Source organism: Priestia sp. TGN 0903, from assembly GCF_050846855.1.
Classification (GTDB): domain Bacteria; phylum Bacillota; class Bacilli; order Bacillales; family Bacillaceae_H; genus Priestia; species Priestia zanthoxyli.
This window is the reverse complement of the sequence record NZ_JBOZGL010000010.1, coordinates 1-57,671: the sequence shown is the minus strand read 5'-3', so window position 1 is coordinate 57,671 and position 57,671 is coordinate 1. Positions and strand designations below refer to the sequence as shown.

Sequence of the window (57,671 nt, the reverse complement as noted above, 5' to 3'; positions counted from 1 at the left end):
ATCAAGTGAAAGGAAGACGCGAGTGAATTTTATATGACTTTCAAGGCTGGAAAACTCATATGGATTTATGTATATAAGTTCGCTATAATCGTTATGAATCAATTTGTTTATAACGAAACGTACGATAGATATTTTAAAAGAAAAGGTGTGTCAGCATGAGTGTATTAAACGTAAAAAATCTAAGCCATGGTTTTGGTGACCGTGCGATTTTTAACGATGTATCATTTCGATTGTTAAAAGGTGAACACGTCGGCTTGATTGGAGCAAACGGCGAAGGTAAATCAACATTTATGAACATCATTACAGGCAAGCTAGAACCGGATGCGGGAAAAGTAGAATGGTCTAAAAAAGTGCGCGTTGGCTATTTAGATCAGCACACGGCATTAGAGCGCGGCCTTTCTATTCGTGATGTACTAAAAAGTGCTTTTCAATATTTATTTGATTTAGAAGCTCAAATGAATGGCCTCTATGAGAAAATGGCGGATGTATCACCAGAAGAACTCGAAAAACTATTAGAAGAAGTCGGTACGCTTCAAGACCTCTTAACAAACAATGACTTTTACGTTATCGATGCAAAAGTCGAAGAAATTGCACGCGGATTAGGATTAGAAGATATCGGCTTAGATCGTGACGTACAGGATTTAAGTGGCGGACAGCGTACAAAAGTATTGCTAGCCAAACTATTGCTTGAAAAACCAGAAATTCTTTTACTTGATGAGCCTACAAACTACTTGGATGAACAGCATATTGAGTGGCTACGACGCTACTTGCAAGAATATGAAAATGCCTTTATTTTAATTTCTCACGATCTTCCATTTTTAAATAGCGTGATCAATTTAATTTATCATATGGAAAACCAAGAGTTAAATCGCTATGTAGGAGACTACGACGATTTTATGAAAGTATATGAGATGAAAAAACAGCAGCTTGAAGCAGCTTATAAAAAACAACAGCAAGAAATGGCAGATTTAAAAGATTTCGTAGCGAGAAACAAAGCCCGCGTGTCGACACGAAATATGGCCATGTCCCGTCAAAAAAAGCTGGATAAAATGGAAGTAATTGAACTAGCTCAAGAGCGTCCAAAACCAGAGTTTAACTTTAAGAGTGCTCGTACTTCAAGCAAATTAATTTTTGAAACATCTGATTTAGTCATTGGATACGAAGAGCCGCTTTCTAAGCCACTGAATCTAAAAATGGAGCGAGGTCAAAAGATTGCCCTTGTAGGCGCAAATGGAATTGGGAAAACAACTCTTTTAAAAAGTATTCTAGGAGAAATCAAACCGATTTCAGGCTCTGTAGAAAAAGGCGATTACCAGCATATTGGCTATTTCGAACAAGAAGTTAAATCAGCTAACTACAATACGTGTATTGAAGAAGCATGGAACGAGTTTCCTCACTTTACCCAATATGAAATTCGTGCAGCGTTAGCTAAATGCGGCTTAACAACCAAACATATTGAAAGTAAAGTAGAAGTTCTAAGCGGTGGAGAAAAAGCAAAAGTCCGTCTATGTAAGCTGATTAACAATGAAACCAACATTCTTGTACTGGATGAGCCTACAAACCACTTGGATGTAGATGCGAAAGATGAATTAAAACGAGCTTTAAAAGAATACAAAGGAAGTATCTTAATTATTTGTCACGAACCTGAATTTTATCAAGATGTAGTCACAGACGTGTGGAACTGCGAATCTTGGACGACTAAATTATTTTAAAAAAACGGGTTAAAAGAGGCATATCTTTTAGAAAAAGTGGGAATGATAAGATTAAGTTCCCCCCCTTTGTGTGAGTAGCCATTTTTTAAATGGTTACTTTTTTTATGTATAGTCCTTTAATAAAATGGCTATATTGTATCTATACTCCCTAAACCCAAAAAGACCGCTGCAGTGATGCAGCGGTCTTTTCGTTGTCATGGTTTCATCTGTAGCCAGCTATCAAAATGATGAACAGCTATACTGCTTGGAGGGTTTTTAGCTTGACACTTCGTAAGCAACTTACCCAGCTCTTGCATCATCTTTTCTTCTCCTTTAGCAGAAAAAGAAATGTATTCCCCTTCATCTGAAGCCATCGTTTCTACCCCTATTTCAATCGGAGTGGATAGTACACGTCCCCACTTGCGTTCATTTTGCGTTATGTCAGCAATACCGTCTTCTTTATCTGCATGGTTTCGGTACGACATAATTGTGACTTCATCAGCGTACTGAATAATCCAATGCCCCAGCGAACCGGAACCGTTGCTATTTTTGAATGGAACTTCGTCAAACCAAAACGGTATATCTACAGCAAGCGGCAAGTGTAACTGACGAGACTGTACTGCAGCTTGAGAAATAACATATTGATACTGCAGAATACTTTTCGCTCGATTATTTTTCCAGCTTTTATACAAATACGGCTCTATATCTAAATGAACCCCTGAAAATTGCTGTTGTTCTTCCGCTTCTGCTTGGTAAGCTGTTATCCAATTAAAAAATGCGTCTTGCTCTTCTATACCAGAAGGCCCTATCCAAGAAGGAGCGCCGTCAAGTGCGTAGACATCTATACCCTGGACTTGCGCTTGTTGGATAAAATGCCTATATACAGAAGGTGAAAGATGAGCGTCAATTTGTAAATAAACCTTTGTCACCTTTTTTTCTTGAAGTTTTTCACGGATAGCTTCTTGGTTCAACATCCATTTCTTTGTATCCCACACCCACGTCGACAGCGGTATATTCATCTCTGCATTCACCTTTGATCCACATCCTATTCCTTTCCCCATATTAAACAGCCATACAACCACCAGAAAAATAAGAACGCACTTGCTTTTCACACTCTATTTCCTCCTTTATACGAGCCAGAACTCATATAAAGAGAGTCTGGCAGCTTGGCAACTTTATGGTGAATTTCTCCCTTAGATCTGTAGCTTTCAGCAAACTCTCCCTTATCAATTTTTTCAGCCTAATCTTTATTTGTTCTAGCGGTTGCTTGATTTACTTCCCTGTATCTTTCTTATGGAATAAATATGCCTGCTTTGGATGGTTTGGCTGATTTGGATATTTCAACTGTAATTGTCCTTTTCGTAATAGCTTTGTTAAATAATTATTACGTACTCCATCCGGCGTTCTTTCTAGTAAATAAGCAAACTCTTTAAGCATGAGCGGTTTTTCTTTGCATAATTCAAGAATAATATGCTCCATCTGATTAGGCGAAAGCCGTTTTTTTTCACGAGCCAGCGCTGCAATATCCCATAGCTTCGTATCAATATCCTCACCATTCACTGAATTAGAAGAACCATCTTCCGATTCTTTATTATAGGAGCTTTGATAACTATTATAGGAGTAATCATCTTTATTATATGAGTTAAGTTCACTATTATAGTAGTTTTCCTCTTTATTATAGGAGTTATTGTCGTTATTACATGAGTTTAACTCCTCTAATAAATCTTTATTATAAGAGTCTTTATTTTTATTATAGGAGTTATTTTCGACATTGTTTTCAGGTATGTTTTGATATTTTTCGACACTTTTAAAATTATTTCCCAAATCAGTTACAGACGTATGATAAGTGTCTTTTTCAGAAGAACTAATCTGTCTTTCTTGAGTGGACAGAGATAACGTGACTACCGTACGATGCATAGAAACATCTTGATCAACAGAAGGCTTTTTATAATGATGCAAGCTCCAGTTTTGCTTCACTTTTTTCAAGCCAGAGCCCGAACGTTCACATAGCCCTAGTAAACTGAATAGCTTAACGATATTCGGGTTTCGAAGCTGACTAACGGTTTTACTAAAAACTGAATCTGTAGGTACTAACAAAAGACCTGGATTAGAAAAAACGTAATGAGAAGGTTGCTTTTCTAAAATAACGCCGCCCTCGCCATTATAATCTGCATGAATAAGCATATTGATTAAAACTTCTGTTAAAGAGGAAGCGATTGACGACTGGGGTTCGCTATTGCGAACAATTTCATGAATATGGAAATAAAAATCGAAAATATTTCCTGACCACGTCCCGTCTTGAGAGGTAAAACGCTCTGTCCATTCTTCATTCCCTTTACTTTCCCGGTATTCCAAAAAGTATTGTGGTAAAACTTCTGTGATAATCCGTTCTTCACTGAATAAAAGCAGGCCTGCGAGCGTAACTCCTTCTTTATGGGTATCTCTTACCTTTCCCCATGCTCCTACTTTGTATAAAAACTCTTTTGTTTCAAGCGCATTCCAAGGATGAGCTGGTTTTACTTCAGCAAATCGATCCCGGTAGCTTTTGATCGTATCAAAATTTAATTCATTTAATCCATAGTGCTCTAGGATGAGATTATCTTGTAACATATTCAACTCTCCTATTATCTTTGTATATTTATTTAACAGCGCGAATATGCTGTTTCTTACCTCTTGTTACTAACGTACTAACTTTATTTATCTAGATGCCGCATAGATCCTGCTTCTGCCGCCTAATCTCTTCTACATCGATATATACACCTCATCTATTCTATCATTTTTTCTTTCTTCTCTCCTGCATTTTTCAATCTTCAACATAGCCGAGTTTATTGTGTAAAAGCTGTGGATATTTATCTTTATCCACAGCTTTTACACAACCTACAAACCCTTTTCTAGCTGTTTCAATATAAATTTGTTATAATACCCCTCATAACAACGGATTAAGTGAGGGATTACGTATGGAAAAAGCTACATTTGCAGGTGGATGTTTCTGGTGCATGGTTACACCTTTTGAAGAGCTAGAAGGTATTCACGGCATTGTATCAGGATATATGGGGGGAACTGTGGATAACCCTACTTATGAGCAAGTAAAATCTGGAACAAGCGGTTACTACGAAGTGGTTCAAATTACATTTGATCCTGAAGTGTTTCCGTATAAACGTTTATTAGATCTTTATTGGCCACAAATTGATCCAACAGATGACGGAGGTCAATTCCAAGATCGCGGCTCGCAGTATCGAACAGCAATTTTTTACCATAACGATAGCCAAAAGCAGGAAGCTGAAGAGACAAAGCTAGAGGTCGCAAAAAGCGGACGTTTTAAAAAACCAATCGTGACAAGCATCCTTCCTGCCTCTGCGTTTTATGAAGCCGAGGAATATCATCAAGATTTTCATAAGAAAAATCCAGATCACTATAAAGAAGACCGCGCTAAGTCCGGTCGGGATGAATTTATTCAAGCGAATTGGAAATAATTCTTGTGTTCAAAACAAAGCCGCATAGCGTTTGCTATGCGGCTTTGTTTTACCAATTATCTGTATAAGTCGTTGTTGTTGACGGCACGCTCCAATATTGCTGCGAAGGCTGCCATGCTTTTAAAGATCCATCAGCTTTCTTCACAATTGCTTTAAATTGAACACTTTGACTGGCAGGAAAATAAACGGTTCCTCTCCAATCAGCTGTAGATGCGTTATATGTTAATTTAATTGGATATATAGACGTATCCCACTGACCTAGCTCAGCTCTGTCTCCAACGATATAAACCGTTTCTCCAACCGTAGTTGGCGCATTTTTTACTACAACCGTTTGCGCAACTGGTGTAACGCCCAACGTATTTTTAAATTTCCCCATCAGCGTATCATTATTAATTACATCGTAGAAACGAAGCAAAGTAAATCCTGCAAAATTATAATTAAATGCCATTTCAGCTGCTTTTTTATATTGATCTTCACTGCCTATGGTTAAAGCATTTTCCCCGTTTAAAACAATTCCTTTTGCATTCGCAATACCTGCTACTTGGCGTACAAGCGTCTTTGGCATAGAATATTCCGGATAATTCCCGGTGTCCGTCATTTCTAAGCATGTAAAGGTGATATCTAATTTAGCCGTTTTAAACGCGTCCAAAAGCCCGTTATAATCATTGTATCCAGCTGGTTTTTCTGCAGCATGAGGGATCGTCGGATTATTGTACTGCCAATGGATTCCTGCCACTTTTGCACCAATTGGTACGTTAAAAGTGGCATCAAAAGCCTGATGAGCTAATTGTCCAATACGTTTTGTGTGGTCCTCCAAAGCTCCTTGGTACCATGCTAAGAAATCTTTTCCATAAGCCGTTGAATAACCATCTTTTAAGAACTGATAGCCATCTGATGGCGGTAAAATTTGCGATGTAGATGTTAAATTGGTTCCCCATGCCTGATTAACGCCGGCGAGTGAGCCGTATTTAGTCAAAGCATATGATTGAAACTTGCTTTTAGCAAAGTTCGTATACACCTGAAATTTCCCTCTAGAGGGATACCCTGTGCCGTCTGCTGCTGTATAAGACGGATAACGAATTTCACCTGCAGGGCCTCCTGATAAATAGATTTTAGCAATCACGTCTTTATAAGGTGCTAACGCTTGCGCAAATGCCGTGTAGAGCTCACCATATTGCTTAGAAATAACATCTGTTGCAAGCGGGCTTAGCGTTTCTTTATTTGTCGTACCTGTTTCAGATTTAAAGTAAAGGCTGTCATCACTTTTTAAGTTCCATACCCAAGACGGAAGCGGAACGTTACAATCATCTCCAACATTACCGCCGCACTGATGAGTAGAAATAATAGGAACGATCTTTATACCTGCATTACGAGCAGCTTGAGCAAAGCGCTGAGCATAGGAAAAATCAAACTGCTGATCGCCGTTCTTCTCCATATCTCCCCACCAGAAGTCTACTGTCACCGCATAAAATCCATTTTGTTTCGCTTTGCGTAAATCGTTCTCAAACGCTTCCCATGTTGTATAGTCTGTTACCTTTTTTAAAGGCGCCATTAAGTAGGTTTTGTAACCAGGATTCATTGATTTTCCATCTACGGCAGCCGCTCCATTAAGTGGATTCAAAATGAAAGCGTTAACAAAAATGAGCACCAAAATAAAAGCCAACCCTTTTTTACATAGCTGTTTCATAGCTTCCCTCCATTTTTTCAAAATCACCTATAGGTATTCGGCGGATTTTAGTTTTTTCCTTTTTCTTTTATAAAAAAAGACGCCCCGCCAGGACGCCTCCTACATTAGTTCCAAATCTCATTCACCCATTCAGGATGGTCAATAAACGGATTGCGGTTATGCTGATAGTCTGAATAAATAATATCATTTCTGCGTCGTTCTCGATCATCTACTGGATCTTCGGCGTTCCATTGAAGAAGCACAGATAATTTCCCATGATAAGGAGCAGTGCCATTATTCACTGTGTTATTAAGTTCTAAGTCAGGCTCATCACTTACATCGCCTTCATAGCGTATGGCCATATAAAACAACATACGAGCCACATCACCTTTTACTTCATCTCGAGGTTCCCATGAATCACTGTCAAAATAATTTCCGAGTGCCTCGCTATGTTCCGTCCCTCCGTTATCAAAATCTAAGTTTCCTCTCGTACCATTTACAGACACATCGGTTGGACGTAAATGATGAAGATCTGTTCCAGGACCCATAGCTGTTCCAAAGTCCCCGTGAGACTTTGCCCAGACGTGCTCACGATTCCAATCGTCCACTCCGCCTCCATTTGTACTCTTACTCTGTGAACGCCCCGTATAGAGCAAAATAACGTTATTTGCGTTAGCTGGATCTTCATCCGTTTTCTTTAAAGCTTCCCATACGGCTGAATACGAAAGTTCTGTGTGATGGTCAATAATGTTATGAAGCTCTGTTTTTAAGGTGTTTCCTGTTTTTCCAGCTGCGGTACGATAATAGTCTTCTACTGGAACAGTTGGCTCTGTGGGGTCTGGAGTCGGATCAGTTCCTCCTGTTTCTGTACTGATAGAAGTAACTGATTTTATTCCTGGGTGTGAAAAGTAAGGGGTGAGTGTGCCCGTAACAGTAAGACTTTTCCCTTTTAACTCCGAGCGACTTTGAAGTCCAAATGTACTTCGCAAATTTGAAGGAATTTGAACGTATACCATCTTGTCTGTGTTGGTTTCATTTGCACTGTCAGCGAGAGCAAGTGCATAATCGTTTGGGTAATTGCTCGTAATAACTGTAGATGTGCCTGTAGGTTGACCTACTACATATCCTTTAACCGTTTGTACACTGTTGTTTTGATTCTCAAGAGCTTGTGCAACAGATAAAAACGCGGCTGCTTGACTAACAGGAGTTAAGCTCACTAAAAGAACAAAAATAAGCAGAGACATTGCCCATGTTTTTTTACACAGAGCGTATAATTTCACTTTTTTATTCCTCCTTATGATAGGTTTGAAAACTAGTTTTCTTCCACCTCTTTATATTATTTTTTCACTGTGAATTCCCTGCCTATTTTTTGTTAAGTTTTATAGTGAAAAAGATGTATTCTTCTTTACAGTGACAGCCACTTTATGCGAAGGGTTATATTTTCAAAAGTCCACATTGGAAAAAGCATTATGTGTCTTTCTTTATATATGGTATAATCAACCGAATCGTAAAAGAGCTTATACCATTTCAGAAAATGAAATGATTTAAATAGAAATGAGGATTGTCTATGCTTAGTTTTGACGAAAAATTAGCTATTATTTCATCGTTTCCAGAGCTGCATCGAAAAGATGTATCTTTAGGACGCGTGAATTTTCATTATGAAGAGAGCGTGTACGATAAAACGGTTGTTGTGCATCATCTGCATCCTAACGGAAATGGATTTGTATATGCAGGTTTTTTAAAAGGATATGAAACAAATGACAAAGGTCTTGTGAATATCCGTGATTACACTGAAGAAGATCTTCGATCAATTATTGAAGCTTCTATTGAATCTTTGTCTACCCTTCCTGATACAGCTAGAGAAGAAGCTATTGTAGGGAATGGAAATGAACAGCGCTGGAACGGCCCAGACAATGCAACGCTTTTACTTGTTCATGAAGATGACCTGTGGAATATTTATTCTGGCTTGAATTTAGAGGCAGCATTTTTATCTTACGAAGAAGCAGAAGATTATTTGTTTGAAGAAGGCTTCCGCCGCCTGTAAATTTACGTCTATACGCAAAAACCTCGCTGTTGATTAACAGCGAGGTTTTTTCATTTTTTCACAGAAGGCTGAGGGCTAATGCGCGGTATTAAAACCACAAATAATACAACAACCCCCACACCAATCAATAATAAATAAAACCATTGTAGATCTGATGACTTTTCAGAAGCCGTTTGTTCTGTCCGATCTTTCTTGTAGGAAGTGTTTTTAGAAGAAAACAAGTTATATTCTTTTGCTTTCGCAGAAATCGTATTATCTTCAGCTGATGCGTTCGCAAAAAGACTTTCTTTTAAACTCTCTTTCTCTGCATCTTCCTCTTTTTCAAATGTAAGATCCTTTATTTCCTCCGGAATATTTCCTACTTCTTTTTTATTTTCTAGCAAAGATTCGGGGTCTAAGTTAATGGGATCATCTTTATATACATTTGGTTTAATCTCTTCAACGTTTCCATCATCAGCTTCAGCCGCTGCTGCTATAGGGAAACAAAAAAGTGAAAAAATAAGAACAACACTTCCAATCTTCTTACTAAGCACTATAGGTTTCATCATTTTCAACCTCTTTAGTCGTCTTTAAAGCACGAATAATAGATGGCAGAACACTTAAAACGGCAGTCATTCCCAGTAATACAATAAGCGCCTGTCCAAACAGAGACTGCGTATCATATTGAATGGACATGTACACTTTAGATACTGGATCTTCGTAATTAAAGTTTGGCATAGATAAGTTAAGAAGCGGGGTAATATAAAATAAAATCAACCCTACTGTCGTCACCCATCCAGCGAAGCTTCCTAATAAGAAAGCAATACGTACAAGTGTAGATGAAGCAAGCAATAAGACGATCGTAAAGATTGACCATTCCATTGCCCGGTCTCCCGATAACGAATAAATATTAAGGCTAAAGATACTTACCATTAACCCTACAATCAAATTCAATAATCCAAAGAGCGTACCTTTTACAAGCATTGGTGCATGTCGGTAGTATTGACTGAAATAGCCAATTAGTAGGCTGCTGATTAAGATAATAACCAAAATGACAACCGGTGGAACCTCTTTTACTTTTTCAGCCGGCACTTCACCGCTTACTTGAAGAGGATTTGCTAAATAATGATAAACGTAATCGTTATTCTGTCCATCTACTAATGTATTATTTAACAAGCGGTATACCTGGCCTCGCACCAACTTCGTTGAATCCACGTTTTGGGCCCACTTGCTGTTAAGCGTGTCAGCCTTATCCTGAACTTCATTTACACGCTTCTGCAATTCATCTGTGTACGTGACAACATTAGCTTGTCTTTCACCTAAAGATGAAATGAGTTCGTTCATTCCCTTCAACTCTTGACCCATGCTTTGCTGCAGCGTCATTAAGCCTGTTACGTCCGGAGCTTCTTTCTTTTCTAATGCTTGATCTTCACCTGCGCTAGATTGAAGCTCTTGATTCATTGCATTTGCTTTTTCTTGAATAGCTGATAGCTCTTCCATAATCGATGCTTGTTCAGCATCAACTGTTTGTCCATATTGATCAGCAAAATCTTGCACTGAACTTTGGAACTGTGCTAACTCTTCTTTTGTTAGAGACAGGTTTTGTTGGATTTGCTTACGCGCGTCTTGAGAAGAAACGGTTCCAGCTAACGCCTGCTGCAAACTTCCTTTAATAGAGTCATTGTTAAGGACGCTGTTCTGTATGTCTGTATTTCCTACTTGAGCTAAAGTCAAATCATACTGCGATAAATCACCGTAGTACTTTAACAGATCTTCGGCACTGCTGCTTTTAATCTTACCTGAGAATGTATTGCTCAGCTTTTCCTTTCGAGAAGCTGAAAGGTTTGGAGAAGATAAGATTTTATCTTCTTTGTTTTTAATCATCGTAATGAGACCATCAACATCCGCACTGCCTTTAGAAGGTTTTTTGCCGTCTTCTTTCAACTTTTCATTCTCTTTTTTTAATCGTTCATTTTCTTCTTGAAGCTTAGCAATTTGACTGCTCGACGACTTGGTTGCTTCTTCTAAGTCTTTCTCTGCTTTGTTTTTCTGTGCTGTCAAAGACTCAACGTCTGCTTCCAAGCTGACAATTTTCTGCTTCAGCGCATCCGTATTTTCTCCTGAAGTTTCAGGCTGAACGGTTACATTTTGCAGCTCATCTTTGACTGCCTGTACCTGTGTTTTCAGATTAGCCACTTTTTCAAGCGCACTTTTCACAGCATCGGATGTACCTGATGTGTCCGGTGTGTCCGGTGTTTCAGTCGTTTCTGGCGTTTCTGTTCCCTCAGGTGTTTCAGATGATTCAGGCGCTTCAGGTGTTTCAGGTGTTTCAGGTGTTTCATTTACCATTCCTTGGAGCTGCTGTTCTAAGTCTTCAAGCCCTTTTGATATATCATCAAGCTTTGCTGTTTGCTGAGATAAATCCACTTGAATTGGTTCTGACGTTCCTTCGCCTTGACCGGAATCTGGCTGAGTTCCATCATCTTCTCCAGGATCCGTCGGCGTCTCTCCACCTTGATTAGGATCTGGCTGAGTTCCGTCACCTTCTCCAGGGTCCGTTGGCGTCTCTCCGTCTTGATTAGGATCTGGCTGAGTTCCATCACTTTCCCCTGGATCCGTTGAGCCTCCACCACTATCATTTGATGAAGCTGTCTCTAGCTGCGCACGAAGCGGCTTTAGCTTACTTTCAATTTGATTTAAGGTTGTTTGCTCAGACTGCTGTTTGTATGAACTGATGATTTGGCCGTTCAAATCTTGCAGAGCTTTTTCTTGTTCACTGACGTTATCTGCTTGTTGATCTCCAAGTTCTCCAACGGCTTTTTGATTTTCATCCAGCTGCTGTTGAATGGAAGATAAGCCACTAAACACTTGATTGGCCTGCTCATTAAAATTTTGCTTAGAGCTTGGCTGATTAGATTCAAGGGAAGACAACCCTTGTTGAATCGCAGTGACACTTTGAGCCTGCGTTTTTTCAAGCATTTGTTTCTGTGTTTCTTGATATGTTTGATATTGATTTACATATTCAATGAAGCTGTTTAAATTCTTTTCAACCTGTTCTACGTCGCCTTGTCTGTCGCTAGAACCTTTTTCTGCTTTATTTACATTATCTTGGATTTGCTGAAGAATTTTCTTTTGATCATTTAATTCACCTGCTAAATCTTTTGAATTCGGTTTATAAAAAGCGACCATTGTTTTTTGAAAGGCGATTTCTTTATTTAGAATTTTATCGAACTGTCCGCGTACCTTATCCACTTCCTGTGATACATAACTCCAGTACAAAGAGGACATTTCATTATTAACCTTTGTAGTAGCATCTTCTAATTCCCCTACTACTTTTTCCTTATTAACTGCGTTAAGCTGGCTTTGAACTTTGTATTCCAAAGTAGCTTTTTCTGGCTTTTTTTCCTGATACGATAAAATATTTTGTGAGAAAGTCGAGGGAATATAAATAACCGCATCATATTTCCCATTCTGTAAACCGCTTGTAGCTGCGCTTCGTCCAAGCACGGTCCATTGATAATCCGACCCCTCCTGTAAAAGAGGAGTCACTTTTTCTCCAAATTCTATCGCTTTTTCACTGTTTTCTTTTACTCCATTATCTTCGTTAACAACCGCAATCGTTCTTGTTGAGTTTTCTGTGACTTGTAGCGGGTTGTCTCCAATATACTGGAAAAAGAAAGAAGGAAGAGCCAAAATTAAAACAACAGCTAATATGACTTTAAGTGTATACTTACGCTGTTCGGTCATGTTAAGATCTTCCTTTCACTTACACATAGCGGGATTTGAATTCTTGTTTCTTTTCCACTTTTAATATAATAACCGAAGCCAGGGTTAACGTCGGCTTCTTTTCGGTCATAAGGAAGTGTAAATAAGCTTTGCTCTGTTTTCTTCATCAACAACACAGCTTGGCCAATTTGCTTCACTTCTGTTGTTAACGCGTCAAATCCTTTTGAAAACTCATTGTTGTTCCCTGCAACAATCAAGTTAAAGCCCAGGTGGCTATAATTTTTCATCAATTTTGTAATACGATCCTGCAAGACACTGTCTAAGTTTTGCTGGAATCGTACAAATCCGTCTACCACAAGCATGATCGGGGCAAATGAAAGGCCGTGTACGGTTCCTTCCTGCACTGCTTCCAAATACTTATTTTCACGTCGCTGCAATCGTTCTTCGGTTAGGTCAAGCCAGTCGACGATCTGTTCTTTTGTTTCCATGTAAACAACTTGCTCTTCAGCTGCATAGCTTGATAAACCACGGTCAACCGAATCAAATAGTCCGATTTGCTTCACGCCTTGTTCAAGCGCTGTTTGCAGTATGACTTTCACTACATTTGTCTTTCCTTTTTGCGTCTGCCCCATGACGATACAATGCTTATTTTTCGTAAAGTTCATATGCACCGGTCGAACAAACTCTTCATCTAACCCAAGAGGAATAACTCCTTTTTCGCGAATAACTCTTCTGTCCGTCATAAATTCGGCAAGTACAAGTTTCGATGACAGCATTGGCACCGGCTCCGGAAGAATAGCATCAGCATATTGTTTCTTTAATCGTTGAATGTGCAGCTTAACTGCATCAAAAATTTCAAAATCATCTTTTCCTTCCGCAGGTAAAAACAGCTGTGCAAAATAAGGTTGATCCGTTTTGATAATAGCCCGACCTGGAATAGACTCCAGCGCATACGGCGTACGTCCTAAAATAGAATACGCTTCTGAATGATCCATTAAGTAATGAACCACCTTCGTTTTCAAGTTATTCATAAGTGACTGACGAATAGAATTCACGCGCGTCGCGGTAAAGATCATATAAATTCCTAAAGACTGGCCGTCACGCACAAGCTGTGTGAACTGCATTTCTAGATCTTGCATTTCTTCTTTAACAAGATCAAAATTATCAATCGTGATAAAAATTAGAGGAAGCTCTTCTGAACTTAGAGCATTATACATTTTGATATTGCTAACTTCCTGCTGTTGAAATAACTGCTTTCGCCTTGCGATTTCTTGTTTGATAATCGTCATGAATTTTTCAATTTTACGCATTTGATCCATTAAGAAATAATCCGCCGTATGAGGCAGCTGACGAAGCGGCAGCAGCGTACCGTTCCCAAAGTCAAAAATGTAATAATGAAGCTGCTCTGGGCTCTGTCTTTCAGCTAGACTAAGAAGCAACATCATGACTGTAAACGATTTACCGTATCCTGACGAACCAAATATACCAATGTTTCCATCGTCCATCAGCTGATAGTTATATACCGTTTGACTTTGCTTTTCAGGTTCATCAATTAAGCCAATTGGGAATACGCCGTCTCGCTTCTCTTTGTACTCACTGCGAAGCAATCTCTCTTTAAGAGGCGGCAGCCATGGACTATTTAATTTTTTGATACCTAATTCCTGCTGCGTTTGTTCGATTTTTTGCACCACAACATCAATTTCTGCTTCCGCTTGTTTGGATGACGTCTGCTGAGTAGATACATCAGATAAAGGAATCAACCCGAGATCTGTGATAATGGCTACTTCATCTTCAGCCCCATACGTATCTTCCATGTACGGCGCGCCGCTCCAAGCTGACTGAAACAGTTCATACACTTCATTATTTCCAACCTGCAGATAGCCTCGACCCGTCACCGTAATAGAAGCAGCGTCTGCATTTTTTAAGATTTCTTTACTATCAGCGGCATCTTGGACTTTTAACGCTACTTTAAAGCGCGCATTACTCCAAATTTGATCGTCAATAACACCGCCTGGCTTTTGTGTTGCTAAAATTAAATGAACGCCTAGACTACGTCCAATTCGCGCCGCGCTGACTAATTCGCGAATGAACTCTGGTTCTTCACTTTTTAACTCAGCAAATTCATCCGAGATTAAGAATAAGTGAGGCAGAGGTTCTTCTGCCATACCTTGCTTATATAAATCTGTATAATCATTAATATGATTGACTTCATATCTATCAAACAAGCGTTGGCGTCGCTTTAATTCACTTTTAATAGAAGCTAAGGCTCTTGTACTAAAATTCTTACTTCCTTCAATATTTGTAATGGTTCCAAGCAGGTGAGGCATGTTTTTAAACGGCTGAGCCATTCCTCCGCCCTTATAGTCAATCAATAAAAATGCGACTTCATGGGGGTGGAAATTCACCGCTAGAGAAAGAATGTACGTTTGTAAAAATTCACTTTTCCCTGACCCCGTCGTACCTGCAAGTAATCCATGAGGGCCGTGAGCTTTTTCGTGAAGATTTAGTTCAACAATATCTTCTTTTCCTTTTAAACCAATTGGAACCGCTAGCGACTTAGCTGATTCATTGGTGTGCCACCTTTGCACGATATCCAGCTCACCAATTTCTCTTGCTTTAAATAATTCTAAGAATGAAACGCTATTTGGAATTGAGTTGGTCATGCCAACTTGGTGATCCAATGTCCGCAGCATCCTTGCAAATCTTTCATTATAATCAAGCGTGTGTTTATCAAGCTGAAATGGAATATTCACAGCTTTTTGCTTTTGAATTAATATATCCCCCTCGGATTCGTTAATATAACGAACGAGTGTGTGAACATGCTCCGTTAAGCTTTCTTTCGTCTCTGCCGCAAATATCGTAGAGAACCCAAGATGAGGGTGATACCCTTCTAAATACTCTAAGATAACGTGATCTGCAATTAGCTGCTGATTCGTAATAATAAAAACAAAGTGAGGCAAAAAAACCCCTTCTCCTTTTGCTTCATCTAAGTCGCGTTCTCTCAGCATTTCGTAAATAGAAGATAAAAGCTGATCTCTCGTTTGTTCATTATAAATGAAGCCTTTCGCAAAAGAATGAGGCAGCTGAAAATGAGGGAGCCATTTCATCCATTCCCACTCTTTATATTCTTCTTCATCAAAAATGAATACGAATCTCACATCATGATAACTGTGGGAGAATGCCAGCTGTCCTACAAGCTGATGCAGTTCATTCTTCACCGTCTTCATCTTTCCTACCAGACCGATAGAGCCTAAACCTAAGTGAGCGGTAACAGGCGCATTTTTGACTTCTCGATAGACTTTTTCCATGTGCTGAGACTGCTCAAGCAAATCATCAATTTCTCGATTAGCCATATCTCCGCTATTTAAAGAAATTTGGTAGCTTCCAGGAACTGTTCCTTTTCCAAGACGCACCTGTAAGAAATCACTGCTTTCCACAGTTCGTTCCCAAATTCGATCGGAAATCTGTTCTGTTAAATATTTCATTCGTTCAAACGTTGGAAAATGATAAGATAATACGTCTCGTTGAACTGATGCTAGTTCTTGTAATTCCTCGCGCTTGTTCTCTAAGTACTTTGTATAAATTCGACGACGACGCTCTTGGCGCTTCTTGCGCTGTTTTTTATCTTTGAAATATTGAACGGTAGATACAATCAGCGTGGTCGTAAACATCATGACAGATATAATAATAAAAATTCCCCTGGGCTGAATAATCGATACCGTACCCATGACTAAAAGCATGACTAATGGGGGTAAAATGGTAAGCCATAAGCTTCGGTTATTTTCATCATTGTCTTGAGACGGAAAGGACAAGCTCACCTTATCATTAGGCAAATCATATATCATGCGCGGTGTCCGTCTATAAACCGGGTACTTCTTTTTCATTTCAGAAATAGGTTGCGCCGTAGCCGGAAGCTTAGATGCATAATCATAGTAGCTTTGAATCTTCAGCAAATCTTTTTCGATCAATTGAATCGTCATAGAAGACCATAAAATAAGATCTCCGGGCTGAAGGTTCCTATTCTCTTCTATTCGGTGTCCATTAAGATAAAACCGTTCTTGGTTATAAAAGACCTTCCACTTCCCGTTTATCTTTGATAAGTAAAATCCTTCTTTTGGCTCTACTACATACTTTTCTTTCTGCTGATACACATCAGCTGCTTCATCACTTGTGGAAAACGAGACTTCTGATTCGTAATCAATATAATAGACAGCTTCTTTAACAGCCGTCTCTGTAAGGGCAAAGGTTAAAGCCTGTCCTTGTTCTCGCCATACAAACGACTCAGAAACAGATAGCTCTGCTATCCTTTCTTCTCCGTAGGAAATCAAGAGCCGGCCGTTCTTTTCAGATGACAGCGTCATTTGACCTTTCTCAAACGGATAGGAAAAAGTAAACGTTTGATGCTGAGTGTTTCCAACCGTTGCTTGGCGAAAGGTTTTAAAATCTATAGGCAGCTGCTGATACGTTTGCCCACTAACTATCCAAAGCATATTCATACAACTACCTCCCTACTTCGATTGATCTTCCTGCTGTTTTTTCTGCTCTTCTTGTTTCTTTTTCTCGGCTTCTGCAGCTTTCTGTTCTTCTTCCTGCTGCTTGGCCGCCTGTGCTTCCTCAGCCTGTTTCTCTTCTTGCTGCTTGGCTGCTTCCGCTTCTTGCTGATCATTTTCTTTCTTGAATTCTTCCAGTTCATTCGCTACTTTATCAAGCTCTTCTTGCTTTTTATCAGCCGCTAAATCGTTGTCTGTCTTTAGCTGACCTTCGTATTTCATTAATGCATAGATAATTAACGAACGTTCTTCTAACAACCTGCTCACTTCTAAAGCTTTTTTGTTGTCTCCTCGGCCAATGTAAAACCAATAGGCAAAGTACTGAGGATCTGACTGAAGCGTAATAGTCTTTAAAGCATTTGCCTTTTGCTCCTCTCCCAACTTTTCATTAACAAGATAGGAGGTTGCTATTTCGTATTGCACAATTTTAGGCATACTTTCAATATCGTAATCTTCAAGTGTGTCGACTACTTTGCTGTAGTTTTTTTCAAGAAAGTATTCGTTGCTTTCTACAAATGCTTCTTGTTTCGGCTGAGCAAAAAAATAAGAATAAAAAGTATAAATAAGAGCTGGAATTAATAAGACAAGTATACCGACAGATGAAAACTTAAAAATGGTCCAGCGTTTTTGAGGAAGTTGAACAAGTGTCTTTTGATGTTTTTCAATTTGGGTTAGCTTATGCTGAACAAATTGACTCAACTCTTCCTCATTGCTGATATGCATTATTTTTTTAGCGTCTTCTTTTAATTGCAAGGTCTCGTATAACTTAAAATACTGTTCAAATGTATGCGATGAGTCAACAGCCGCCGCTATCGTAGCCTTTAACTCCTGAAAGCTTTGTTCCTCGTTAGGTTCATAAGGAGGTAAACTTTCTTTCACTCCATAATGTAAAAAAGCAGGACTTAAACTTTTATCAAAAATGATATTTTCTGGACAAATCAACAAATGCAGCCTTGAAAAAGAATGCTGCTTTATCTTTTTGATAAGCTGATCTGCAAACAGCCACTTTTGCTGTTCTTCTTTTCCCTTTAATGCTGTAAAAGGTTGAAATTCAGAGGTAGGCTTAATTGTTATTTTAAGTTCATCATCGCTCATCATGATTTCTTTTTGAAAAGCCGTGTTTACATCCTTTAACATTTCAATTTCAACAGAACGATCAAGTCGAATTTTTTCTTTTTGAAAAACAAATGTATATTCATTATTATGACGTGTCATTACAGCTTCGAGCTGCTCTTCTAAGTAAGTCGGTTTCTTCTCTGACATTCTAATAGACTCCTTTAGAGAATTTCGATACAATCACCTGTGGTAATTCCGCAGTTAATCATCGTCTCATTTCCCGAGAAAATAAGATTTTTATTTGAAACACGTATCCACGCACCGTCCTTTGGTGATTGAGTAATCTTTTTAGCTTGCCAAACGATCTCGACTACTTTTTTGATTGAATGATAGTTTGATAGTCGCAAATCGAACCGATCACCTGTATAGTGCTTTAAGTCTACTGTTACTTCTATATACATAGGGTTTCATCACCTCAAAACATAGAAAAAGCGCCTTCATCTTTTGAGAATGGGGCGCTCCTTTTATTACTTCACTTAGATTATTAGATGAAGTTAACCGCGGATTTGGCTAGCGATTTGGTTATCTGTATCTTCAAGAACATTTGCAGAGTCGTCTAATTGCTTAGCAATTTTTGTAAGTAGGTTAGACATTTCAACGAAAGAAGGTTTTAATTCTTCGTATTGAGCAGCAAACGCTTCGCTTGAAGCACCTTCCCACATATCTTGAAGTTGATTTTTCATTGTATCAAGACGGCTTACTAGTTCTTGAACTTGACCGCTTTCGTTAGTATAGCGACCTGACATGTCGCGAAGCTCTGCTGGTGTTACGCGAATAATTCCTGACATACATATCTCTCCTTCGGTTTATATATTTACTATTATTGTAAGAAACTCTAGTGATAAGGTCAAAGGTTACTTGCAAAAGCCTCCAAAAATGAGAATATGTATCTACAAGTACCCCTAAAAAATGCAAATAAAACCTAAAAAACCAAGATTTTGTTCTCATTTAAACCTTTTCCATCTAATCTATAGGTACCTATTTAAAGGAAAATAAAAACTATAAGACTATTAAATTACATTTCTATTTATTATCTATAGAACTATTTACTAGTAATAAAAAAGCAGCAGCCTGTTTAAGGCCCTGCCTATATATATCCTATTTATTTAAGATTCAGACATGCTTGAAAAAAGGACATGTGCTTGTTATCGCCTTGGCTACTGCTTAAAATAATTTTTATCTTCTTTTAACATTCTTATTTCTTCCGGGATGAATAATTTTGAGAGAGGCGTGTCAGGATTAAGTAATATGGCTATTTCTTCATTTAATACAGGCAGCATATCCTTAAATGATACACATACGGTCTTTTCATCTTTTAGCATCTGTTCAATCGGATATTTTGACGAAAAAACAGGTAAATATCGATACGCTGCACTTTTCATCGTCTGAACGTAGTGCTCTGCAATTAATATATCTGATGCTACATGTTCTGAGCTAACAACTAGCCATAAATTGCTATTCATTAAAGTTTTATAAAATTGAGCAATTTTTTTATTATCTTTCATTGCTTCAATTAACGATTTTTCTAATAAATTAAATGTATACTTCATTGCTGAGACAACCCTGTAAGGAACTGTACCATTTCACTTCCAGCGCCATCATATACTTCATTCATTCTCTCTTCACTTCCTCTGTGCTGTCACTAAACATAATGTTTGAAGGATTCATCTCCTGACTTAAAATGCCCAATCCCATTTGAATAACCCCATAAGTGAAAAATTCCGTTCGACTGCATGTAGAACCATTCACTACTTTTTCTTCCCAAGACATAGAAAGCGAATTCCACATAACATTAAGAGTACCTAGAGGTTTTTCAATCGTTCTATGCATATTGTCATACGTGTTCCATTCTTTTAAGTTCTTTATGTCATTCCACGTATCTTGCGAATGGGCGCTCCCATCGCTCCATACGCTCGACCAAAACTCCGTCCAGCCTGAAGAGCCTTCTAGCTCTCCATCTGCTTTTCTCATTTGCTCCGCAGTGTCTTTTACTAATAAATGTGCATTTTCCGTTAGCGAATCAAGTTTGCGAATCATATGCTGTAACTCTTCCTGCAAGTCCAGCACTTTATCAATATCTGCAACAGACAAGAAATGTAGATTTGTAGCTTCCCAGCTTAGTTTTTGAAGTGCATCAGCCGTCTGTGAATGAGACTGTTGAATTCGCTCTGCAAATGTCTGCAGCACCTCTGGATTTACTTTTATCTCCATGTATGTCCGTCCCCCTATCTCTTGTAAGCCTTCAGTCATCATCCAAACATTTTTTAAGCCTATACGGAAAGACTCACTTTCTAAAAGAGTGAGTCGATAATGTTATTTATTACGCCGATGCTAGCTCTCTTAATCGTGAAATTTCTAAGCGTAAAGTTTGAAACAATTCATCCCTTACGTCGTACAGATGAAAAGTGGATTGCGTAATATCATTATAAATATCCTCATATGAGCTCTTAGAACGCCCTGACCAATCTGACGCATATTGTTGGTGCGAATTTTGAAACAGATAGATACCTTCTTCAAGAAATTCCATGATACGTTGAACTTCATGTAAATATGATTCTAATTGATCTGCATCTCGACTATATTCTTTGCTTTTTCTTCTTCGCTCTATGTCGTCAAAGAGATCATCAATTGCATCCATAAAATGTCCCCACGTCCTTCTTCCTCTTTTATTAGAAGTCTCTTAAAGTAATGTTAAAATAAGGTTACAAAAAACAAAATCCATCATTCAAACTATTTTCATACCTAGGAAAAAATATCTACATTTCTCTTTTTTTACTTATTTATACAGGGGAAATAGAGAAAATAAACAACGCCAGGCTGCTGTAATAAAGCAGTAGACGTTGCTTTTTAGATTGTGACACTGCTGTTATAAAAAGGAAGAATACCTAGTTTACATCCGACCTTTTTGTTTCTTTTTCTTGTTAAATGGCTTTTTTGAAGGTTTTTTAGCTGTACGGGACTGCTCTTTTGTACCTTCATCGACGATTTCGCCCATATAAAGCTCTTTTTTCGCTAATGAAAGTTGAAGTTCACGTGCGATTTGTTTTAAATTTCGCTCTTCTCGTTCAGTGACAAGAGAAATGACTGTACCTTCTGCTCCCGATCTGCCTGTTCTACCTGAGCGATGTACGTATTGATCTGCATCTTGAGGAACATCGATATGAATTACATGCGTCAATCCCTTAATGTCTAATCCTCTAGCTGCGACATCCGTTGCTAATAAGACAGGGAAATCTCCTTTTCGAAAACCTTTAATCGTCGTAGCACGATCTTCTTTTTTCGTTTCACTGTGTAAAGAGCCTGCTTCTACACGCTTAAATGTTAATTTTTCTTCAAACTCGATCAGAGTATCAATCCCTTTAAAAAAGGCTAAAGCTTTCATTTGTTCTTGACGAACTAGTTTTCTAAGCACGTCCACTTTATCTCTAGCTTCACTTTTGATGTATACATGCTCTACCTTCGAAGCTGGGAGTTCATCTCTTCCTACCTCTATTTCAAGAGGCTGGTTCATCATGTCTTTCGCTAGCGATTTGGTACGTTCTGATACAGTAGCTGAGAAGACTAGGATTTGACGATCACTTAACGCCATTTTTACAATCTGTTGAACCGTTTGAACATGCTCAGGCACAAACAATTGATCCGCTTCATCAATCACAATTGTTTTGACTTCGTGCATTTTTAATTTCTTCATTTTAATTAATTCGTTCAAACGTCCTGGGGTACCAACAATGATATTAGGGCGCTTTTTGAGTTTTTCTAATTGCCGTTTCATATTTGCTCCGCCAATAAACGCAGCGCTTGAAATACCGCTTCCCTGCGACCAAGTTTGAATTTCACCATGAATTTGCATAACTAATTCATGGGAAGATGCTAAAATAACCGCTTGAACATGAGATGGTCCCGGCTGAATGCGATGTAAGACAGGCAACAAATATGCCAGTGTCTTTCCTGTTCCCGTTGGGGATTCTCCTATTACATCTTTATTAGCTAAAATCTCTGAAATAGCTTTCGTTTGAATGGCAGTAGGCTCATTGAACCCTGCTTTTTTCCACGCCTCTTGTAAAAAAGGCTGTAAAGTCTCTATAAACTGACTCATATCTATCTCCTTTTCCATGCTTTTCTCGATATTATAAACGATTTTTTTATTTCAATTAAACGAATGTATCAGTGGCCATGTGCGTTAATACTGACCTTAATTTCTATTTATAAATAAACCTTCCTTATCCCAAGGGACCCTGTCAATCCGTCAGTAGAAAAGTCGATTGTTGCCTTAACTTTTCTACATCGATATACATAGCTTCAACTATGATACACTATTGCTTCTATAGAAAACAATATGATCCTCTTTATTATGGACGAAAACTTGTATAAGAAGGAGGTTTTATGTCCTATATGGATCCGGACGCAAAGGGCTCAGCTGCTTACTTCCTCTTTTTCAAGAAAACAACCGCCTCTCTGAACTACGAAAGGCGGCTGTTTCGTTCTGTAATTGGCATATCAATAGTAACCGTTGTCCCTTTTCCTTTACCGCTTTTAAAATGCATGGTACCTTGATGACGCTCCATGATTTTGTAACACACGGCCAGCCCTAAGCCCGTTCCAGCTTCTTTTGTAGAATAAAACGGCGTCCCTACTTGTTCAATCCTCTCTTGACTCATTCCGATTCCATTGTCTTCAAAGTGAATCAATGCTCGTGTATCTTTTTCTTCAACTGTTATTGTAATATGGCCTTTCTCAATAATAGCTTCTACACCGTTTTTGATCACATTGATGAACACTTGTTTCAACTGATTTGCATCAGCCGAAACATAAATAGGCCTTTTTGCTGTTTCTTTCAATAAAATAGAAACATTATTTAAATTGGCCTGCGCTTCCATTAGCGTAATAACTTGTTTTAAAATCTCGCATAAATTGGTCTTTTCAAAAGATACATGCTGCTTTTTTCCAAGAATGAGCATTTCACTGGAGATTAAGTTGATGCGGTCGATTTCAGACATCATGATATCTAAATATGTGTCATTTGTTTCCTTAGAGGCTTGCATAACCTGTACAAAACCTTTTAAAGAAGTAAGGGGGTTTCTAATTTCATGTGCTACGGCACCTGCCATTTGTCCAATAACCGACATTTTTTCCGAGGTTATCATAAGCTCTTCATCTTGACGGTATGTAGTAATATCGCGTGCAATCATAAATACACCTACTACCTGCTTATGAACAATAATGGGAAGCAAAGAACACCTAAGCAACCGTCTTTCTCGCTTTCTATTGATCACATTCATTTCGAACTTAGCACCTTTTCCATTCAGCACTTCTTTAAAATACTCTTTACACATATCAAACTCTTCAGCTGCGATAAGAGCTGAAGGTTTCATCTTTTGCAGTTCTTCACTGGAGTATCCAACGATTGCTTCACCTTCCGGGTTAGCAAGAAGTACTTCACCCGTTTTACTTATTTCAAAAACACCATCAGGGTTATGTTTGAACAAAGATTGGTAGTGCTGATTGCTCGTTTGAAGTTCGTGTTCTTTCACTACGAGCTCTTGCTGGGACTCCACTAGTTTATAAGCTCTCCTATATACCAACCCATACAAAATAATACCCGTAGCTAAAATAAAAAACCAACCTTTGTATTGTTGAAAAAAAATATATACTTCAAAACGACCTTGCGCTAATGTTCTAGATATATTATCAGATATCAAGATCCATACAGCGCCAATAATGATATATATAATTGAAATTCTTAAAGCTACTTTACGCGCGTGTTTCACCAAATTTTAATCACCTGTTTATCCGTATTGATCCCCTGTCTTATTGCCTTTATATGAAGTGTTCACTTTTTGTAGCCATTTCATGCCGTTGTAAAAAATTGATGAATGGCCTGACCTAGGTTACTAATAGATTTTACATTTGCTTGAAAATGATACTGGTGAAGCCATTGACTGTGATCGGGTGTCACACCTGTTAAATAAATCTGTACGCCCATTAGCTGAAATTCCCATATTAAATGTTCTAGGGCTGCAACACCTCGTTCATCAATTTGACCGATTCCATTAAAATCAATGATAACTCGATCAACCGTTTCCTCATCTATTTGTCTGAGCAGCCGATGTTCATTTTTCATGATGACTTCCTCAAATAAATCGCCAAACAGAGGTATAAGCACCATGTTGTTCGATAAATGAATAAACGGTCCCGACAGCTCTATAACTCGGTTCATGGCCTTTTCTAATCGTTCTTTTTGCAGCAGCAGTTCTAAGTCTGTTTCAGATAAACGCGCTGTATGCTGTTCGATTTTTTCTGAGAGAATTCTAATTTGAGAATCTTCCTCTACACATATTACATGCGCCTTATCTTGCTCCCATTTGCAATTCACGGTATAAAGAGACATCTTAGATTTACGCGAATGCATGACTAATTCTGTTTTTATTTTTTCCTTCTTTCCTAATCGTTTTCTAGCTTTGTTCTGACTATCTTCATCAACAATTTCTAAAAAATGTTGAACCTCTCCGAATAAAGCGGCTGCTTCATCAGATTGCGCTAGAATATTCATTTCCTCATCCATAATAAAAGCAGGAAGCGGAGCATATTTAATAGTCGACAACCTTAATCCCCCTAATTGATTGATAATGAAAAAGCTCTTTCAACTCCTCTAGCTGTGCAATAAATCGAACTTGATTTGTTTGAACAAGAGGAAACTTATAGTTTGAAACTACTCGGCCTCCAACTAAAATAAGCGGCTGATGTTTTGTCTTTTTTAATCCTTCTATATATTCGTTTGCTTTTTCTATATGATGAGTTAAACTGAACGAGATTCCTACTAAATCAGGTTTCCATTGTTCAACAGCGTGCGTTGCATGTAAAAGCGGAGAATCTGCTCCTAAAAGTTTCGTCTGCCATCCGTGCTCTTCAAAGAGAATGGAAATCATTTTTAAACCTAAAAAATGCTGTTCATTTTCTATACACAAAAACAGACCTTTTTTTTCACTTTTAATAACTTCTTGTCTTATACACAATTGATAGCGTGACAAAACATAGTCACAGGTAGTAGTAGCTAAATGTTCATCAGCCACTGAAATTTCATCTTCTTCCCACATCATACCGATTTGAGCCATTGACACTGAAATGAATTGCTGAAAAATATAAAATGTATCGAAACCCTGCTGTCTTTTTTTCCACACAATATTCCAAGCTTCATCTTGATTCCCTGATAACAGTAATTCAGTCAAGCGTTCTATGCTTTCAATCAAGAAACCACCTCTTTTTCAGTCAAACGACTTGTTTTTTTCCTTTGTTATTATCAACCATACCACTTAACTCACCGGCACTCTACAGTAAAATATTCTCACACCGACAAAATAGCACCGGACGTCTCTGACAGGTAAATCTTTTTATTTTTCAAAGTCAACGAGATAGTGATGCAGCAAGTGACGGTTTTGTTCATTGTATAAGTACGCATACACAGGACGTCCTATTGTGCCGTAAGTCATTCTTTCTCCAAGAAGACCTATATCTGTTAGAAATTTTAAATATTTTCGAATAGACACTCTTGAAATTCCCGTTTTTTCAGCCACATCATCGGTCGAAAAAGGGTGATCTTTAAGATGCACAATGGCTTCTACGATGACTTCTAATGTTCCTGTCGTTAGACCCTTAGGCAACGGCTCTACCGGAGCTTCTTTTATTTTTTTATTAGACAGCAGCCCGTCTAATTCCTGTTGATTAAGCTGAGGTTGCTGTTTTAACGTACGAAATGTTTGTTTATAAGCCGAAAGTGCTTGATAAAAGCGTTCAAATGTAAAAGGCTTAATCAAATAATCAATCGCTCCATAGCGTAAAGCTTGCTGAATCGTTTGGGCATCCGAAGCAGCGGTGATAAAAATGACGTCTATTTCCTCTTGCTTTGTTCGAATCTCTTGTAAAACTCTCAAACCATTTTGCCCAGGCATAAAGATATCAAGCAGTACTAAATCAACTTGATATTCATTTACCTTCACTAAGGCTTCATGACCCGAATGAGCAACAGCGACCACTGTAAACCCCTCTATCTCTTCAATGTACTTTTGATTAAACTGAGCAACCATTGGGTCATCTTCAACAATTAATACTTTAATCAACTTGATCTCTCCTTGTTTCGTACGGAATATCAATATAGAATGTGGTACCGCTATTTATAAATGAGTCAATAACGATTTGGCCACCTAGTTCATCAATCGTTTGCTTCACTAAATGCAGCCCAAACCCTCTGCTCGTTCCTTTTGTAGAAAAGCCTTTCTTGAAAATCTGATTCATTGTATCGGAAGGAATGCCGCAGCCTGTATCCGTAACTTGAATCGTAAGCTTATTGTTTTTATACACAAGCATAACGGACACTTTTTTAGAGGCTTGATGACAAACTGAATCAATTGCATTATCAATTAAATTTCCAATAATGGTAATGAGATGATGAGTAACGTGTGGATCTGAAGGTTCTGGAATAACTTCATCAGCGGAAAACGTCAGTTCTACGCTTTCCTCTCTAGCATAACTCATTTTGCCCATGAGAAACCCTGCCAACGCATGATCTTTAATAGATTTAGTCACTGAACTAGATTCATCGACACGATGATTAACAAGCTGATGAATATACGTTTTTAGCTCATCATAATAATTCATCTGCACCATTCCTAAAATCACATGAAGTTTATTCATAAATTCATGCGATTGTGCTCGAAGCGCTTCCACATACATTTTAACACCTGTTAGCTGTTCTGCTAAGATATTAACTTCTGTTTTATCCCGAAACGTAGAAAGTGCTCCTACAATCTCTTCGTTTACCACTAGCGGAACCCTATTAACTACAATGGCTACTCCATTTATGACTTGCTCTTCATCATAATGAGATTCCCCCGTAGACAAAACGTCGTCCAATCTGGAGGTGGGCATATATTCTCGAATAGACAAACCGATTGGCTCTGGTGCTAACCCTGCTTTAACAAATAAACGGCGTGCAGAACGATTAGCAAGTGTAATATTACCTTCTTTATCAACAGCTATCACTCCTTCACGAACCGACTGCAGCATGGTGCTTCTCTCTTCTAGAATTTTAGCAATTTCAGAAGGTTCCAAGCCAAATAAAATTTTCTTTATGTAATTCGCTAATAAAATAGCACCAAGAACGCCTACAAGTAGGCCAATTAATGAACCTAAAACAATTCGACGATGCCCATCTCTAATCGCTTCATTTACATTATTCAAAGAAATCCCCACAGCCACTGCGCCAATTTGTTGATTTTTTTCATTATAAATGGGTGCAAAAGCGCGCAGAGATTTATCAAGCGTTCCTTTTGATACAGATACATAAGATTTCCCGTGCAATGATTTTTGCTCATCGCCTCCGGCAAACCTCTTTCCTATCTTTTTAGGATCTGGGTGAGATTGGCGGATTCCATTCATATCTATAACAACGATAAACAAGACGCTTGATTTTTTACGAATTCGTTCAGTAAATTCCTGAATTGACTGAGGTGTTTTTGTCTCTAGTCCTTTTTTCACGTTCGTTGATTCTGAAATAATTGTAGCAATAGTCCGAGCTTTTTCAGCCTGTTGATCTCGGATGTTTTTTCCAATTGAACTGCTAACTAATAAATCCGTTAACAATAGCGATAGAATTACCACCATGCATACAAGCAGCACCGTGATGCTTCGCAGCCCCATTCTTCCGTGTTTCACATTCTTCCCTCGCTTCCCTGCTTTCCTTGTTTATAGCACAAGAAAAAGATCTTATCTAGAGGCAGATAAGATCTTCGCTTATTTAATTTCATTTTTACTGAGTTGATGAACATTTATACAGGAAGGTTAACAATCTACTTTATAGTTTAGGTCCTTTTCGATATTTGAACCATCCCATTTTATAAAAGGCAAAGACCATTACGCCTACAAGCCCAATCATAATGCCCAGTACAATAAAATAATTATATTTCCCCGTCAGTTCCGGCATATATGAAAAGTTCATGCCATAGAGGCCAGCAATAAACGTCAACGGTAAGAAAATAGCTGACATCAGCGTTAGCGTAAACATGATTGAATTCATACGATCCGAGTTGATGGACATAAAGCTTTCTCGAATATCATTTGACAAATCCCTGCTTGCTTGCATAATTTCAATCATATTTAATAGGTGGTCATAAATATCATTAAAATAGCGAACCTGCTCTTTTGCTTTTAACGCATTGGTTGACATAATACGATACATTAAATCTCTCATGGGGTTTAAAATCCGGCGCATTCGTGACAAATCACTTCGGATGTCATAAAGCTGCCTCATTAGTTCATCCATAGGTTCGTCTTTTGCATTGTCTTCAATGTCGTCTATGTGATCTTCAAATTTATAAAGCACAGGGAAGTATTCATCAACGGTATGATCTAAGAGTTCATACATGATATCCCATGTTCCATCTTCGGTAGCCTCAGGGTCTTTTTTGATAAGCTCCCACACTCTAGCCACGCTCGTTAGCTTGTCCAAGTGGTAAGTGACTAAAAAGTTATCCCCCACAAATGCAGATACTTCTAAGTGCTCAAGCTCTTCTTTATGAAGTGCATAATACACTAAAAAATAATGCTCATCATACAACTCAAATTTAGCCCGCTGACCTTGATTCAAACAGTCCTCAACTGCTAAAGGATGAAAATTAAATTGTTCAAGCTGCTTTTTTTCTTCCTCGGTGGGATTGTAAAAATCAACCCAATACCATTGAAAGTCATGGCTTGAACGAATCTCATTCATTTCTATCTCTTTAATAGCTCCTTCTTTGGTTTTAGCTACAATTTTAATCATAAGATAACCTCTGTCTTTTTTGATACTATTCTCTGCACATACCCTTTTTACCATTTTGTTAAACTTTTTTCTTTTAATGTACGCCTTTTCTTGTCTATACATACGATGATGGTGACGACAAGAGAACAAAACGGTGAGGAGGTATATCCATATGTATGAATTTTACTCCCGGCATGAAGAATATTGGGAAGATGATACAAGACTAGACGAACAGCTTTTAAGAGATATAAACAAAGCTGTAAACGATGAGTTTTCCGCTATTCACTACTATACACGCCTAGCAGAGCTGGCTCCTAATGATCAGTTTCAACAAGCTATATTAGGTATTCGGCAGGATGAAATTAAACACTTTGACTGGTTTTCTAAAGCCTATTATGATTTATCAGGCAGCTACCCACAGATTTCATTAAACATAAAACTGCCAAATACTTTTCAAGAAGGGGTCTCTGAATCCATTAAAGATGAAGTAGAAACCGTTCCATTTTATCAATCAATCGCTAGAAGAATCACAAATGCTCGAATTCAAAGCCGCATTGTTCGAGCTGCGAGCGATGAACAGCGCCACGGTCAAATTTTTCGAACCATTCAGTCCCACTTCTCATACTAAATAATACGCTTGCCACTGCAAGCGTATTATTTAGTATGGTTTTATTATTATCTCTTACTTTGTAGCATTAAATTCTTCTTTAATTTTTTGGAGCAGCGTTTGATTGGTTAATACGTCATACCCTGTTAATGCCATTGTTTTTGCACCAAGTATCATTGCTTCTCTTCCTTGCTCACTTAAAGCTGCTTCTCTAAATTCGTGCGTATGACAAACAAAATAATCATCACAAATTTGAATATACGGATGAATAGCCGGAACAACCTGACTCACATTCCCCATATCTAAAGATCCATGATCGCCTTGATCTTCCGTAATGCTTTGCTCGCTCACACCTAATGAGATGAGATTATTTGTATAGACGTCGGATAATGTTTGATTCGTTTGCATATCATCATAAGAAAACTCATAGTTTGAGATTTTTAATTTTGTTCCTGTCGCTAAAGCAGCACCATGTGCACATGCCTTCACCTTATCTGTTACTTCATCTACATATGCACGAGTTGAAGCGCGAACATAAAATTGTGCTACTGCATAATCCGGTACAACGTTGGCCGCCTTGCCACCCTCTGTAATCACTCCATGAATACGTACATCCGGCTTCACATGCTGGCGAAGCGCATTAATGCTATTGAACGTTTGTAATACACCGTCTAGTGCATTGATTCCTTCATGAGGGGCAGCGGCTGCATGTGCAGATTTTCCGAAGAACTCAAACTGAATCGCATCCATCGCAAGAGAACGCCCGCTTTTTTGATGACAGTAATAAGGGTGCACCATCATAGCTACGTCTAAATGATTAAAAATACCTTGTTCAGCCATCGTTACTTTGCCGCCTCGTGTTTCCTCTGCAGGCGTTCCGTATACGTATATTTTACCGCCCGTTTTTGCGACTGCTTTACTCAGACCAATACCAGCGGCAATTGACATGGTTCCAATTAAGTTATGTCCGCATGCGTGTCCGAGATCCGGCAAAGCATCGTACTCTGCCATAAACCCAATCGATGGACCTGGCTTTTGACTGTCATAAACAGCGGTAAAAGCCGTTGGCAAGTCACATGTACCAATTTCAACTGTGAACCCTTGTTCTTTTAAAACATCTGTTAATGCTTTGCAAGCCTTAAATTCTTCATGGCCAAGCTCAGGATTTTGTCCAATATATTTGCTTACATCATAAAATCTATCCTGTAATTTATTAATTGTTTCATTTATTAATTGTTTCATTAGTTGTACTCCTCTTTTAAATATTTAAACAAATTATAGTATATTTATTCGTTTTTTGAAAGCTAGTTTTTAAGACGTGTTTTCCTATCACCTTAATATGCCTTATAATTAAACTACTAACTGTTTTAAAGAAGGTATGCATAATGATTAACGTAAAAAAATTTAATTTTTTAGGCGGTCGTATTATTAAAACAGGCATTGCCGTTTTTTTGACTGCACTCATTTGTCAGTCCGTTGGCTGGCCGTATATGCTCGCTGTTATTACAGCCATTGTTACGATTGAACCAACCGCTGCGGATTCTATCAAAAAAGCGTTCATTCGCTTTCCTGCTTCAGCAATTGGAGCTGCTTTTGCCATGATTTACACATTTCTTTTAGGCGTAACGCCGCTTACCTATATGCTTGTTGCTGTTTCTACTATTATATCCTGTTATAAATTGCGTTTACATGCCGGAACACTCGTTGCAACGCTAACAGGAGTGGCTATGCTGACGATTGTGCACGACCATTATTTCATATCATTTTTAATTCGCCTAGCGACCACTAGTATTGGGCTGCTTACTTCTTCACTTGTAAATATCATTGTTCTTCCTCCTAATTATACACCGATTATTACGAGGAAAATTCAAACTCTCTCAAAACAAATGAGTAGCGTCTTACAGCAAAGAGGAAGCGAACTTTCTCAAGTACACGCTTGTCATAAACAAACAAAGTTTCAATTTCAGCAGCTTTCTGCTGAAATTGAAAAAATTGAGACGCTTTGTGAGTATCAGCGAAAAGAATGGAAATTTCATCATTTCACTCGTACAGCTATGAGAAAATTCCACTATGAATATAAGAAACTTTCTCTTATGAGGCAGCTTGTCTACCATATTGGTAATTTAATTTATTTGCCCGCTCATCAGCTGCAAAGTGCAAAACATCAAGTGATTTGGGACACTTTCACTTCCTTTCATAACGTCTTACAAAATGAACAATATAAAAGCTCTTTGCAGCATCAAACGCTTGTTTTGACTTTAAAACAAAGGTTTTGGGCACATAAGCAGGAAGAAAACAGAGTGGATCAGCCTTTTTCAACAGAAACAACCATGCTGTACGAACTTCTTGCGATTCATCACCTGCTTGAAGAACTACACCGTATTCATCGTTTGAAGGAACGCTATAACTTAAACAATTCGCCTGTCTCACTTTCTTCATAAAAAAATCCTCACAAATGTGAGGATTTTCTTGTTTACGAAACTTGTGACTCATCTTTCTTATATTCTTTCTCCCAGTAGTCCGCATTTTTAATTCCTAGCTTAACAGGATCAAATACGGGGTCTACCCCTTGTTTTTTCTGAGCTTCATAGTCTTTTAATGCAACTAACGCAGGCTTAGCTAAAATTAAGATAGCAATTAAATTTAGCCATACCATAATACCAAGTCCTGCATCACCTAACGCCCAAGCTAATGAGGCTTGTTTCACTGACCCGTAGAACGTAGCTCCCAGCAGGACAAGTTTTAATGCAAACATAGCCCACTTCCCGTTCTTTCCGCGAGTTAGATAAGCAATATTTGTTTCAGCAATGTAATAATAAGCCATGATCGTTGTAAACGCGAAAAAGAATAGGGCAACTGCCACGAAGCCAGCTCCAAACCCCGGCAACACTGTTTCAATAGCAGCTTGTGTAAATCCAGGTCCTGCTTCTACACCCGGTAAATTTGAAATAATAAATGAACCTCCCGGTCCTTCCGTGTTGTACATGCCTGTGAATAAAATCATAAACGCTGTTGCTGAACAAACGAACAGTGTATCAATATAAACCGAAAAAGCTTGTACAAGACCTTGTTTCGCCGGGTGTGAAACTTCTGCTGCAGCTGCTGCGTGCGGCCCCGTTCCTTGTCCTGCTTCGTTTGAATAAATGCCGCGCTTCACTCCCCAAGAAACAGCTAAACCAACGATTCCTCCAAAAGCAGAATCTAATGCAAAAGCACTTTTAAAAATAAGAGCGATAACTCCCGGCAACTCCGAAATGTTCATGGCAATAATAATAAGAGCTAAAATAATATACCCAAGTGCCATAAAAGGTACAACGAATTGGGCTACCCCTGCAATACGCTTAACGCCTCCAAAAATAATAAAAGCAAGAATAATAACTAATCCTACTGCTGTAACCGTTGGACTAACACCAAATGCATTGTCGATGCCAAGCGCGATGGAATTGGACTGAACGCCCGGCATTAAGATACTCATCGCAACAAGGGCTGCAATGGCAAATAAAATGCCATACCATTTCATACCTGTTCCTTTTTCAATGTAGTACGCTGGACCACCTCGATATTGGCCATCTTGCTTAACTTTATAAATTTGAGCCAGTGTTGATTCGATGAATGCACTAGAAGCACCAATAAAAGCAACTGCCCACATCCAAAATACAGCCCCTGGACCTCCAAAAGCGATAGCTGTCGCAACTCCAGCAATATTTCCTGTTCCAACTCGTCCCGACAGCGCTAAAGACAGTGCTTGGAAGGAAGAAACTCCTGCTTCTGAGCTTTTACCCTGAAACATCAGCATAACCATGTCTTTTAAGTGTCGTACCTGTAAAAACCTTGTTAAAATCGAGAAAAACAGGCCAATCGCAAGACACCCATAAATAACAGGCGTGCTCCATAGCACATTATTCAAACTCGTTACAAATTGCTCCAAACGATAACCCCCTTATTTTTTGATTCAGACTATTTTAAATTATAAGTTAAATTATAAATTTTAACAATAAAACTCTAAATTAAAACTTTTTTTTAGTTAAAATACACAAAAAAAGTTATAAACCCCTCAAAAACATCCAATAAGAAATCGTTTACACTCCATAATTATTGCTCTCAAAAAAGAGATATCTGCACCTTTCTTCTCAAGAACACATAGGCTATAGGAGTTATTTTCTATTAGAAGGTGTGAAAAACAATGATGAGAATCGAGCCTTTATTTTATCGTTCTTTAGCTCTAGACCTTCTTTATGCGTGCGTCTTAGCTTATAAGCAATACGCACAGGGAGGCACATTTGATGTACCTGAAGGCTACCGGCTTATTAAATCGTTTAAAGCTTCTGCCGTAGGGGTGCAAGAATGGTTTGGTTTTATTTTAGAATCTGATGACTCTATCGTAATTGCCTTTCGAGGAACTCAATCTGAGGCAGATTGGATTGCTGATGCTCGCATTAGGCAGCGCCCCTATCCATACAATCAACGAGCCGGGCTCGTTCATGAAGGTTTTTTAGCCGTTTACGAATCATGCCGTGATGAAATTTTTGAAACATATAAATCGCTTCCCACCAAGCCCATTTATATAACGGGGCATAGCCTAGGTGGCGCACTCGCTGCTCTTCATGCCTTAGATGTCGCCACAAACGCATCTTTTCCGGAAATTACAATGTACAACTACGGAGCTCCTCGAGTAGGGGATCCTCAATTCGTTCAAACATACACAAATCTTGTTTCAAATAGCCGCTGTTTTGTTAACACGACGGATACGGTTCCTAAAATCCCTCCGAAGCGACTCTATTCCCCTTCCACCAAGCAAACAATTTATTACGATCAAGACCCTCTGCAACTCTCATTTACCATCCAAACAGGCTCTACCGTAGGGAACCATAATCCCCAAACATACAGTGTTGGGATATGGATGATGTCGGATTACCCTATTTTGGTCCAAAAATAAAAAAACAGGCGGAATGCCTGTTTTTTTATGCGCCAATTGCTGTTTTGATTTCTTCTATTTGTTCTTGGTGACGCTTTTCATGATAGCCAATAAAATCAATCCATTGCTTTAAATCCATTAACCCAAACACAGGATGTGGAAACGATTTTTGCTTTAGGTTTTCTTCACTGGCTGTTTCTTCTAACTCTACTAAAGCCGCTCTTGATTCCGCCAGCTTACTCTTCATTTCTTCTAATGTCTGATTTTCATTAGAAGGCGTAACTTGAGCCGGTGCATCTACTTTTCGAGAACGGTCTACCGCTAAATGAAACGGCTTATCTTCGGTTGGCTGATCTACACCGTTTTCTAACTGATCCTTTACACGTGAAACAATCATGCGCTCCATCAAATATAAATGTTCTAATACTTGCATAACGCTCCATGTATTAGATGCTGGCTGCTGATTTAATTGTTCATATGTTAATGATTCTACACTGTTCAATACATCATTTCGAAACTGTTCATTTTTGTTCATTGTTCATCCTCCTCTAGGATTCCTCTAGCTTATCGTATCAAAAAACTCTTCTATATAAAAAGGATATCCCTTTACTTAACCATGTTTTAGCTGCAATTGTTTCACGTGAAAAAAATATTTTTTCTATTTGACATAGATCAACTGAAGTGTTATATTTAGACTTCTGGCTTTTCTTTAAGAGCTAGACATAGTGAAAGTAACTTGAAAGGATGTATCGTACAATGCAAGGTAAAAATACTGGCATTCGACACATGTCTTTGAACAAAACTTATTCACACTGGATCGGCTTCGGAGCCGTAAGGATGCAAGAGAGGTAGGGCTTGCGTCGTTTAGGTTAATCGATCATGTGGAAAAACAAACCGCGGCAATGGATGAAATCCATGCAAGCACAATCAATGCTAATTGTGCCCTAACAACAACGAAACATACAAAAACCGTAATCATGGATTTTATAAAGAAAGTAATCATTTTGTTTTTACACTTGCAAAAAGCAAGTTACTGATAAGAAACACGAACAAAAGCGAGCAGATGCATCTGCTCGCTTTTTTAATGATGATTTTTTATTTACTTTATCATTTCTTTTTTTAGGGAATCTTATAAAAAAGCCAAAACCAATATGGTTTCGGCTTTTTTCTTATTGCTCTGCTAGTACATCAGCAAATGCTTTTGCATAAGGAGGAAGGTCTGGCGGACGGCGGCTTGAAATGATGTGGCCGTCGATTACGACTGCTTCATCATGCCAAATAGCTCCCGCATTTTCCATATCATCTTTGATTCCTGGCGTACTTGTTACGTTTCGGCCATCTAAGATTTTTGCAGAGATTAATACCCATCCTGCATGGCAGATTTGGCCGATTGGCTTTTGCTGTTCATCCATATGACGAACCATTTCAATTACTTCAGGGTAGCGGCGCAGTTTATCCGGCGCCCAGCCTCCAGGTACTAAAATAGCGTCATATTCAGCTGGATCAACATCTTTAAATGCATAGTCCGATACGGCTGGAACACCGTATTTCCCCATGTACGTTTCGTTTGCTTTTTCTCCAACTAAATGTACTTCTGCTCCTTCTTCGCGAAGACGCATCACTGGATACCATAGTTCTAGATCTTCAAAGTCTGCACTAACAAGCGCAATAACTCTTTTATTTTCTAAGCGCATCGTAACACCTCCGCCATCAGTATAGCATGTTGGAGAATAAGATTGAAAATAAGGAACTAAATTGTACATAATTAAAGGATTTTTCAAGTGCCCTTCAGAAATTTTTTGTATGCCAAATGATCTAATTTTATATTTTTACTTGACTGGGGACAAACATCACACTACAATGTGTAGTGTGATGTTCATAACGTTGTAAAATTATCCAAATAAGAAAGACTTTATTTAATTGCTACATTTCTTTTTACGGGCTTTTACACTACATAATGTAGTGTTTTTCAAATACACTTAAAGGAGGAAGTAAAGTGAATAAAAACGTCGAAATTGGGTCGCTTATTATTCGTTTAGTATTAGGTTTTACATTTTTAGTACACGGCTTTCAAAAATGGCAAGGGGGAATTGAAAATACAGTAGGCTTCTTCGATAGCTTAGGAATCCCTGGTTTCATGGCATATATTGTGGCAACAATTGAACTTGTAGGTGGGGTTCTGATTATTCTTGGTCTAGCAACAAGAGTCGTAGCTGCTTTATTTGTGGCAGTTATGCTTGGCGCTATTTTTACAGCCAAGCTTAAAAGCGGATTCGTTGGCGGGTTTGAGTTTGATATTGCCTTAATTGCCATGTCTGCTCACTTATTTGTTGCAGGAAGCCAGTTCCTTGCTCTTGATAAAGTGGTATTTAAAAAGAAAGAAACTGCTTTTTCTCTTCAAGAAGAAAGCAGTAAATAAAAAAGAAAGCTTATACTCTCCCAATATAAGCTTTCAGGTTAGTCCCGCCGTTTGAGGCGGGCTTTTTTTATATTTGAAGCAGCAAATTCGCAAATAAAGAAGAACGCTCGGACAACGTATCAATTTGAATATGTTCATATTCTGCATGTATTCCTTTTCCGCATGCTCCTAATCCATCCAACGTGGGAATGCCAATAGCCGCTGTAAAATTGCCATCACTTCCGCCTCCAACAGCTGCTTCTTCTAATTTCATACCCAGTTTGGCCGCAATCGACTGAGCGCATTCAAATAACTCTTCCGTTTGTTTAGACTTAACCATTGGAGGACGGTTCATGCCTCCTGTTACTTCAATCTTAATCCCTTTTAAAATGGGCGTTAAATTCAAAATAATATCCGTCATACGTTTTGCTTCTTCTTCTGTAGAAACACGTAAATCCACGTGCGCTTCTGCATATTCCGGCACTACATTCGTACCGCTGCCTCCGGTAAATGTCCCAACGTTCACCGTTGTACCTTTTTCATAATCGGTTAAGCTCTGCAGAAAAATCACTTGGCGCGCTAGCTCTTCAATAGCATTGATTCCTTCTTTGTGGTGATTACCAGCGTGGGCTGCTCGTCCCCACACCTTTACGGTGAAAATACCCGCTCCTTTGCGCGACGTTTTTAACGCACCTGAACCCGCCACCGCAGGTTCTGCTACTAGCACTGCTTCACTTCTTTGTGCTTCTTCTTCTATATATTTTTTAGAGGAAATTGATCCAATCTCTTCATCTGAATTGCAGAAAAACACAATTTTTTTATCCATTTCTAAGCCGAGCTCTTGAATCGCTTTAATTGCCCATATTGATTGCACAATGCCGCCTTTCATATCTAAAATTCCCGGACCATAAAGCTTGTTTCCTTCTGTTCTTAGACTCAGCCTTCCCTTTTCCCATACCGTGTCAAAGTGACCGATAATTAAAAGCTGCTTCTCTCCTTCTCCAATCGTAAATTTCAAGTGGTTTCCTACTTCTTTTTCTTCTATGATTTCATACCCTACGCCTAAACGCTTCTGAAACAGCTGCGTTAAATACATTCCACACTGATCCACTAACTCTTTACTGTAGGACGGTGATTCTTTTTTCACAAATCCAACTAAATCTTCGAGCATCTCTTGTTCATGTTCTTTTAAATAACTAAATACGCTTTGTTCTACCATTACCTGACTCAAATCAATTCCTCCTCCAAACAACCCCTGCTGCTTGTGCATTCATTGCTTTTATTTATCGTACGTATGAGTATGTTCTACGTTTCACATAACGACCTTAAATTATCCTTAATTATAATGGTTTTCAGACAATTTTCCATCCTTAAAATACAGATAATACTTTAACTTATTCATAACCGACCGAAAATAGCCATAAACTTCAACAAATTTATACAAAAAAGCTTCAATCTTCAACAGATTAAAGCTTTCATTTTATTAATTGACATTTATTTTGATATTTTTCCCTTTTGACTTCACACTTACAAAAACAAACATAGACACTAAAAAAACAAACAAAATAACGCCAACCATTTCAAAGTTTACTTCGGCCCATGGATTAAAGAAAGTGAATGCTAAGTAGAAGGACACCCCGTATGCGAGGATAACAATAACCCAGCCCATCAAGCGGGAAGCAGATTGCCCAAACTTACTCGATTCATTCACCATTTTATGTACAATCAGTGAATCGATTGTATCTGTCAGCATCATACCAAACATAAATACTAGTCCTAATAAAAGCGGCGTATATTTGCCTGCGTTCCCTACAGCTAGAGACCACACGGCCGTTTGACTGACCGTTTCAGCCGCTAGGGCAAACAGCGCTCCTACAAGAATAATTAAAAAAGGATTCGTTGTTCCTTTTGCGATTTTCGGAATAAACTTCCCTTTTAACCCGCTCACCTGAAACTCTTCTTCTTTGTTTTTAGTTCGAAGCAAATGATATGTGTTTAATGTCCCAATCAGAAAGAGAGAGATGATAGATACCCAAGATGCAAAATGATCGAAATATGCTGGAAACGTAAAATTCTTCATCACTACGCCCAGCACCCCGGCCGTGACGGCCACCATTCCTCCATGACCTAGTGAAAACAGCGTTCCGACCCACGGAGCAAAACGGCTGCCCATTCGCCAATTATATCGGGTCTGGCCATCAATAAAAGCTAAGTGATCTGCATCTAATCCGTGCCTGATTCCTAATAAAAAGACAAGTAAAAAAACTGATAAACCTTCCATTTCCTACACTCCTTTTTTTAAAATAAAACGTAAAAAAGCCTCAATTCTATAGAAATTGAGGATGTGTCGGCATATGAAAATAAACAGTAATTGCTCACTGCGTACCTTGATACACCGCCTCTTTCCTAGAAGAGTCAAGTGTACAGAATAGGTAGGTCTCCTGGCTTGAGATCATCATTTTCTACCGCCTTCCCCGTTTTGAGTGACGATAAGATAGAAAACTCCCTGCTTACAGTGGCTGGACCGCTCGAGATTTGCACTCGATTCCCTGTTACCTCTTACGCTATGTAAGAGCACCTAAACTGTGCGAATGATTCATTTTCTTCCTCATTATACTAGTACTCCTTACAAATGAATAGAGAAAATTCAAATAAAAAAGCCCTGCTGAGCTTTACATGCTTAGCAGGGCTTTTTAAAGCAATTAAACTACTTCTACCGTTACGTCTACGTTGCCGCTGATTGCTTTTGAATACGGGCAGTATGAGTGGGCTAGGTCTACATATTTTTTAGCTGTTTCTAAATCTAAACCTTCGATATGAGCTTCAAGCGCTACAGCAATTTTCACTCCTTGATCAGCTTTATCTGGAAGCAGCTGAACCGTAGCTTTTACTTCACTGCTTTTAATTTCTACGTTATGTTTTTTCAACATAAATTCTAACGCGCTGTTGAAACAAGCACTGTATCCAGCTGCAAATAGCTGCTCTGGGTTTGTTGCTGTTGTTGCTTCTCCACCAAGCGCTGGAGGTGTTGCAACGTCTAAATTAAAGATATTATCTAAAGAATGAACTTCTCCTGTTCTTCCACCTGTGTTAACGACTGTTGTTTCATATAAAGCTTTCATGTATAAATCTCTCCTCTTTTTTAGTAATTTTATTAAAATTTTTTATTTATCGTTTCTGTAATTTAATTGTACACAATTTAATTTTAAAAAACAAGTATTAAATACATTAAAAATTTTCCAATAAAAAAAGCCGCGTATATGCGACTTTTTCTTAATAATATTGAGACTGTTCGTCATAAGCTGATTTTCGAAAAATAGACAAGTTGGTAATAGCCCTCATCAGTTTCGTATTAAAAATAACATAATGAATAAACAGCGCCAGCACGCAGCCTAGAATAGCTCCTGTTAACACATCGAATGGATAGTGAACGCCAACCCATACGCGTGAAAATGCAATGAGTGCACCCATGACAACCCACATGCGCCCTGAACGTTTGAAATGCAGCCAGATGGTAAAAGTGATAACTAATGCAGATGTAGCATGATCGCTTGGAAATGAAGAATTCGCGGCGTGATCAATAAGCTGATTCACGTGGTGAGAGATAAACGGACGATCTCGATAAGCAAATAAACTAATCACTTTATTGATAATGACTCCTGTGGCACAAGCACATAAAGCTTGAAATGCTACAACACGGCTGCCGTTTTTATTAATAAGTAAAAACAAGCCGAGTAAAACAATAAGTACATACTGGGCATAATCTGCAAAGAATACCATTAGCGAATCTACAAACTTCACATGCGAGGCGTACTGATTCACCGCATGGAAAATGGTATAGTCTACTGAATTAATAGCTGATAACATAATCGAAATCCTTTCTTATTTTTAAATGTCATTAGCTATCTTATCAGTTTCTGAAGAAAATGAACATGTTTTTGTCAGAAGCTTCCTAACTGGTATTTATAAATGACTTAGTCAGGCTGAGTGGTAAGTCAACAGATTTTTGCCCATTAACTTACCTGCGAATGATCCACGATGTTTTGTTGCAAAAAGATTTCTTCTAAAGAAGGCTCTTCTACGTGAATTTGATAAATATCGATGCCGCATTGAATCAATTCGCGAATAATCAGAGGGATATTTCTCTCTTTTTGAAGCATCACTTTTGTGTACGTGTGATGGTATTCCACGTCCGGACTCACCGTACGGAAAAACTGTTGAATATATGCTTTATGACTGCTTGGGTAAGGATCATGTTTAATCATCACCGTTTTTTTCGCTTGGTATTGAAAACGCAGTTCTTCCATTGTCCCTTCTACTAAAATAACACCATTTTTCATAATCGCTACACGTGTACAAATCTTCTCAACTTCATTTAAATTATGAGACGTCATAAAAATTGTCTTGCCTTGATTTTGAAGTTCTCTTATTAATTCATGAATGTGGAGAGCAGATTCAATATCTACTCCAGAAGTTGGTTCATCTAAAAAGACAAGATCTGGGTCTGTTACAATCGCTTGAGCAATTCCTAACTTCTTTTTCATTCCAAATGAAAACTTTCCAACTTTCTGATGGTCATGTCCTTCTAATCCTACTTTCTTCAGTACATTACTACAGTGTTCTTTAGAAAAACGATGTCCGTTTATCTTTAAAAAATAGCGCAAATGATTGAGTGCCGTCATCTCATCATAAAAGGTAGCATAGTCAGGAAGCACGCCTATTTTCTTCTGAAGCTCTAAATCAATATCACTCTGTCCCAGTAGCGTAAATTCTCCTGCTGAAGGAAATGAAACGCCAGTAAGCATATTAATAAATGTAGACTTCCCTGCTCCGTTTCTCCCTAAAAATCCGTAAATTTCTCCTTGTGGTACCTGTAAATTAATACTGTTAACAATTGTTTTTGATCCATACTTTTTAGTTAATTTACTTGTTTCTATAGCATACATATTATACTTCTCTCCTTTTAAAACTCCAAAGTGCCGTACATAGACAAAGTGCTGCAAAAATAAGAAGAACCGTTAAATACCCTTTCTCCAACTTTAAATAGTAGTAAGGTGTCACATACTTAAACCATGCAATGTACGCTTTTGATGAAAATATGCTCCATACGCTCAGTACCGGTAAAACAATTGATAAAATAATTGATAAAAACATAGTATGAATTGGATTTGATAGTAAAGCTGAAAGCATTAAAACAGATGAAATGATACAAGTAGTGAATAGCAGGCACTCTAAAAATATATAAAAAGAAAAATGATGCGAAATAAAACCAATCAGTAGAAATGAAATAGAGATACAAACAAGCCAGAAACAACAAATTCCTAAGAATTTTCCTAGTACAATACGCTCTCTTGATGTTTTGGTAACTAAAAACCTGGCTGTTCTTGTTTTAATTTCTTGATTAATAACATTGTGAGAAAGACTTGAAATAAACAAGGGTCCGAATCCAAGAAGCATCACCAAAATTCCCCCGTTGGCTCCATCTCGAATCTGTGCGCTCGTCAGTTGACCTCCAAGTTGACTAACTAGATGGGCTATTCCATAGGAAGCACCGCATACGATTAAAATAACGATAATTGATTTAACACTTTTAAATAAGCTTTGAAACTCTTTTACACTAATGGCCCACATTTTTAAAATCTCCTTTTTACATAAGTTTGACTGCTATCATCCAACAAAAGGATGATTTATTCCCTCAGGTAAAGCTTTTTTCTCTTTGGGCTTTCCGTCCCAAGAAAAATTTGTCCATATGCGCAACAGCTTTTCCACCGGTCCAGTTTGAAATTTTTGCACGTACATATAACTTCCGATAAGCTGAATTCCGTAAATACCTATGCAGACAAAAACCCCTGCAATCATTCCGAGCTTTCCGAAATAACCTAATCCATAACCATAAAAAATCGTCGTGCATATAACCGTTTGCATTAAATAATTACTAAGCGATATCCTGCCTACGCTTTCAAAAGCCTTCATCAAAAATGACTTTTCGTATTTCACATATAGCCAAGCAAAGCCTGCAATATAACCAAGAGATAAGAGACTCCCACCTAACATATGTGTAGAACCAGCCCAATTAGCATCTGGCCATACGTACATAGTTCCTTTTAACAGCAAGCTAAGCGGAATCAACACGGCCGCCCAACGGCCATACTGTTTTTGATTAGCTGAAGCGTCGTAAAACCAATTTTTCTTCCCCGCATACATACCAAACAAAAACAAAGCACCCATTATAAATGGTGTAAACAAGAAGGCAAAAGCAAATTTATATCCTGCTATATTCATCGGATCAACGTTGTTGCGGTGGTCTTTAATTTGTTCATAAGTTCCACTTCCATACACATGAATCGTATCTTTTACGTATGTGGTGAGCGTTTGCTTATCACTAAGAAGATACATATTATCGTTTAATGAACCGTAACCGGCTGCTCCCGTAAGAACTAGTAAAATTGATGCCCATACCAACAGCGTTTTAGCTTTACGGTTTAAAAAGAAAACTAATAAAAATATCCCCATCATTCCGTAAAACGTAAGAATATCTCCTTCCCATAAAAGTACTCCATGCAGTAGACCAAACCCTAGAAGCAGAAGAAAGCGGCGAAAGAAATGCCTTTTTACTCCTAACTCCCTTCTTTCTAAGCTTTCTTTCATCTTCACCATTGAATAGCCAAATAAAAAAGTAAAGATTGGCATAAAACTTTCTTCTACGGCAACTTTTAAAAAAATATAGGCTGCTGAATCACTTGATGATAGCGAGAAGAGATGAATCATATCCTTTCCGTAAATACCATATTGAAAAATCAGCATATTCGCTAGTAAAATACCAAACAAGCTGAATCCTCTCATACTATCAATTACTTTAACCCGCCTAACATCATTACTCATCCTTTTAACTCCTTTACTATGTGTCTGTATATTTAGTATATGAAATGAAGTTTTCAAGAAAATAAACGGGAGATTATCTTTTCTTTAACATTTTCCAATTTTGTTAATCTTTTCGTAATGTTCTTATGCTAAAATCGAATACGTATGAAATGAAACAGAGGTGATTTATATTGGAAGATTCATCTATCTTGCTAGTGGATGATGAAATTGCTATTGTCAAAATGCTGGAGACAGTATTAAAAAAAGAAGGCTTCAACCAAATCTATAAAGCTCACACCGCTCAAGAAGCGCTAGATGTTTTACATAATCAAACGATTGATATTATTTTGTTGGACGTCATGCTTCCCGATAAAAGTGGATTTGATATTTGTCCTAAAATTCGTGAGCTCTCAAACGCATATATCCTGTTCATAACAGCCAAAGTATCTGACTTGGATGTGTTAACAGGTTTCGCCATGGGCGGAGACGACTACGTAACCAAGCCATTTAATCCTTTAGAGATTGCGGCACGAATTAAAGCACGATTGCGCAGAAAACAAACGCTGATTGAAAGAAGTCCTGTAAAAATGGAATTACAGCCTTCAAATCGCTATGAGTTTGATCGTTTTATCTTAGATGAATCCGCTGGAGAGCTCATTGTAGATGGTCAAACGGTTGCTTGCCCCGCACAAGTATTTTTGCTGCTACTTCATTTTTGTAAAAACATGAACGTGGTTCTTTCTAAATCACAGCTGCTTGAAGCCGTTTGGGGATATAACCAGTTCGTAGACGATAATACGGTAACCGTTCATATTCGAAGAATTAGAGAAAGAATCGAAGATAATCCTAGCAATCCAAAACATTTAGTTACGGTACGAGGGCTTGGATATAAATTAGTGAACGGAAAAGCACTATGAAATCAATTAAAAGAAGGTTGACCTTTCATTTTTCGTTTCAGTTTATTGCGATTATTGCATGTGTTTGCTGCGTTCTCTTTTGCGCTTTAATGTTCCTAGCTTATTACCTTTCAAAGCAAGATATCAAAAGAGACTTGCCCTCTGGATCACTTAGCGTATTAACCGGGGATACAACAGTTGAAGGTGGAAAAGCAAGCGTTTCAGATGATTTAGCAAAACAGCTTAAACAAGAAGGACTATGGTACCAAGTACTGAACAAACAAGGAAAAGTAATTGGAGAAGTTAACTCCCCAAAAGACTTACCTAAGCACTACGGTCTTTCAGAGTTATTAGAAATGGATAAAACCAAAAAATTTAGAAACTATAATGTTGTAACAGAACTTGATACCTTTTTGACTACACCTACTTATTATATTTTGGGCTATAAAAGTGATTTAAAAGAACAGCTTCAGGCTTTGTATGCTAAATATAATAAACAAAGTGTGCCTCCCAAAAGCGATATCCCATTTATCAAAAAGGCGTTAAAAGAAAAAGATGCTTCGCTTCAAATTTTAAATGAGAAAGGTGATATCTTAGCTTCAATTAGAATGCCTAAAGAAAAAACACGTTACGATCCTTTAGAAATTATTTCCCGAAAAATTGAACAAGATAAATATGATTCAACGGCTACTGTATTCCATGATCCAAAGAAGAAAATTTCTTGGGTTTTTTACACTCCTAATAATTACCACAGTATAACCGATGAATCTATTATCCGAAAAGCTTGGATGATCTCCATCATCGTGGCGGTTTCTGTTCTTATAGCCACTATCACTTTCTCCATCTGGAACGCTTTTCGCTACGGTGGCCCCTTACTTCTCTTCACCAGCTGGCTCGGGCGCATGGGAAGCGGAAACTATTCAGAAGTGCTAACAGAAAAAGAGCGGAAGCGCGTCTTTCGGAAGAATGGAAAAGTACGTTTTCAATATCGTTTGTATTCAGAAGTAATCACAGCTTTTTATGAGATGGCGGAGCAGCTTAGCTTAGCTGAAAAAGAACGAAAGCAGCTAGAAACCACTCGTGAAGAATGGATGACTGGAATATCACATGATTTGCGAACCCCCCTTTCGACGATTCAAGGATATGGTCATATGCTTGAAAGCGGCTATTACAATTGGAACGAAGAAGAGCTAAAAGAAATTGGCCATACGCTGCGTGACAAAAGTGAATACATGGTGGGGCTTGTAGAAGATTTTTCACTGGCCTTTAAGCTTAAAAATAATGTGGTTGCCTTAGAAACAAAAAAAGTGGATGTTCATCAATTGCTTCAGCATATTGTTTTAAAATTCGTTAACGATCGAACTATTAAAAATGTTCAATTCTCTTATGTACCCGTTCACCTTCAACCTTTTATTCAAGCTGACCCGCGCTGGTTTGAAAGAATGGTTGATAACCTAATTTTTAATGCTATTAAACATAATCCGGAGAACACCACTATTACAATTTTGACCGTTCTAAAAAGTGACCACGTCTTGATTACAATTCAAGATGATGGAATTGGAATGGATGAAGAAACGCAGAAAAATTTATTTGACCGCTATTACCGCGGCACAAATACAACCGAAAAAACAGAAGGTGCTGGACTTGGCATGAGTATCGCAAAGGCCATTTGCGAACTTCATAAAGGGCATATTGAAGTGAAATCCACGCCTAACCAAGGCACTTCCATTACCTTACATATTCCTCTTTCAACCAATCAGCAGCCGGGCTAACCTCCAGCTGCTTTTATACACCTCAATCCTCTCCATGCTATAATGTACGCAACTATACATAGACGCAAGGGGGAATTTTTGTTGAGTAAAGGCAGAATTTTAATTGTAGAAGATGAACGCAAAATTGCTCGTTTGATTCAGCTCGAGCTTGAACACGAAGGGTACGAAACGGGCATGGCTTATACGGGAACAGAAGGATTGGCAGAGTTTCAAGAACACGATTGGGATTTGCTGCTTTTAGATGTGATGCTTCCTGAATTGAGCGGACTCGAAGTACTGCGTCGCATTCGAGCAAACGATGATCAGACGCCCGTTATCTTATTAACCGCTCGAGACGCCCTTCCTGATAAGGTAAGCGGACTAGATTTAGGAGCGAACGATTACATTACAAAGCCCTTTCAAATTGAGGAGCTTTTTGCACGTATCCGCGTCTGGCTTCGCCATCCTGCATCAGCATCTCCTGCTGAAAAAGAAGCAGATACTCTGCAGCTAGGAACTTTAGTTGTGAATGAAAAAACGCGAGAAGTCACGCGTGAAAATGAAGCTATTGAGCTGACTCCTAAAGAATATGATTTGCTTGTCTATATGCTTCAAAACAACAATCAAGTGCTGAGCTTTGAACAGCTTCTTACAAACGTATGGGGATTCGATTACTACGGAGACACGAATATTGTATACGTATACATTCGTTATTTGCGCAAAAAAATTGATGCTCCATTTTCAACACCCTACATTCAAACAGTGCGGGGCGTTGGCTATATGCTTAAGGAGTAGCTCATGAAACTGCAAACAAAGATTATCCTTACATCAACTGTGCTGCTTTTTATTCTGCTAGTGATTGCGAACAGCTCGATTTACTTCATTTTCAAGAAAACCATGGAAGACAATGCAATTGAACGTTTACAAGCAGAAACAAGCAACGTAACAAATGGGCTAAAACAAACAAGTTCGACGGTTAAACAAGCCAATTTGCTTCGTGCCTATTTACCTCCTAACGGAATGATTCGTATTTTACCTAAATCAGGGAGTCCTTTAGTTGTATCGGTTACTGATCAAACGAAAGAGCTTCAGGACTTATCCTATTCTTATTATTCAAATGAACAAACAACCATCAAAGAAGACGACGACCACCTATACGCAATTTCGCATACTCCGGTCATTTGGACGAACGGTGAAGTCGTTTCTTTAGAAGTCACGGAACAACTCGAAGACGTGGAACAATCTTTACAGACGTTAAAATTCATCTTGCTTATTGCCTCTCTTATTATATTAATTCCGACCATATTTGCCGGACGGCTTTTAAGTAAAATCATTTTGCGGCCTATCAAATCTCTTATTCATACTATGGAAGAAATTCAAGTGTCTCGCACATTCAAAAAAATCGCTCTCTCTTCCTCTTCTAAAGATGAGTTAGATCAAATGGCCAACACCTTCAATAATATGATGGATTTATTAGAGGAAAACTATAAAAAGCAAGAGCAGTTCGTATCCGATGCTTCTCATGAATTAAAAACACCTCTGACCGTGGTAGAAAGCTATGCCAATATGCTAAAACGATGGGGGATGAAGCGTCCAGATATTTTAGAAGAAGCCATCGAAGCCATTCACTCTGAGTCTTTACGCATGAAACAGCTTACGTCTCAAATGCTGGTGCTTGCGAAAGATGAGTCGCAGTGGGAGCTTCACATGGAACACGTAGATGCGGCGGCCGTCTGTAACCAAACAATCAAGCATCTAGAACAAGCTTTTGAACGAACCATTTATTTAAATATAAAAACGGATCATCTCGTCGTAACAGCGGATGAAAAACGCTTAAAGCAGCTGCTGTACATCCTCTTAGATAATGCCATTAAATATAGTGAAAAAGCGGTAGAGGTAACCATAACAAGAAGCGAAAGCTTTATGATTACGGTCACAGATCAAGGAATTGGTATCCCAAAAGAAGACTTATCAAACGTGTACGAACGCTTTTTTCGCGTAGATAAAGCAAGAAATCGAGAAACCGGTGGTTCAGGGCTTGGGTTATCCATTGCTCGAAAGATTGTAGAAGCCCATAGCGGACGTATTGAGATTAGCAGCGATGAAGGCAAAGGGACATCCGTAACGGTTTGCTTTCCTCTTTGATTTCTCACCGTTTCTTAGAGATTTTTAAGAATTGCCTGCTATACTATTTTTCATAATACTGGAGGTGAATGTATGAAGAAAACGGTGCTTTTTATACTTATCTTTCTTGCTGTTGGTTCAGCTTGCTTTTATGGAATAGCAAAAGCAATGAATCGATCTGATACCATTTTATCCGAGTCTGAAATCAGCCGTATGATTCAGCAGAAATATGGCGGCACGATTGAAAATGCAAGTTTTTCTCAAAAAGATGATGAACCGATTTATCTAATTACTTTGCTTAAAGGTGATATTCCATACCACATCACAGTAAATGGAGAAAATGGAGAAGTCCAGTCATTAATCAAACAAAAAGTAGAGAAACAAACGTCTACTCAAACTAAAAATGATACAGAAAAAGAACAAAAAAAGAGCGAGCAGCCACCCGTTTCTCCTACATCCGACGAGCCTCTCATTTCAATGGAACAAGCAAGAGATATTGCTTTACAAAAAGTAAAAGGAACGTTTTCCTCAGTTGAAATAGAAGAGGAAGAAGGCCAAACCTTCTACGAAGTCGAAATTGATCAGTCTAAAACAAGAGAAGCTAAAGTAATGATAAACGCTTACTCTGGGCATGTAGATTCCATCACCTATGAAAATGACGACGACTAAAAGTACAGCGGAAAGCTGTGCTTTTTTTATACACCTTTATTTATTTCTAAGAAAATTTTAAACTTCTTCTTCTTTTCCTTTAAAGTTCATCGGCTAATATAGTCTTAACAACAAATTAAGGAGGCCGTAACATATGAAAGTTATTACAACCGTTTTAGCCAGTGCAGTATTAGTCGGTGGATTAGGTGCAAGTGCATATGCCATGACGGATCAGTCTAAAAGCAATGACAAGAAGCAAACCACAACGATTGAAGAAGCAAAGGCAAAAGACATCGCTCTTCAAAAAACAGACGGCGGTGACATTACAAATATCCAATTAGCCGTAGATGACGGCGTTAAACAATATGAAGTAGACATCACAAAAGGTAATAAAGAATACGATGTAGATATTGACAGCAGCAGCGGTAAAATCATTGAATTTGATGAAGAACAAAAAGACGATGAAGATGAGAAAGAAGAGAATCTTCAAAACGTTTCCCCTGCTGTTTCATTAGATCAAGCCATAAAAACAGCTTTAAAAAGTGCTAAAGGAACCGTGAATGAAACGGATCTAGACCAAGAAAACAGCCGTTTAGTATATGAAATTGAAATTGACACAGCCGATAAACGTGAAGCAACTGTTTCAGTAGATGCCAAAAACGGTGACGTAATCAGTGTAGAAATAGATGATTAATAGAAAAAGCACGCTCCAAAAGGGGCGTGCTTTTTTTATACCGCTAATTTAATAACCGTTAACACAATACCAATCAAGAATCCACATAGAGCTCCGTTCACTCGAATCCACTGCAAATCTTTTCCGACATTGTTTTCCATCATATCCACAAGCGTTTCATCATCTAATTTATCTAAGTTTTCTTGAACAAGCTGCCCAATTTTTGAATGATTCTCGTCTACAAAACTCATGATTTGCTTTTGAATAGCCGTATCAATTGCTTCTTGACGCTGTGCATCCACTTCAAGAGCATTCAGCCAGCTCTCTACGTAAGGAACGGCGTAGCTTTTCATAAATTCAGGGCTTTCAATAAATGCCGTCACTTTCGCTTTCATTTTATCGACGATTTCTGTTAATTTATTCGTTACATTTAATTCATTAATCGTTTTTTGTTTCCATGCTTCTAATTTCTCAAGAAGCTCTTCATTGTGCTCCAAGCCTTGCAGCTCTTTTCTAATTCCATTTACCAAAGCAAGGCGATATTCATCATCTTCATTACGAAGACGACCTGTAATAGAAAGCAGTAGATTTTGCAAAATAGACCCTAGCTTCTCTTCGTTAATCATGCTTTGAAATGATTTGAGAGCAAATTGTAAAATACCGTCAAGCTCAATATTATCAAGCGCATTTTTAGCAATACTTCCGAGCTGATACTGGGTTTCTTCTTTTTTAATCCAGCCCTCTCCCTTATTTAAAAGAACATCAAGTGCTTTTTCATCATACTGATTTCTAACCACTTCTCCAACAACCGAATGCACAATAGGCTTTAACTCTATTGCTGAAAGCGATGACTTGAGCTCTTTTTCAATAATAGGAACTACTTTCTCTGTATCCACACGATTAATCGCATCAACAAGCAGTGCTGTTCCTTTTTGTTGAATCGTTTCCGAATGAACACCTTTTCGAACAATCGGAAGCAAACGCTTTGTAAACGCAATTCTTTTTACTTTTTCTTGAATACTTTCTTTTGACAGCCAGTCGTTTTCAAGCGTTGAGACTAACCCTCTTGTAATACGCTGCCTGTTTTTAGGAAGCAGCGCAGTGTGTGGAATAGGAATGCCTAAAGGGTGACGAAAAAGAGCCGTAACTGCAAACCAATCCGCTAAGCCGCCGACTAATCCAGCTTCGAACCCACCTTGAAGCAACCCACCCCAAATTGAATCACCAAAAGGCATGGTGGCAACGAAGCCCACTCCCATAATCGCCAAAGAAATCGTGGCCAAGTGCTTTGATTTCTTTTTTGGGTTTGTTGTAAATACATTATTTGATTCCATTGTAGTCCTCATCCTTTATTTATTTAACTAAACATTTCATCTAGAAATATGTAACGTGATACAGAAATTTTCGCAAAAAAAGAAAGACAAGCTTTTACCCTCGTCTTTCTAGTATATTGCCTTTTTGCTATACTTCAAACTTTTTTTCTTTTCGATTTTTATTAATAAATGAAAAAATGAGGAGTACGACCAGGATAACCGCACATACGCTTGATCCAATCACATTGTTTTTGTTAAACATAAACGATACAAAAATAACAAGCAGTGCTGCTGTTGCAAAGAGCGTTGTATAAGGAAACCACTTTAAGGCAAAAAACGGCTTTTCTTTATACCCTTTACGCAGCTTTAATTGAGCTAAACAAATGCTCACCCAAATGAGAATGATCGTGAAACCTGGAATAGTCATTAAATAACTAATTACATTATCCGGCGTCTTGTAGGCTAAAAACAAACCTATTAAAATACAAGCAGCCGTAATCATCAAACCGTTAATCGGAATGCCATTTTTTGAAACTTTCAAGAAGCGCTTTGATGCTTCTCCGCTTTGAGCCATAGCATAGAGCGTACGCGAAGTTGCATACATCCCTGAATTGGCTGCTGATAAAACGGCCGTCAATAAAACGAAGTTCATAATGTGAGCCGCACCTGGCAGACCGGTAATACTAAACACTTGCACAAAGGGACTGTCTTGCCCCGATACAGAATTCCAGGGCATAAGGCCGCAAATAATTAAAATAGGCAAAATATAAAAGCCAATCACTCGCCATACTGTGCCTTTAATTACTTTCGGTAACACGTTTTTTACATCTTTTGTTTCCGTTACGGCCACACCAATTAGTTCAGCTCCCCCGTAAGAGAACATCACAATTAAAAAGGCGCTCAGCACACCGCTCATGCCGTGAGGGAAAAAGCCTCCATGAGCCGTATAATTTGCCCAAGGATTTTGCACATCACTTGGAATTACACCGAATAAAATGAAAGCTCCCAAAATGATAAAAGCAGTAAGAGCAATTACTTTAATACCGGCAAACCAAAACTCAATTTCTCCGTAATACTTCACTTGAAATAAATTCATCCCTACAATCAGCACTGCACAGAGAAAGCTTAAGAGCCAAAGAGGTACAGAAGGGAACCAAAACTTCAAAAAGCTTCCTCCCGCAAGCAGTTCAACAACCGTCACAACAATCCAGTTCACCCAGTACAGCCACCCTACAATAAAAGAGGTTTGCGTACCGAATGCCTTATGCACTAAATTTTGTACGTTCATATTCGGATAGACAATTGCCATCTCCGCTAGTGCTGTCATTACAATAAATAAGATAAGGCCGCCAAATAAATACGCAAGTACAACACTTGGTCCTGCAATACCTAGCGTGTCAGCGCTACCTTTAAAAATGCCTGTCCCAATCATGCCGGCAAGTGCAATGAGCTGCACATGACGAGGCAACAGACCTTTTTTTAAATTTTGATCTTGTTTTCCCATAATGCCCGTCCCTTCTGTTCATTTTACGTGTTAGTTTAACCAAATCACTTCTTGCACAAAAACCCCTACCGGATATTCAGTAGGGGTTGGACCAACACTGTTTTTTTCTTCTATATAATGAATGAAAATAATCTCATTTAATCACTGTTACTTTAGTCATTTTATGCGTTGCAACAATGCATTGTCAATGTTATTTATTTTCCAAAAATAAAGTCAAAAGAGTATCTACACCCTTTTGACTTCTAGTCTTCGTGCAATGACTGATAAAGCATAGTTTACAATAAAATACATCATCGCAATGATCAAAAACATCGGCACCACGTAACTTTGTTTCTGTCCATAAATGATTTGAGCATTATGCAGCAAATCAGGAAGCGCGATGACCACTGCAAGCGACGTATCTTTTAATAATGAAATAAATTGACTAACTAAAGGAGGTACCATTCGTCGCAAAGCTTGTGGCAATACAATAAAACGAAGCGTTTGGTAATAGTTTAAACCTGATGAACGTGCCGCTTCAATTTGTCCTTTTTCAATTGATTTTAATCCGCTTCGGATAATTTCTGAAATCATAGCAGATTCAAATACAGTGAGGGCCACAATCGCTGCTGACGTAATTTCCATATCAATTCCGATTTCAGGTAAAGCAAAGTATGTAAAAAAGATGATTAAAAGAAGCGGCAAATTCCGGATAATTTCTACGACAAAAGCGAGTACATGAGACAGAACTGGAATGCGGGCATACCTTAAAATACCTACTATACTTCCAATAAGAAAACTTAACACAATCGAAATGAATGCCACTTTTAAAGTGACCCAAAATCCTTCCATTAAGAAGGAAAGGTGATCAGGAGAATAAGCACCCATAAAATCCATCACTTTCACTCCTTTCAGCTTGTTTTACCAAGACGTTTCTCAAGATAACCAACTCCTAAACTCAACGGAATGGTTAGAACTAAATAAAATAAGGCCACAAAAATATACACATCAAACACTACATAAGTTTGAGAGGAAACAAGATCTGCCTGATACATTAAATCAAAACCAGCAACAATCCCTAGCACGGATGAGTTTTTCACTAAATTAATAAATTGATTCCCAAGAGGAGGAATGACAATTTTAATGGCTTGAGGCAATATAATGAATCGCATCGCCTGACCGTACGTAAGGCCGGATGAACGCGCCGCTTCAAGCTGCCCTTTTGGAACTGCCATAATTCCCGCTCGTATAGCTTCGGCGATAAAAGCTGCCGTATAAATAGTTAATCCCAGCACTCCGGCTGCTGTACCGCTGATTCCTGCCACAATAAAAATAAAAAAGACGATAACCACAAGTGGAATATTTCGAATAAACTCTACGTAGACAGTGCCAATTACATTTACTATTTTGAGAGGAGCTATTCGCATTACCGCAATGATTGTACCAAGTACAAAACTGGCCACTAAAGCAATCAGACTGGCGATAATGGTGTACTTAAAACCTTCTAAATAAAGATCCATATTGTTCGTCAGAATTGAAAAATCCAGCAATTTTCTTCCTCCTTTCAACTAAACAAGCAGGATGAGCATAATGCTGCTCATCCTGAGAAAAGAAAACTGTACGCTTATTGTTTGATCCACTTGTCGTGAATTTCATCATATTTTCCAGAGTCTTTCATCTTTTTAAGCGCATCGTTTAATGCATCTACAAGCTCTTTGTTTCCTTTTTTCACAGCAATGCCATAAGGCTCTTCTGTGAACGGCTTTCCTACTAATTCATAAGAAGGATCTTCATCAGCCATTCCATAAAGAATAGCATCATCAGTTGTTAAAGCATCTCCTTGCTTAGATTTTAAAGCGGTAAATGCTTCTGCATAGTTTTCAAACTCTAATACCGTTGTCTCCGGTGCTTTTTCGCGAATATTAATAGCTGAAGTTGATCCTTTAACAGCCAACACTTTAGTACCTTTCTTCAAATCATCAACGCTTTTAATTTTACTGCCTTTTTTCACAAGAAGAGACTGGCCAGCTTGAAAATACACGTCCGTAAAATCCACTTCTTTTTTACGCTCATCTGTGATGGTCATTGTTGCAACAACAGCGTCAATATCTCCTTTTTGAAGAAGAGGAACCCTTGTTTTGGACGTAACTTCTTTAAATTCTACCTTGTTTTCATCTCCTAAAATCTCTTTAGCCAGCTGCTTAGAAATATCAACATCAAAACCTTCTACTTCACCCGTCTTTGGATTCTTTAAGCCAAACAAACGCGTATCATTTTTAACTCCAATAACAATTTTCCCTCTGTCTTTGATTTCAGTGAGCGCATCTTTTTTAGCTGATGATCCACTCGTTTCTTCACTTTTCCCTCCACAAGCCGCTAACATCATAGCCGCTGCTAATGAAAGCACAGCTGCCTTTAAAAACGTTTTTGATTTCTTCATATTACTCCCCCTATTAAACAATTAATGATTTAAAATACGGCTAAGAAATAAACGTGCCCTTTCTTCTTGCGGGTTTTCATAAAACTCAGCCGGAGTTGCCTCTTCTAAGATTTTTCCTTGATCCATAAATACAATGCGGTCTGCTACTTCTTTAGCAAACCCCATTTCATGAGTTACAACTACCATCGTCATTCCTTCTTTAGCCAATGTTTTCATGACATCCAGCACTTCTCCAATCATTTCTGGATCAAGAGCAGAGGTAGGCTCATCAAAAAGCATAATCTCTGGTTTCATTGCAAGTCCCCTCGCAATGGCTACACGCTGCTGCTGGCCACCTGAAAGCTGGGATGGGTAGGCGTTGGCTTTTTCACCGATTCCTACTTTATCCAAATAGTATAGAGCTGTTTTCTTAGCTTCTTCTGACGACTGTCCCAGTACTTTCATAGGCGCTAAGGTGATATTTTCTAAAACCGTTTTGTGCGGATATAAATAAAAATGCTGAAAAACCATACCTATATTGCGGCGCAGTTTGTTAATATTTGTTTTTTTATCTGCAACCAATATATTATTTACCGTCAATTGTCCGTTAGATATTGTTTCTAAATAATTTATGCATCGCAGCATCGTGCTTTTACCCGAACCCGAAGGTCCAATTACGACGACAACTTCACCTTTTTTAATCGTTAAATTGATATCTTTTAATACGTGAAAATCACCGTAATATTTGTTCACTCCGTCAAAAACAATCATTTTCCTCCTCCTAATCTACGAACAATGATAAATATTTGAGTTTTTAAAATATTTAAAATATGTTAAAAATTATATTCTTACCCTTAAAGCAAAGTCAACAGTTGACAAATTATCTCTTTTTTGTAATCAAAATGAACTATCTTCAAATAAAATATGCTAGAAAAATAATAGGTTTTGTTGGCATTTGCTGATATGTAAGCATACGTTCGCTAGGCTGAAGGTACTTGTATCAGCTTAATCAATAGATTATATTAGTTAACGCATATCTTTATACGAATTGTCTTTCATTTTTCTAGGGCAGTTCTCTCTAATCAGCCCTTTTTCTAATTATCTGTCTATCACTTTATTATATTAATATATATAATTCTCTTAGCAGTAAATTAATAAAAAAAGTAAATACAAGCTTCCATTCATGTTAGAGGTTCTGACATAAATATAGTGAAATTATATTATTTCTCTAAAAAACACACGCTTTATTAGCGTGTGTGGCCTTTTATATTTTCCGGACTCATTTGAAAATGCGGATAGTCTTTAAAACCTTGCCAATCTCCTCCCCATTCAAACCCTAAACTTTTTGCGATATCTACAACCTCCATCCAATCAGACCGATTATTGTTATTACCGTCATATTTCATGTCCCAAATAACTTGTCCGTCTTTTAACCCAATAGCAAAATCAATAGCTAGTCCATAGTTATGATAAGACTGGCCGCCCTTTGAATAGGTAACAATGTTGCCTTCTTCCGTCCTGCCTTTTGCATAAAGCCTATCTTGTTCTTCTTTTGAACGGAAACCTTCCGTAATGACAATCGAGATTCCTTGGTCGTTTGCTTGTTGAACAAGTTTATTTTTCTTTTCTTCTACGACAGGATGCAACTCAGCTGCTCCTGAAAAATCTTTTAACGTTGGACCTGGCTTTAACTCATCGCGAAACAAAAATAACTGGCTTACCGCTATCACAACTATCAAAGCTATTGCCAATTTTTTAAGAACGTTCATCTATATAAAGTCTCCATTCTTTTTTGCTGTTACTTAGATAAAATCATATCGAATTTCATTTTGTTATCCAATAAAAGAGCTGTAGTGTTCAACAAACGTCTATATTTTTTCGTTTTTTATCTATTTTCACCATTTTTTCACTATTGGTGGTTACATTAACAATTGTGGACAGCTCTGTACCACACCCCCTATAACTTTTAAGGAGTGACAACAGCATGAAAAAGAAACTATTCGGTTATATCATGGCAAGCGGTTTAACACTAGGAGTTATGGCCGCTGCAAACTCCACGGCATTTGCAGCAAGCAAAGATGAAACAAGCTCTTCAACGGTTGTAGAGCGAACAAATGGCAATACAACAACTACGAGTGATGCAACACAACAAAAAGTTGATGATATTATGAAAAAAGCACAGGAAAAATTACAGAAACTCGGCGTAAGCTTACCTCAGCATCATAAAGAAGGCCCCTTTAGCAATTTAGATGCTGGTACAAAGGCAAAAGCGAAAGCTATTATGGATCAGCTTCGCGACGGCACGCTGACTAAGGAACAAGCTGAAGCCAAATTAAAAGAACTTGGCGTAGACTTCCCTGAACATAAAGGTGGTCCTTTTAGCAATCTAGATGCAGCCACTAAGAAAAAAGCCAAAGCTATTATGGACCAGCTTCGCGACGGCACCCTGACTAAGGAACAAGCTGAAGTCAAATTAAAAGAACTTGGCGTAGACTTCCCTGAACATAAAGGTGGTCCTTTTAGCAATCTAGATGCAGCCACTAAGA

At 38.2% G+C, this 57,671-nt stretch carries 53 protein-coding genes and 1 riboswitch; of the genes, 15 read left to right on the top strand and 38 right to left on the bottom strand.

The features are described from left to right. Window positions 1-155: 155 nt before the first annotated feature. Window positions 156-1,712: an ABC-F family ATP-binding cassette domain-containing protein gene (locus ACRPLY_RS23820; protein ID WP_028412463.1), complete on the top strand. Its 1,557-nt coding sequence runs from the start codon at window positions 156-158 to the stop codon at window positions 1,710-1,712. 194 nt (window positions 1,713-1,906) lie between these two features. Here ACRPLY_RS23820 and ACRPLY_RS23815 read toward each other — a convergent pair whose 3' ends face one another. Further along, the gene (locus tag ACRPLY_RS23815) at window positions 1,907-2,803 is read right to left on the bottom strand and encodes an amidase (RefSeq protein WP_098112302.1); all 897 of its coding nucleotides are present in this window, start codon (window positions 2,801-2,803) and stop codon (window positions 1,907-1,909) included. A 160-nt stretch (window positions 2,804-2,963) separates the two neighbouring features. Continuing rightward, window positions 2,964-4,301, bottom strand: a complete 1,338-nt coding sequence (locus tag ACRPLY_RS23810) for an ATP-binding protein (RefSeq protein WP_033580732.1) — start codon at window positions 4,299-4,301, stop codon at window positions 2,964-2,966. Window positions 4,302-4,648: 347 nt separating this feature from the next. On the opposite strand from ACRPLY_RS23810, the gene msrA reads away from it, so the two are divergent. Then, complete coding sequence (gene msrA, locus ACRPLY_RS23805; RefSeq protein WP_115652957.1) at window positions 4,649-5,164, top strand: peptide-methionine (S)-S-oxide reductase MsrA; 516 nt, start codon at window positions 4,649-4,651, stop codon at window positions 5,162-5,164. Between the two features lie 49 nt (window positions 5,165-5,213). Here the strand turns inward: msrA and ACRPLY_RS23800 are convergent, their stop codons facing one another. Beyond that, entirely contained in the window at window positions 5,214-6,851 is a 1,638-nt protein-coding gene (locus ACRPLY_RS23800) for a family 14 glycosylhydrolase (protein ID WP_325077549.1), read from the bottom strand. Window positions 6,852-6,955: 104 nt separating this feature from the next. Then, window positions 6,956-8,110, bottom strand: a complete 1,155-nt coding sequence (locus ACRPLY_RS23795) for an endonuclease (RefSeq protein ID WP_325077550.1) — start codon at window positions 8,108-8,110, stop codon at window positions 6,956-6,958. A gap of 287 nt (window positions 8,111-8,397) precedes the next feature. On the opposite strand from ACRPLY_RS23795, the gene ACRPLY_RS23790 reads away from it, so the two are divergent. Then, entirely contained in the window at window positions 8,398-8,874 is a 477-nt protein-coding gene (locus ACRPLY_RS23790) for a hypothetical protein (protein ID WP_028412469.1), read from the top strand. A gap of 50 nt (window positions 8,875-8,924) precedes the next feature. Here the strand turns inward: ACRPLY_RS23790 and essA are convergent, their stop codons facing one another. From essA to corA, 16 genes are all read right to left on the bottom strand, one after another. Next, window positions 8,925-9,422 carry a type VII secretion protein EssA gene (essA, locus tag ACRPLY_RS23785; protein ID WP_033580728.1) on the bottom strand — a complete coding sequence of 166 codons (498 nt, stop codon included), beginning with the start codon at window positions 9,420-9,422 and terminating at the stop codon, window positions 8,925-8,927. Continuing rightward, window positions 9,400-12,600 carry a type VII secretion protein EsaA gene (gene esaA, locus ACRPLY_RS23780; protein ID WP_325077551.1) on the bottom strand — a complete coding sequence of 1,067 codons (3,201 nt, stop codon included), beginning with the start codon at window positions 12,598-12,600 and terminating at the stop codon, window positions 9,400-9,402. Before esaA ends, essA begins: the two co-directional genes overlap by 23 nt. Further along, a complete protein-coding gene (gene essC, locus ACRPLY_RS23775; protein ID WP_099330590.1) occupies window positions 12,597-17,075 on the bottom strand; it encodes a type VII secretion protein EssC in 4,479 nt (1,492 codons plus the stop codon). Before essC ends, esaA begins: the two co-directional genes overlap by 4 nt. A gap of 12 nt (window positions 17,076-17,087) precedes the next feature. Further along, window positions 17,088-18,392, bottom strand: coding sequence for a type VII secretion protein EssB (essB, locus tag ACRPLY_RS23770; protein ID WP_028412472.1), 1,305 nt, complete (start codon window positions 18,390-18,392; stop codon window positions 17,088-17,090). 14 nt (window positions 18,393-18,406) lie between these two features. After that, entirely contained in the window at window positions 18,407-18,646 is a 240-nt protein-coding gene (locus ACRPLY_RS23765) for an EsaB/YukD family protein (protein WP_025752817.1), read from the bottom strand. A 93-nt stretch (window positions 18,647-18,739) separates the two neighbouring features. Continuing rightward, entirely contained in the window at window positions 18,740-19,033 is a 294-nt protein-coding gene (locus tag ACRPLY_RS23760) for a WXG100 family type VII secretion target (protein WP_028412473.1), read from the bottom strand. 369 nt (window positions 19,034-19,402) lie between these two features. Beyond that, window positions 19,403-19,795 carry an SseB family protein gene (locus ACRPLY_RS23755; RefSeq protein WP_028412474.1) on the bottom strand — a complete coding sequence of 131 codons (393 nt, stop codon included), beginning with the start codon at window positions 19,793-19,795 and terminating at the stop codon, window positions 19,403-19,405. A 61-nt stretch (window positions 19,796-19,856) separates the two neighbouring features. Further along, complete coding sequence (locus ACRPLY_RS23750) at window positions 19,857-20,456, bottom strand: WXG100 family type VII secretion target (RefSeq protein WP_028412475.1); 600 nt, start codon at window positions 20,454-20,456, stop codon at window positions 19,857-19,859. Between the two features lie 109 nt (window positions 20,457-20,565). After that, window positions 20,566-20,883, bottom strand: a complete 318-nt coding sequence (locus ACRPLY_RS23745; protein WP_013055102.1) for a hypothetical protein — start codon at window positions 20,881-20,883, stop codon at window positions 20,566-20,568. A 252-nt stretch (window positions 20,884-21,135) separates the two neighbouring features. Beyond that, the gene (locus ACRPLY_RS23740) at window positions 21,136-22,341 is read right to left on the bottom strand and encodes a DEAD/DEAH box helicase (protein WP_028412476.1); all 1,206 of its coding nucleotides are present in this window, start codon (window positions 22,339-22,341) and stop codon (window positions 21,136-21,138) included. Between the two features lie 364 nt (window positions 22,342-22,705). Continuing rightward, window positions 22,706-23,800: an ATP-binding protein gene (locus ACRPLY_RS23735; RefSeq protein WP_224980631.1), complete on the bottom strand. Its 1,095-nt coding sequence runs from the start codon at window positions 23,798-23,800 to the stop codon at window positions 22,706-22,708. A gap of 293 nt (window positions 23,801-24,093) precedes the next feature. Continuing rightward, entirely contained in the window at window positions 24,094-24,846 is a 753-nt protein-coding gene (locus ACRPLY_RS23730; RefSeq protein ID WP_028412478.1) for an STAS domain-containing protein, read from the bottom strand. After that, window positions 24,833-25,492, bottom strand: coding sequence for a cobalamin B12-binding domain-containing protein (locus tag ACRPLY_RS23725; protein WP_028412479.1), 660 nt, complete (start codon window positions 25,490-25,492; stop codon window positions 24,833-24,835). Before ACRPLY_RS23725 ends, ACRPLY_RS23730 begins: the two co-directional genes overlap by 14 nt. A 141-nt stretch (window positions 25,493-25,633) precedes the next feature. Beyond that, window positions 25,634-26,359 (bottom strand): response regulator, encoded by a 726-nt coding sequence (locus ACRPLY_RS23720; RefSeq protein WP_028412480.1) that lies wholly within the window; start codon window positions 26,357-26,359, stop codon window positions 25,634-25,636. Continuing rightward, entirely contained in the window at window positions 26,352-27,938 is a 1,587-nt protein-coding gene (dcuS, locus tag ACRPLY_RS23715; RefSeq protein ID WP_049166327.1) for a DcuS/MalK family sensor histidine kinase, read from the bottom strand. The genes ACRPLY_RS23720 and dcuS overlap by 8 nt, the downstream gene beginning before the upstream one ends. 154 nt (window positions 27,939-28,092) lie before the next feature. Continuing rightward, complete coding sequence (corA, locus tag ACRPLY_RS23710) at window positions 28,093-29,058, bottom strand: magnesium/cobalt transporter CorA (RefSeq protein WP_028412482.1); 966 nt, start codon at window positions 29,056-29,058, stop codon at window positions 28,093-28,095. Window positions 29,059-29,209: 151 nt separating this feature from the next. Between corA and ACRPLY_RS23705 the strand changes: the two genes are divergently transcribed. Continuing rightward, entirely contained in the window at window positions 29,210-29,665 is a 456-nt protein-coding gene (locus ACRPLY_RS23705) for a ferritin-like domain-containing protein (RefSeq protein ID WP_028412483.1), read from the top strand. A gap of 54 nt (window positions 29,666-29,719) precedes the next feature. On the opposite strand, the gene ACRPLY_RS23700 is transcribed toward ACRPLY_RS23705, so the two are convergent. Next, window positions 29,720-30,886 (bottom strand): M20 family metallopeptidase, encoded by a 1,167-nt coding sequence (locus tag ACRPLY_RS23700; RefSeq protein ID WP_325077552.1) that lies wholly within the window; start codon window positions 30,884-30,886, stop codon window positions 29,720-29,722. 143 nt (window positions 30,887-31,029) lie between these two features. Between ACRPLY_RS23700 and ACRPLY_RS23695 the strand changes: the two genes are divergently transcribed. Then, on the top strand, window positions 31,030-32,085 hold the full coding sequence (locus ACRPLY_RS23695) for an aromatic acid exporter family protein (protein ID WP_325077553.1): 1,056 nt from the start codon (window positions 31,030-31,032) through the stop codon (window positions 32,083-32,085). A gap of 32 nt (window positions 32,086-32,117) precedes the next feature. Here the strand turns inward: ACRPLY_RS23695 and ACRPLY_RS23690 are convergent, their stop codons facing one another. Next, window positions 32,118-33,572 (bottom strand): alanine/glycine:cation symporter family protein, encoded by a 1,455-nt coding sequence (locus ACRPLY_RS23690; protein WP_028412486.1) that lies wholly within the window; start codon window positions 33,570-33,572, stop codon window positions 32,118-32,120. A 255-nt stretch (window positions 33,573-33,827) separates the two neighbouring features. Here ACRPLY_RS23690 and ACRPLY_RS23685 point away from each other — a divergent pair, with 255 nt between their 5' ends. Beyond that, entirely contained in the window at window positions 33,828-34,580 is a 753-nt protein-coding gene (locus tag ACRPLY_RS23685; RefSeq protein ID WP_034327418.1) for a lipase family protein, read from the top strand. A 25-nt stretch (window positions 34,581-34,605) separates the two neighbouring features. Here ACRPLY_RS23685 and ACRPLY_RS23680 read toward each other — a convergent pair whose 3' ends face one another. Then, a complete protein-coding gene (locus ACRPLY_RS23680; protein WP_028412487.1) occupies window positions 34,606-35,094 on the bottom strand; it encodes a DinB family protein in 489 nt (162 codons plus the stop codon). A 346-nt stretch (window positions 35,095-35,440) separates the two neighbouring features. On the opposite strand from ACRPLY_RS23680, the gene ACRPLY_RS23675 reads away from it, so the two are divergent. Next, window positions 35,441-35,596, top strand: coding sequence for a hypothetical protein (locus ACRPLY_RS23675; RefSeq protein WP_014461889.1), 156 nt, complete (start codon window positions 35,441-35,443; stop codon window positions 35,594-35,596). A gap of 132 nt (window positions 35,597-35,728) precedes the next feature. Here the strand turns inward: ACRPLY_RS23675 and ACRPLY_RS23670 are convergent, their stop codons facing one another. After that, window positions 35,729-36,253 carry a type 1 glutamine amidotransferase domain-containing protein gene (locus ACRPLY_RS23670; RefSeq protein WP_013055087.1) on the bottom strand — a complete coding sequence of 175 codons (525 nt, stop codon included), beginning with the start codon at window positions 36,251-36,253 and terminating at the stop codon, window positions 35,729-35,731. Between the two features lie 302 nt (window positions 36,254-36,555). On the opposite strand from ACRPLY_RS23670, the gene ACRPLY_RS23665 reads away from it, so the two are divergent. Beyond that, the gene (locus tag ACRPLY_RS23665; RefSeq protein ID WP_028412488.1) at window positions 36,556-36,978 is read left to right on the top strand and encodes a DoxX family protein; all 423 of its coding nucleotides are present in this window, start codon (window positions 36,556-36,558) and stop codon (window positions 36,976-36,978) included. A 67-nt stretch (window positions 36,979-37,045) separates the two neighbouring features. On the opposite strand, the gene ACRPLY_RS23660 is transcribed toward ACRPLY_RS23665, so the two are convergent. From ACRPLY_RS23660 to ACRPLY_RS23630, 7 genes are all read right to left on the bottom strand, one after another. Further along, complete coding sequence (locus ACRPLY_RS23660) at window positions 37,046-38,209, bottom strand: M20 family metallopeptidase (RefSeq protein ID WP_033580777.1); 1,164 nt, start codon at window positions 38,207-38,209, stop codon at window positions 37,046-37,048. Window positions 38,210-38,440: 231 nt separating this feature from the next. After that, window positions 38,441-39,238 carry a sodium:proton antiporter gene (locus ACRPLY_RS23655; protein ID WP_047751749.1) on the bottom strand — a complete coding sequence of 266 codons (798 nt, stop codon included), beginning with the start codon at window positions 39,236-39,238 and terminating at the stop codon, window positions 38,441-38,443. Between the two features lie 133 nt (window positions 39,239-39,371). Continuing rightward, window positions 39,372-39,554, bottom strand: a riboswitch (cobalamin riboswitch). A gap of 105 nt (window positions 39,555-39,659) precedes the next feature. After that, window positions 39,660-40,079: an organic hydroperoxide resistance protein gene (locus ACRPLY_RS23650; RefSeq protein WP_028412491.1), complete on the bottom strand. Its 420-nt coding sequence runs from the start codon at window positions 40,077-40,079 to the stop codon at window positions 39,660-39,662. 151 nt (window positions 40,080-40,230) lie between these two features. Beyond that, a complete protein-coding gene (locus ACRPLY_RS23645) occupies window positions 40,231-40,824 on the bottom strand; it encodes an undecaprenyl-diphosphatase (RefSeq protein WP_028412492.1) in 594 nt (197 codons plus the stop codon). A 146-nt stretch (window positions 40,825-40,970) separates the two neighbouring features. Further along, a complete protein-coding gene (locus tag ACRPLY_RS23640; protein WP_028412493.1) occupies window positions 40,971-41,903 on the bottom strand; it encodes an ABC transporter ATP-binding protein in 933 nt (310 codons plus the stop codon). A 1-nt stretch (window position 41,904) separates the two neighbouring features. Next, window positions 41,905-42,588 (bottom strand): ABC transporter permease, encoded by a 684-nt coding sequence (locus ACRPLY_RS23635; RefSeq protein ID WP_028412494.1) that lies wholly within the window; start codon window positions 42,586-42,588, stop codon window positions 41,905-41,907. A 36-nt stretch (window positions 42,589-42,624) separates the two neighbouring features. Next, the gene (locus ACRPLY_RS23630) at window positions 42,625-43,839 is read right to left on the bottom strand and encodes a DUF418 domain-containing protein (RefSeq protein WP_325076480.1); all 1,215 of its coding nucleotides are present in this window, start codon (window positions 43,837-43,839) and stop codon (window positions 42,625-42,627) included. Window positions 43,840-44,009: 170 nt separating this feature from the next. Here ACRPLY_RS23630 and ACRPLY_RS23625 point away from each other — a divergent pair, with 170 nt between their 5' ends. From ACRPLY_RS23625 to ACRPLY_RS23600, 6 genes are all read left to right on the top strand, one after another. Beyond that, complete coding sequence (locus ACRPLY_RS23625) at window positions 44,010-44,735, top strand: response regulator transcription factor (protein WP_325076482.1); 726 nt, start codon at window positions 44,010-44,012, stop codon at window positions 44,733-44,735. Beyond that, on the top strand, window positions 44,732-46,486 hold the full coding sequence (locus tag ACRPLY_RS23620) for a sensor histidine kinase (protein ID WP_325076484.1): 1,755 nt from the start codon (window positions 44,732-44,734) through the stop codon (window positions 46,484-46,486). Before ACRPLY_RS23625 ends, ACRPLY_RS23620 begins: the two co-directional genes overlap by 4 nt. Window positions 46,487-46,528: 42 nt before the next feature. Beyond that, window positions 46,529-47,260 (top strand): response regulator transcription factor, encoded by a 732-nt coding sequence (locus ACRPLY_RS23615; RefSeq protein ID WP_410524809.1) that lies wholly within the window; start codon window positions 46,529-46,531, stop codon window positions 47,258-47,260. A 3-nt stretch (window positions 47,261-47,263) separates the two neighbouring features. Next, complete coding sequence (locus tag ACRPLY_RS23610) at window positions 47,264-48,610, top strand: HAMP domain-containing sensor histidine kinase (protein ID WP_325076486.1); 1,347 nt, start codon at window positions 47,264-47,266, stop codon at window positions 48,608-48,610. Between the two features lie 72 nt (window positions 48,611-48,682). Beyond that, the gene (locus tag ACRPLY_RS23605) at window positions 48,683-49,258 is read left to right on the top strand and encodes a PepSY domain-containing protein (RefSeq protein WP_028412500.1); all 576 of its coding nucleotides are present in this window, start codon (window positions 48,683-48,685) and stop codon (window positions 49,256-49,258) included. Between the two features lie 133 nt (window positions 49,259-49,391). After that, window positions 49,392-49,931, top strand: coding sequence for a PepSY domain-containing protein (locus ACRPLY_RS23600; RefSeq protein WP_165635432.1), 540 nt, complete (start codon window positions 49,392-49,394; stop codon window positions 49,929-49,931). 35 nt (window positions 49,932-49,966) lie between these two features. On the opposite strand, the gene ACRPLY_RS23595 is transcribed toward ACRPLY_RS23600, so the two are convergent. From ACRPLY_RS23595 to ACRPLY_RS23565, 7 genes are all read right to left on the bottom strand, one after another. Then, on the bottom strand, window positions 49,967-51,244 hold the full coding sequence (locus ACRPLY_RS23595; RefSeq protein WP_325076488.1) for a DUF445 domain-containing protein: 1,278 nt from the start codon (window positions 51,242-51,244) through the stop codon (window positions 49,967-49,969). 127 nt (window positions 51,245-51,371) lie between these two features. Next, window positions 51,372-52,727 (bottom strand): amino acid permease, encoded by a 1,356-nt coding sequence (locus ACRPLY_RS23590; RefSeq protein ID WP_098112285.1) that lies wholly within the window; start codon window positions 52,725-52,727, stop codon window positions 51,372-51,374. A gap of 225 nt (window positions 52,728-52,952) precedes the next feature. Beyond that, window positions 52,953-53,603, bottom strand: coding sequence for an amino acid ABC transporter permease (locus ACRPLY_RS23585; protein ID WP_033580703.1), 651 nt, complete (start codon window positions 53,601-53,603; stop codon window positions 52,953-52,955). 14 nt (window positions 53,604-53,617) lie between these two features. Continuing rightward, entirely contained in the window at window positions 53,618-54,256 is a 639-nt protein-coding gene (locus ACRPLY_RS23580) for an amino acid ABC transporter permease (RefSeq protein ID WP_013055074.1), read from the bottom strand. 74 nt (window positions 54,257-54,330) lie between these two features. Further along, complete coding sequence (locus ACRPLY_RS23575; protein WP_033580702.1) at window positions 54,331-55,146, bottom strand: transporter substrate-binding domain-containing protein; 816 nt, start codon at window positions 55,144-55,146, stop codon at window positions 54,331-54,333. Between the two features lie 21 nt (window positions 55,147-55,167). Beyond that, window positions 55,168-55,896, bottom strand: a complete 729-nt coding sequence (locus tag ACRPLY_RS23570; protein WP_028410185.1) for an amino acid ABC transporter ATP-binding protein — start codon at window positions 55,894-55,896, stop codon at window positions 55,168-55,170. 476 nt (window positions 55,897-56,372) lie between these two features. After that, complete coding sequence (locus ACRPLY_RS23565) at window positions 56,373-56,894, bottom strand: M15 family metallopeptidase (RefSeq protein ID WP_432232133.1); 522 nt, start codon at window positions 56,892-56,894, stop codon at window positions 56,373-56,375. A 215-nt stretch (window positions 56,895-57,109) separates the two neighbouring features. Here ACRPLY_RS23565 and ACRPLY_RS23560 point away from each other — a divergent pair. Next, a partial coding sequence (locus ACRPLY_RS23560) for a hypothetical protein (RefSeq protein ID WP_432232132.1) occupies window positions 57,110-57,671 on the top strand: 562 nt, incomplete at its 3' end.

What these genes read in the sequence shown, in the direction of transcription:
- ACRPLY_RS23820 (WP_028412463.1), top strand. Translation starts at nt 156, where the DNA reads ATGAGTGTATTAAACGTAAAAAATCTAAGCCATGGTTTTGGTGACCGT.
- ACRPLY_RS23810 (WP_033580732.1), bottom strand. Translation starts at nt 4,301, where the DNA reads ATGTTACAAGATAATCTCATCCTAGAGCACTATGGATTAAATGAATTA.
- msrA (WP_115652957.1), top strand. Translation starts at nt 4,649, where the DNA reads ATGGAAAAAGCTACATTTGCAGGTGGATGTTTCTGGTGCATGGTTACA.
- ACRPLY_RS23800 (WP_325077549.1), bottom strand. Translation starts at nt 6,851, where the DNA reads ATGAAACAGCTATGTAAAAAAGGGTTGGCTTTTATTTTGGTGCTCATT.
- ACRPLY_RS23790 (WP_028412469.1), top strand. Translation starts at nt 8,398, where the DNA reads ATGCTTAGTTTTGACGAAAAATTAGCTATTATTTCATCGTTTCCAGAG.
- essA (WP_033580728.1), bottom strand. Translation starts at nt 9,422, where the DNA reads ATGATGAAACCTATAGTGCTTAGTAAGAAGATTGGAAGTGTTGTTCTT.
- esaA (WP_325077551.1), bottom strand. Translation starts at nt 12,600, where the DNA reads ATGACCGAACAGCGTAAGTATACACTTAAAGTCATATTAGCTGTTGTT.
- essC (WP_099330590.1), bottom strand. Translation starts at nt 17,075, where the DNA reads ATGAATATGCTTTGGATAGTTAGTGGGCAAACGTATCAGCAGCTGCCT.
- essB (WP_028412472.1), bottom strand. Translation starts at nt 18,392, where the DNA reads ATGTCAGAGAAGAAACCGACTTACTTAGAAGAGCAGCTCGAAGCTGTA.
- ACRPLY_RS23765 (WP_025752817.1), bottom strand. Translation starts at nt 18,646, where the DNA reads ATGTATATAGAAGTAACAGTAGACTTAAAGCACTATACAGGTGATCGG.
- ACRPLY_RS23760 (WP_028412473.1), bottom strand. Translation starts at nt 19,033, where the DNA reads ATGTCAGGAATTATTCGCGTAACACCAGCAGAGCTTCGCGACATGTCA.
- ACRPLY_RS23755 (WP_028412474.1), bottom strand. Translation starts at nt 19,795, where the DNA reads ATGAAGTATACATTTAATTTATTAGAAAAATCGTTAATTGAAGCAATG.
- ACRPLY_RS23750 (WP_028412475.1), bottom strand. Translation starts at nt 20,456, where the DNA reads ATGGAGATAAAAGTAAATCCAGAGGTGCTGCAGACATTTGCAGAGCGA.
- ACRPLY_RS23745 (WP_013055102.1), bottom strand. Translation starts at nt 20,883, where the DNA reads ATGGATGCAATTGATGATCTCTTTGACGACATAGAGCGAAGAAGAAAA.
- ACRPLY_RS23740 (WP_028412476.1), bottom strand. Translation starts at nt 22,341, where the DNA reads ATGAGTCAGTTTATAGAGACTTTACAGCCTTTTTTACAAGAGGCGTGG.
- dcuS (WP_049166327.1), bottom strand. Translation starts at nt 27,938, where the DNA reads ATGGGGCTGCGAAGCATCACGGTGCTGCTTGTATGCATGGTGGTAATT.
- corA (WP_028412482.1), bottom strand. Translation starts at nt 29,058, where the DNA reads ATGATTAAAATTGTAGCTAAAACCAAAGAAGGAGCTATTAAAGAGATA.
- ACRPLY_RS23705 (WP_028412483.1), top strand. Translation starts at nt 29,210, where the DNA reads ATGTATGAATTTTACTCCCGGCATGAAGAATATTGGGAAGATGATACA.
- ACRPLY_RS23700 (WP_325077552.1), bottom strand. Translation starts at nt 30,886, where the DNA reads ATGAAACAATTAATAAATGAAACAATTAATAAATTACAGGATAGATTT.
- ACRPLY_RS23695 (WP_325077553.1), top strand. Translation starts at nt 31,030, where the DNA reads ATGATTAACGTAAAAAAATTTAATTTTTTAGGCGGTCGTATTATTAAA.
- ACRPLY_RS23685 (WP_034327418.1), top strand. Translation starts at nt 33,828, where the DNA reads ATGATGAGAATCGAGCCTTTATTTTATCGTTCTTTAGCTCTAGACCTT.
- ACRPLY_RS23680 (WP_028412487.1), bottom strand. Translation starts at nt 35,094, where the DNA reads ATGAACAAAAATGAACAGTTTCGAAATGATGTATTGAACAGTGTAGAA.
- ACRPLY_RS23670 (WP_013055087.1), bottom strand. Translation starts at nt 36,253, where the DNA reads ATGCGCTTAGAAAATAAAAGAGTTATTGCGCTTGTTAGTGCAGACTTT.
- ACRPLY_RS23655 (WP_047751749.1), bottom strand. Translation starts at nt 39,238, where the DNA reads ATGGAAGGTTTATCAGTTTTTTTACTTGTCTTTTTATTAGGAATCAGG.
- ACRPLY_RS23650 (WP_028412491.1), bottom strand. Translation starts at nt 40,079, where the DNA reads ATGAAAGCTTTATATGAAACAACAGTCGTTAACACAGGTGGAAGAACA.
- ACRPLY_RS23645 (WP_028412492.1), bottom strand. Translation starts at nt 40,824, where the DNA reads ATGTTATCAGCTATTAATTCAGTAGACTATACCATTTTCCATGCGGTG.
- ACRPLY_RS23640 (WP_028412493.1), bottom strand. Translation starts at nt 41,903, where the DNA reads ATGTATGCTATAGAAACAAGTAAATTAACTAAAAAGTATGGATCAAAA.
- ACRPLY_RS23635 (WP_028412494.1), bottom strand. Translation starts at nt 42,588, where the DNA reads ATGTGGGCCATTAGTGTAAAAGAGTTTCAAAGCTTATTTAAAAGTGTT.
- ACRPLY_RS23630 (WP_325076480.1), bottom strand. Translation starts at nt 43,839, where the DNA reads ATGAGTAATGATGTTAGGCGGGTTAAAGTAATTGATAGTATGAGAGGA.
- ACRPLY_RS23620 (WP_325076484.1), top strand. Translation starts at nt 44,732, where the DNA reads ATGAAATCAATTAAAAGAAGGTTGACCTTTCATTTTTCGTTTCAGTTT.
- ACRPLY_RS23615 (WP_410524809.1), top strand. Translation starts at nt 46,529, where the DNA reads ATGTACGCAACTATACATAGACGCAAGGGGGAATTTTTGTTGAGTAAA.
- ACRPLY_RS23610 (WP_325076486.1), top strand. Translation starts at nt 47,264, where the DNA reads ATGAAACTGCAAACAAAGATTATCCTTACATCAACTGTGCTGCTTTTT.
- ACRPLY_RS23605 (WP_028412500.1), top strand. Translation starts at nt 48,683, where the DNA reads ATGAAGAAAACGGTGCTTTTTATACTTATCTTTCTTGCTGTTGGTTCA.
- ACRPLY_RS23600 (WP_165635432.1), top strand. Translation starts at nt 49,392, where the DNA reads ATGAAAGTTATTACAACCGTTTTAGCCAGTGCAGTATTAGTCGGTGGA.
- ACRPLY_RS23595 (WP_325076488.1), bottom strand. Translation starts at nt 51,244, where the DNA reads ATGGAATCAAATAATGTATTTACAACAAACCCAAAAAAGAAATCAAAG.
- ACRPLY_RS23590 (WP_098112285.1), bottom strand. Translation starts at nt 52,727, where the DNA reads ATGGGAAAACAAGATCAAAATTTAAAAAAAGGTCTGTTGCCTCGTCAT.
- ACRPLY_RS23585 (WP_033580703.1), bottom strand. Translation starts at nt 53,603, where the DNA reads ATGGATTTTATGGGTGCTTATTCTCCTGATCACCTTTCCTTCTTAATG.
- ACRPLY_RS23575 (WP_033580702.1), bottom strand. Translation starts at nt 55,146, where the DNA reads ATGAAGAAATCAAAAACGTTTTTAAAGGCAGCTGTGCTTTCATTAGCA.
- ACRPLY_RS23570 (WP_028410185.1), bottom strand. Translation starts at nt 55,896, where the DNA reads ATGATTGTTTTTGACGGAGTGAACAAATATTACGGTGATTTTCACGTA.
- ACRPLY_RS23565 (WP_432232133.1), bottom strand. Translation starts at nt 56,894, where the DNA reads ATGAACGTTCTTAAAAAATTGGCAATAGCTTTGATAGTTGTGATAGCG.